The 57671-nt window shown below is 44.1% G+C and carries 42 protein-coding genes (2 of these 42 running past the window's edge); 30 read left to right on the top strand and 12 right to left on the bottom strand.

Features of this window, described 5'->3' with window-relative positions; all coding sequences use genetic code 11:
• The 25 genes from ACVA58_RS14105 to ACVA58_RS14225 form a co-directional block, all read left to right on the top strand.
• Positions 1-1459, top strand: the 3' portion of a protein-coding gene (locus tag ACVA58_RS14105; RefSeq protein ID WP_446511074.1) for a glycyl radical protein. It extends 1055 nt beyond the left edge of the window; only the last 1459 of its 2514 coding nucleotides appear in the window; its start codon lies off the left edge, out of view; its stop codon occupies positions 1457-1459.
• A gap of 88 nt (positions 1460-1547) precedes the next feature.
• Positions 1548-2462: a glycyl-radical enzyme activating protein gene (locus ACVA58_RS14110; RefSeq protein WP_446511075.1), complete on the top strand. Its 915-nt coding sequence runs from the start codon at positions 1548-1550 to the stop codon at positions 2460-2462.
• A gap of 18 nt (positions 2463-2480) precedes the next feature.
• The gene (locus tag ACVA58_RS14115) at positions 2481-3293 is read left to right on the top strand and encodes an MIP/aquaporin family protein (protein WP_446511076.1); all 813 of its coding nucleotides are present in this window, start codon (positions 2481-2483) and stop codon (positions 3291-3293) included.
• Positions 3294-3370: 77 nt separating this feature from the next.
• A complete protein-coding gene (locus ACVA58_RS14120) occupies positions 3371-3901 on the top strand; it encodes a BMC domain-containing protein (protein ID WP_446511077.1) in 531 nt (176 codons plus the stop codon).
• Positions 3898-4536: a phosphate propanoyltransferase gene (pduL, locus tag ACVA58_RS14125; protein ID WP_446511078.1), complete on the top strand. Its 639-nt coding sequence runs from the start codon at positions 3898-3900 to the stop codon at positions 4534-4536. Before ACVA58_RS14120 ends, pduL begins: the two co-directional genes overlap by 4 nt.
• 7 nt (positions 4537-4543) lie before the next feature.
• Positions 4544-5020, top strand: a complete 477-nt coding sequence (gene pduM, locus ACVA58_RS14130; protein ID WP_446511079.1) for a PduM family microcompartment protein — start codon at positions 4544-4546, stop codon at positions 5018-5020.
• The gene (locus tag ACVA58_RS14135; RefSeq protein WP_446511080.1) at positions 5007-5276 is read left to right on the top strand and encodes a EutN/CcmL family microcompartment protein; all 270 of its coding nucleotides are present in this window, start codon (positions 5007-5009) and stop codon (positions 5274-5276) included. The genes pduM and ACVA58_RS14135 overlap by 14 nt, the downstream gene beginning before the upstream one ends.
• Positions 5277-5327: 51 nt before the next feature.
• The gene (locus tag ACVA58_RS14140; protein WP_446511081.1) at positions 5328-6725 is read left to right on the top strand and encodes an aldehyde dehydrogenase family protein; all 1398 of its coding nucleotides are present in this window, start codon (positions 5328-5330) and stop codon (positions 6723-6725) included.
• A 9-nt stretch (positions 6726-6734) separates the two neighbouring features.
• A complete protein-coding gene (locus ACVA58_RS14145; protein WP_446511082.1) occupies positions 6735-7826 on the top strand; it encodes an iron-containing alcohol dehydrogenase in 1092 nt (363 codons plus the stop codon).
• A 2-nt stretch (positions 7827-7828) separates the two neighbouring features.
• Positions 7829-8188: a BMC domain-containing protein gene (locus tag ACVA58_RS14150; RefSeq protein ID WP_039459942.1), complete on the top strand. Its 360-nt coding sequence runs from the start codon at positions 7829-7831 to the stop codon at positions 8186-8188.
• Positions 8189-8257: 69 nt separating this feature from the next.
• Positions 8258-9439: an acetate/propionate family kinase gene (locus ACVA58_RS14155; RefSeq protein ID WP_446511083.1), complete on the top strand. Its 1182-nt coding sequence runs from the start codon at positions 8258-8260 to the stop codon at positions 9437-9439.
• 52 nt (positions 9440-9491) lie between these two features.
• Complete coding sequence (locus ACVA58_RS14160) at positions 9492-10640, top strand: iron-containing alcohol dehydrogenase (RefSeq protein ID WP_446511084.1); 1149 nt, start codon at positions 9492-9494, stop codon at positions 10638-10640.
• 77 nt (positions 10641-10717) lie between these two features.
• Positions 10718-12046, top strand: coding sequence for a 4Fe-4S dicluster domain-containing protein (locus ACVA58_RS14165; protein WP_446511085.1), 1329 nt, complete (start codon positions 10718-10720; stop codon positions 12044-12046).
• Between the two features lie 9 nt (positions 12047-12055).
• Positions 12056-12604: a BMC domain-containing protein gene (locus tag ACVA58_RS14170; RefSeq protein ID WP_039459948.1), complete on the top strand. Its 549-nt coding sequence runs from the start codon at positions 12056-12058 to the stop codon at positions 12602-12604.
• Positions 12605-12748: 144 nt separating this feature from the next.
• Positions 12749-13423 (top strand): hypothetical protein, encoded by a 675-nt coding sequence (locus ACVA58_RS14175; protein WP_446511086.1) that lies wholly within the window; start codon positions 12749-12751, stop codon positions 13421-13423.
• Positions 13396-14661: an L-rhamnose isomerase gene (gene rhaA / locus ACVA58_RS14180; RefSeq protein WP_446511087.1), complete on the top strand. Its 1266-nt coding sequence runs from the start codon at positions 13396-13398 to the stop codon at positions 14659-14661. The genes ACVA58_RS14175 and rhaA overlap by 28 nt, the downstream gene beginning before the upstream one ends.
• A 96-nt stretch (positions 14662-14757) precedes the next feature.
• Entirely contained in the window at positions 14758-15747 is a 990-nt protein-coding gene (gene rhaS, locus ACVA58_RS14185; protein ID WP_446511088.1) for a rhamnose ABC transporter substrate-binding protein, read from the top strand.
• A gap of 71 nt (positions 15748-15818) precedes the next feature.
• Positions 15819-17324, top strand: a complete 1506-nt coding sequence (locus ACVA58_RS14190; protein ID WP_446511089.1) for a sugar ABC transporter ATP-binding protein — start codon at positions 15819-15821, stop codon at positions 17322-17324.
• Positions 17321-18307 carry an ABC transporter permease gene (locus tag ACVA58_RS14195; RefSeq protein WP_446511090.1) on the top strand — a complete coding sequence of 329 codons (987 nt, stop codon included), beginning with the start codon at positions 17321-17323 and terminating at the stop codon, positions 18305-18307. The genes ACVA58_RS14190 and ACVA58_RS14195 overlap by 4 nt, the downstream gene beginning before the upstream one ends.
• 18 nt (positions 18308-18325) lie before the next feature.
• The gene (locus ACVA58_RS14200; RefSeq protein ID WP_446511091.1) at positions 18326-19333 is read left to right on the top strand and encodes an ABC transporter permease; all 1008 of its coding nucleotides are present in this window, start codon (positions 18326-18328) and stop codon (positions 19331-19333) included.
• An 80-nt stretch (positions 19334-19413) separates the two neighbouring features.
• Positions 19414-19560 carry a hypothetical protein gene (locus tag ACVA58_RS14205; protein WP_446511092.1) on the top strand — a complete coding sequence of 49 codons (147 nt, stop codon included), beginning with the start codon at positions 19414-19416 and terminating at the stop codon, positions 19558-19560.
• Positions 19561-19608: 48 nt separating this feature from the next.
• Positions 19609-20439, top strand: a complete 831-nt coding sequence (locus tag ACVA58_RS14210; protein ID WP_446511093.1) for a helix-turn-helix domain-containing protein — start codon at positions 19609-19611, stop codon at positions 20437-20439.
• Between the two features lie 140 nt (positions 20440-20579).
• Positions 20580-21983 (top strand): sulfatase-like hydrolase/transferase, encoded by a 1404-nt coding sequence (locus ACVA58_RS14215; RefSeq protein WP_446511094.1) that lies wholly within the window; start codon positions 20580-20582, stop codon positions 21981-21983.
• Between the two features lie 79 nt (positions 21984-22062).
• On the top strand, positions 22063-23307 hold the full coding sequence (locus tag ACVA58_RS14220; RefSeq protein ID WP_446511095.1) for an anaerobic sulfatase maturase: 1245 nt from the start codon (positions 22063-22065) through the stop codon (positions 23305-23307).
• 74 nt (positions 23308-23381) lie between these two features.
• Positions 23382-24251 (top strand): hypothetical protein, encoded by an 870-nt coding sequence (locus ACVA58_RS14225; protein ID WP_446511096.1) that lies wholly within the window; start codon positions 23382-23384, stop codon positions 24249-24251.
• 57 nt (positions 24252-24308) lie between these two features.
• Here the strand turns inward: ACVA58_RS14225 and ACVA58_RS14230 are convergent, their stop codons facing one another.
• From ACVA58_RS14230 to ACVA58_RS14240, 3 genes are read right to left on the bottom strand one after another with little or no spacing between them, the layout of a single operon-like run.
• The gene (locus tag ACVA58_RS14230) at positions 24309-27320 is read right to left on the bottom strand and encodes a tyrosine-type recombinase/integrase (RefSeq protein WP_446511097.1); all 3012 of its coding nucleotides are present in this window, start codon (positions 27318-27320) and stop codon (positions 24309-24311) included.
• Positions 27314-29551 carry an integrase gene (locus ACVA58_RS14235; RefSeq protein WP_446511098.1) on the bottom strand — a complete coding sequence of 746 codons (2238 nt, stop codon included), beginning with the start codon at positions 29549-29551 and terminating at the stop codon, positions 27314-27316. The genes ACVA58_RS14230 and ACVA58_RS14235 overlap by 7 nt, the downstream gene beginning before the upstream one ends.
• On the bottom strand, positions 29532-30122 hold the full coding sequence (locus ACVA58_RS14240) for a hypothetical protein (protein WP_446511099.1): 591 nt from the start codon (positions 30120-30122) through the stop codon (positions 29532-29534). The genes ACVA58_RS14235 and ACVA58_RS14240 overlap by 20 nt, the downstream gene beginning before the upstream one ends.
• A 471-nt stretch (positions 30123-30593) precedes the next feature.
• On the opposite strand from ACVA58_RS14240, the gene ACVA58_RS14245 reads away from it, so the two are divergent.
• The 3 genes from ACVA58_RS14245 to ACVA58_RS14255 all read left to right on the top strand — a co-directional run bounded on the left by ACVA58_RS14245 (position 30594) and on the right by ACVA58_RS14255 (position 32598).
• Positions 30594-30854 carry an aldehyde dehydrogenase family protein gene (locus ACVA58_RS14245; RefSeq protein WP_446511138.1) on the top strand — a complete coding sequence of 87 codons (261 nt, stop codon included), beginning with the start codon at positions 30594-30596 and terminating at the stop codon, positions 30852-30854.
• 603 nt (positions 30855-31457) lie between these two features.
• Positions 31458-32012, top strand: a complete 555-nt coding sequence (locus ACVA58_RS14250) for an outer membrane beta-barrel protein (protein WP_446511100.1) — start codon at positions 31458-31460, stop codon at positions 32010-32012.
• A gap of 289 nt (positions 32013-32301) precedes the next feature.
• Positions 32302-32598 carry a GNAT family N-acetyltransferase gene (locus tag ACVA58_RS14255; protein WP_446511101.1) on the top strand — a complete coding sequence of 99 codons (297 nt, stop codon included), beginning with the start codon at positions 32302-32304 and terminating at the stop codon, positions 32596-32598.
• A 75-nt stretch (positions 32599-32673) separates the two neighbouring features.
• On the opposite strand, the gene ACVA58_RS14260 is transcribed toward ACVA58_RS14255, so the two are convergent.
• From ACVA58_RS14260 to ACVA58_RS14300, 9 genes are all read right to left on the bottom strand, one after another.
• Complete coding sequence (locus ACVA58_RS14260; RefSeq protein WP_446511102.1) at positions 32674-33774, bottom strand: alkene reductase; 1101 nt, start codon at positions 33772-33774, stop codon at positions 32674-32676.
• Positions 33775-33794: 20 nt separating this feature from the next.
• Positions 33795-34175 carry a lactoylglutathione lyase gene (gene gloA, locus ACVA58_RS14265; RefSeq protein WP_446511103.1) on the bottom strand — a complete coding sequence of 127 codons (381 nt, stop codon included), beginning with the start codon at positions 34173-34175 and terminating at the stop codon, positions 33795-33797.
• Positions 34176-34512: 337 nt separating this feature from the next.
• Positions 34513-35586, bottom strand: coding sequence for a threonine aldolase family protein (locus ACVA58_RS14270; RefSeq protein WP_446511104.1), 1074 nt, complete (start codon positions 35584-35586; stop codon positions 34513-34515).
• A gap of 155 nt (positions 35587-35741) precedes the next feature.
• Entirely contained in the window at positions 35742-37883 is a 2142-nt protein-coding gene (locus ACVA58_RS14275; protein WP_446511105.1) for an ATP-binding cassette domain-containing protein, read from the bottom strand.
• Positions 37880-39487 carry an ATP-binding cassette domain-containing protein gene (locus tag ACVA58_RS14280; protein WP_446511106.1) on the bottom strand — a complete coding sequence of 536 codons (1608 nt, stop codon included), beginning with the start codon at positions 39485-39487 and terminating at the stop codon, positions 37880-37882. Before ACVA58_RS14280 ends, ACVA58_RS14275 begins: the two co-directional genes overlap by 4 nt.
• Positions 39488-39498: 11 nt before the next feature.
• Positions 39499-40956 carry a TolC family protein gene (locus tag ACVA58_RS14285; RefSeq protein ID WP_446511107.1) on the bottom strand — a complete coding sequence of 486 codons (1458 nt, stop codon included), beginning with the start codon at positions 40954-40956 and terminating at the stop codon, positions 39499-39501.
• The gene (locus ACVA58_RS14290; protein WP_446511108.1) at positions 40877-43138 is read right to left on the bottom strand and encodes a response regulator; all 2262 of its coding nucleotides are present in this window, start codon (positions 43136-43138) and stop codon (positions 40877-40879) included. The genes ACVA58_RS14285 and ACVA58_RS14290 overlap by 80 nt, the downstream gene beginning before the upstream one ends.
• 6 nt (positions 43139-43144) lie before the next feature.
• Complete coding sequence (locus ACVA58_RS14295) at positions 43145-44482, bottom strand: HlyD family type I secretion periplasmic adaptor subunit (protein ID WP_446511109.1); 1338 nt, start codon at positions 44480-44482, stop codon at positions 43145-43147.
• Between the two features lie 41 nt (positions 44483-44523).
• The gene (locus tag ACVA58_RS14300; protein ID WP_446511110.1) at positions 44524-44856 is read right to left on the bottom strand and encodes an Hpt domain-containing protein; all 333 of its coding nucleotides are present in this window, start codon (positions 44854-44856) and stop codon (positions 44524-44526) included.
• A 305-nt stretch (positions 44857-45161) separates the two neighbouring features.
• Here ACVA58_RS14300 and ACVA58_RS14305 point away from each other — a divergent pair, with 305 nt between their 5' ends.
• Together ACVA58_RS14305 and iadA are read left to right on the top strand one after the other, a co-directional pair.
• Positions 45162-56273 carry a tandem-95 repeat protein gene (locus tag ACVA58_RS14305; RefSeq protein WP_446511111.1) on the top strand — a complete coding sequence of 3704 codons (11112 nt, stop codon included), beginning with the start codon at positions 45162-45164 and terminating at the stop codon, positions 56271-56273.
• A 252-nt stretch (positions 56274-56525) separates the two neighbouring features.
• Positions 56526-57671: the 5' portion of a beta-aspartyl-peptidase gene (iadA, locus tag ACVA58_RS14310; protein WP_446511112.1), read on the top strand. Its footprint extends 21 nt past the window's final position; only the first 1146 of its 1167 coding nucleotides appear in the window; the start codon lies at positions 56526-56528; its stop codon lies beyond the right edge, outside the window.

Raw genomic sequence — 57671 nt, forward strand, 5'->3', positions numbered from 1 at the left:
TGAAGATGCAACGAACACTTTGTCTTATATGTGTATGGAAGCGACTGCACATGTTCGCCTGCCGCAGCCATCGTTCTCGGTTCGTGTATGGTCAAAAACGCCTGATGAGTTTTTGCTCAAGGCTTGTGAGCTAAGCCGTTTAGGCTTGGGTGTGCCGGCTTTCTATAACGATGAGGTGATTGTCACCGCTTTGGTCAACCGGGGCTTGAACCTTCAGGATGCACGTGATTACGGCATTATCGGATGCGTTGAGCCGCAGTGTCCAGGCAAGACTGAGGGGTGGCACGATTCTGCATTTTTCAATCTTGGAAAATTGCTAGAAATCACCTTGAATGGTGGTAAGGTCGATGGGAAGCAACTAGGGCCAGTGACACCATCCTTAAGTGAGTTCCACTCATTTGAAGCGCTCATGACTGCCTATCAAAAACAAGCAGAGTATTTTGTTTTCCACTTGATTACTGCTGATAACTGCGTTGATATTTCGCATGCTGAACGTGCACCTTTGCCATTCTTATCTTGTATGGTTGACGATTGTATCGGCGATGGCAAGTCACTGCAGGAAGGGGGAGCCGTATATAATTTCAGTGGTCCACAAGGGGTGGGCGCTGCAAACGTAGGTGACTCTTTTGCCGCGATTAAAAAGCTTGTTTTCGACGAAGCCAAGTTGACGCTGCAGCAAGTCAAAGAAGCACTCGATAACAACTTTGCGGGAGACAATGAATCTGCGGCTCACTCAGCGAATGATCCGGCTTATGATATGGTGATGGATGCTGTTAAGAAGGTTTTAGCTGAAACCGGTTCTGCGGCACTACTTGACTCACAGGTGCTCAAGAATAATGTGAATGTCCTTACTTCAAAGACCGGTTCTGTTCGACAGATGCTACTTGATGCACCTAAGTTCGGTAACGACATTGATGAAGTTGATTTGTTGACAAGAGAAGGTGCAGCCATTTACTGCCGTGAGGTTGAGAAGTACAAAAATCCACGTGGCGGTTCATTCCAGGCTGGCTTGTATCCTGCCTCTATTAATGTGCTCATGGGAACGGTTGTAGGTGCAACTCCAGATGGCCGTATGGCTGGTGAGCCATTAGCGGATGGCGTATCACCTAGTCGTGGTATGGATCGCAGTGGCCCGACAGCGGCGACCAACTCTGTTGCCAAGCTTGATCACTTTCTTGCGTCGAATGGTACCCTGTATAATCAAAAATTCCATCCTACGGCACTACAGGGTGAGAATGGGCTTAGTAATATGGGCGCCTTGATCCGGAGTTATTTTGATCATAAGGGAATGCATGTTCAGTTTAATGTTGTTAACCGTGACACCTTGTTAGCAGCACAAAATGATCCTGAAAAGTATCGTGATTTAGTCATTCGAATTGCGGGTTATAGTGCTCAGTTTATCTCATTGGATAAGAGTATCCAGGACGATATTATTGAGCGTACTGAACATATGTTCTAAGCGATTTAGCTCCGTATGTAAGTGGCATTAAATAAATTATTAATATTTATGTACGGAGTTTTTTATTATAAGTGCTAAAGGGACTTATATGTTTGATGAAAATACTCAAGGAACAGTTTTTAATATTCAGAAGTTCTCTCTACATGATGGGCCTGGTATTAGAACGATTGTTTTTTTGAAAGGGTGTTACCTATCTTGTAAATGGTGTAGTAACCCTGAGTCTCAAAAATTCACACCATCAGTGATGTTCGAAAAAAAACAATGTGTCGGTTGTGGTAATTGTGTTAGGTCCTGCCCTCAAGCGGCGATCAGCCTGGAAGGCTCTAATCGCGTTGACCATGATAAATGTGTTGGTTGTGGCACGTGTGCCAGTGTTTGCCCAACAGGTGCTTTGTCCATGACTGGCAAAACAATGACAGTTAAGGAAGTGCTGGATGATGTATGTAAGGATGCCGTGCATTACCGTCGTTCAAGTGGTGGGCTAACGTTGTCCGGTGGCGAACCATTAGCACAACCTGATTTCGTTGAAGCCCTGTTGCGTTCGGCAAAGGCACGTGGCTTGCACACCGCTATGGAAACAACAGGGATCGCCTCCCCGGCAGTGTTGGAGAGGGTTATTCCACTACTGGATGTTGTGTTGCTCGATATCAAAACGTTTTATAGTAAACAACATGAAAAGTATACGGGGCTTGCTAATGATGTTGTGCTTAAGAATGCTTTAACAATATCTAAATTGGCAAAAAATTTATCAATACGGGTACCACTAATTCCTGAGTTTAATGCAGATGAGCAAAGTATTAAAGCAATCGCTACTTTTGCATCATACTTGGATAATGTAACCCGTCTGCATATTCTTCCATATCATAATTTTGGTCAAAGCAAGTATTCATTGCTCGAGCAGGATTATTATTATGAAGGTTTTAAAACACCACCTCAAAACGATATCGAAAAGTTTAAAGGTATTGTTGAGTCATTGGGCATTGAATGTGTAATAGGTGGCTAATTTCATTAAGGAGCAAAGATGAAATATTTAATTAAAAAGGATGTTTTTCATCAATGTGTATCTGAATTCCTCGGTTTAGGCGTTGTTATCTTTTTTGGGGTTAGTTGCCTTTGTGCTTCTGTGTTAGCTGGTGCCAATTTTAGCTTGTGGGAAATCTGCATCGTTTGGGGGGTAGCTTTTGCTCTGGGTATTTATTTAAGTGCTGGTGTATCAGGTGCGCATCTTAACCCTGCTGTAACCATTGCATTGTGGCGCTATGCAAACTTTGACGGCCGTAAAGTTGTACCTTATATCGTGGCCCAAACTGCAGGCGCATTCGCTGGGGCAGGCCTTGCTTATCTGATCTACCATAATCTTTTTGATGCATTTGAGCTGGCAAATAATATCACACGAGGTAGTGCTGATAGCCTGCCGCTTGCAGGGTTGTTCAGTACTTACCCACATTCAGAAATCAGTCTCTTGCAGGCAGGGATAGTGGAATTTGTTATTACCGCAGTGTTGATGTTGCTCATTATGGCTCTGACGGATGATGGGAATGGACTCCCCCGTGGCCCATTGGCTCCTCTGCTTATCGGTTTGCTAGTTGCTGTAATTGGCGCCGCAACAGCACCTTTGACAGGTTTTGCGCTTAATCCAGCCCGTGACTTTGGACCTAAGCTATTCACTGCTATGAGTGGATGGGGAAGCATGGCATTTTCAGGAGGCAGTTCGATTCCATATTTCATTATACCGATTGTTGCTCCTATCCTGGGGGCCTGTGCAGGTGCCAGCCTTTATTCGTATAAGCCTCGAGAAGGTAGCGATGTGACCACTGAAGCCACTGATACCTAATTATCTAATGCGGCAAATAGGCTAAGTGTCGTTCGTATAGGTGTAAATAATCAATTAATAGAAAGTAGGTACATGTGATGAAAACAGCATTTGGAATGGTCGAAGTTACTGGGTTGGCGCTTGCTATTACTGTCGCTGATGTTATGGCAAAGTCTGCCAACATTACCATTGAAGGTTTAGAGCGTGCCAATGGCTTTGGCTGGATTTTGATTAAAGTGACTGGTGATGTGGGCTCTGTTAATGCAGCCATTGATACCGGTGCAGCTTTTGCGAAATCTCAGCAAGGTTTATGTGGCAGTAAAGTCATTGCACGACCTGCAGATGGGCTAGGGCGCTTCGTGGCTACCCCTCCAGTAGAGAAGCCAAAAACAAACCAGCAAGGTGAAGCCTTAGCAAACAAACAGGCAGTAGCCTCTCAACAGCCATCAAATGATAGCCAGCCCAAAAGGGCGAGAAGCACAAAGACCCCTCCAGCAAAGGTCAATAATACTAAACGGGATGCGGCACCTAGTGCCAGTAGGGCTAAATCGGTAGTTAAACCAAAGAGCCATGGTAGTCGAAACACGACTCCTCCCCAGGCGGTTAGCCAGGAGGAAACAGAAGCATGATGGAATGCGATGCTCAAGCTGTTGCCAGCAAGGTTGTCGATGTATTGCGCCATCGAAAGGTTCCTATTGGAATATCTAATCGGCATGTTCACCTTTCTGAACGTGATTTCGAACAGTTGTTTCCAGGGCAATCACTCACTGTTGATAAGCCATTATTGCAACCAGGGCATTTTGCAGCGACTCAGACCGTGACATTAAAAGGTCCGAAAGGGGTGCTGAATAACGTCCGGATTCTTGGCCCGTTGCGTCCAGATACACAAGTTGAGGTGTCTGCCACTCAAGCAAGGGAGTTGGGTATCAAGGCTCCTGTGCGTATGTCTGGTGAATTAGAAGGCTCCCCAGGAATACAAATCATCAGCAATTTTGCCGAAGTCACCCTTGAACAGGGGGTCATTGTTGCTAACAGGCATATACATATGAATTCATTCGACGCTTTGCTTTTTGGTGTTGATGATTGTCAGCGTGTAGATGTTTTGGTTGGAGAGCCACCGCGTACTGTCCTGTTTAAGAATGTTGTCATCCGTGTTGACCCTCAATTGGTATTAGAGATGCATTTAGATACGGATGAGGCAAATGCTGCAGGTTTAACTGGAATGAAGGATACAGGTCAAATCATGCTTGGTAGCAAGGGTTAGGTGCCTTATGACGATTGTAAATAGCTCGCGAGCTATTGCTTTGCATCCGAAGCAGCTGGAATCAGGGTTGGATGCAATAGTAGAGCAATTGCCAAAGGGAGGGCTTGATGAGCTGCATATAGTGCTACCTGATTTACCATTTTTATTGGCATTGTTTGAGCTCAATAGTAGTCACAAAGCGGTTCAAACTGTGATGGAGGCATGGTCAATTGGGCTTCAGACCTTGCTAATTATTCACCGGCAGCTTTTACCAATACTGGCAGTAGAACAGTTAGAAGCACTTCCTGTCACCATTAGGGATCATAAAGGTATTGATGTATTCAGCTGTGATAAACCTTGGATAAATTACAGCGACGTTGCTGTCTATTCGGATTGCTGGCTGTTAACACGAAAGAAAGTGCAGTTTACAGATTTGGCTCGTGAACATATGCAAAACAAGCATATTCAAACACCAAATAAAAGGAGTGCCCATGTATCTCGCTAAGGTTATCGGCTCCACCGTTGTTCCTCAGAAAATACCATCATTGACGGGTAAGAAATTAATGTTGGTTGAACCTATAACAGCAAAACAAGTAATAGCAGAGGGTGCCCAAAGAGTTGCAGTTGATGCCGTTGGTGCTGGCGTTGGGGAGGTTGTCATTGTAGCGCAAGGAACGCCAGCAAGTAACTATTTTCATGAACCAAATCAGGGGATTGATGAAGTCATTGTTGGGATTGTGGACAGTTTGAACTGTGGCTGAGGCCTAAACATCATTTTTCATGCATCTATTCGCGAAGGGATTGTAAGTGTTATGAGTCAATTGAATATCGAAACATTGGTCAGTGACATACTGGCACAGAGTGTGTTTAGTCCAAATGGAAAAGTTTCATCGCATGTTGGAGGAGCCGGGTTTGAAACCGTCAATTCAGCAATCAATGCTGCTAAATTAGCGTTTGAAGAGCTCAATAGCAGCCCCATTTCGGTAAGAAGTGTAATTATAGAAGGTTTGCGTAATGAATTAGTTGCCGATATTCCAGACATGGCTGAGCGAGCCTGGCAAGAGACTGGGATGGGTAATGTTTCTGATAAGGTGTTAAAAAATAAAGCTGCTCTCGAAAATACACCTGGAACAGAGGATCTTGCAACTCAAGCATTGACCGGCGATGGTGGTTTAACTCTGTTTGAATATTCACCTTATGGGGTTGTGGGAGCGGTAGCGCCTAGCACTAACCCGACAGAAACCATTATTAATAATGTTATCGGGATGATAGCAGCAGGCAATAGTGTGATTTTTAGCCCACACCCTGGTGCGAAAGAGGTTTCAATTTGGTTAATTAATAAAGTTGAGCAGATTATTTTTGACCAATGTGGGATCCGTAACTTAGTTGTTTGTGTAAGCAATCCAAGTTTTGAAGCAACTAGACAGATGATGGAGCACCCTGATGTGCCACTGCTGGTGGTAACGGGCGGACCTGGCATTGTGTCTATGGCAATGAAAACAGGTAAGAAAGTGATTGGTGCTGGTGCTGGCAATCCACCGGTCATTGTTGATGATAGCGCTGATATAAAAAAGGCTGCAGTAGATATTATCAGCGGAGCGTCTTTTGACTTTAATTTGCCTTGTATCGCTGAGAAAGCCGTTGTTGTGGTCGACTCTGTCGCCCAAGAACTGCTGCAAGCAATGGAAGAATTTGGTGCTCATTGGGTCAAAGACCCAGTAGATGTTGAGCGTTTGCGGCAAGTAGTAATAAATGAAGCCGGTGATGCGAACAAAGCGTTGGTAGGACAAAGCCCGGCAAAAATACTGGATGCAGCAAATATCGGCTACCAAGGTCAGCCAAAGTTAGTGGTTGCTTCAGTAAGCGCTGATGACCCATTGATGATTGTTGAGCAATTAATGCCTATGTTACCTGTCGCTACCGCTTTTAATTTTGAGCAAGCACTGTCAATTGCTCGTGATGTTGAAGGTGGAAATTTACATACTGCCATTATGCATTCGAAAAATATTGATCACCTTAATCGCGCAGCAAGAGTCATGAGAACCAGTATTTTTGTGAAAAATGCCCCTTCTTATGCTGGGATTGGTGTTGGCGCAGAGGGTTTCACTACTTTCACTATTGCAACGCCAACAGGTGAAGGAACGACTTCTGCACGCTCATTTGCACGTTTGCGCCGCTGCGTATTGAGTGAAGCTTTTAATATTCGTTAAGAGGCCGGTATGAAAGCTTTTTCTATACCAACGCAGCTGTTTAGTGGCATATCTAGTTTAGATGTATTGCAGCAGTACCACCGACAACGGATATGGATAGTTTGCGATCAGTTTTTAGCCGATAGTCATGCACTGAAATCTATCTTAGAAACCTTGCGGGTGAGAAATGAAGTCGCTTTGTATACAGATGTTACCCCCGATCCAACAACTGTAGATGTTGCGATGGGTATTGATAAGATGGCGAACTTTTCGCCTGATACAGTTATTGCTTATGGAGGTGGCTCAGCTATTGACCTTACCAAAGCGATTTTATACTTGAGCCCCAAAGATAAAGAGCGTCGGACATTTATTGCGATACCCACCACAAGTGGTACGGGATCAGAGGTGACTCAGTTTAGTGTTGTGACTGTTGCTGATAAGCAGATTAAAGTTCCGTTGTATGATGAAGAGCTGCTTCCTGATATAGCTATTCTAAATGCGTTCCAGACACTTACTGTACCCCCTGAAGTGACAGCGAATACTGGTATTGATGTTCTAACCCACGCCATAGAAGCTATGGTGTCTATTAACCATGATGATTTCAGTAATGCCCTGGCTGAGAAAGCGATTACTTTAGTTTTTAAGTACTTGAAGCCAGCCTATGACGATGGCAACAATCTAGAAGCACGGCAAAAACTGCTTAATGCTTCGAGCCTAGCTGGGTTGGCTTTTAATCATGCGGGTTTAGGGTTAACCCATGCGATTGCTCATCAGCTTGGGGCGTCATTACACATACCTCATGGGTTGGCAAATGCGCTTTTGTTGACAAAGGTAATGGAATTTAATTGCCAGTCAACGCGAAGTTTGGAGACGTATGCAACCTTGGCCCGTTGCCTAGGTTTTGTACCTCGCCATACTGATGCAAAAACAGGTGCACACGCAATGATAAAAGCGACTGGTGTATTAATTGCGTCGTTGGGGATAGATACAGGTGAAAAATTAAAATGTGATGCTGGCCTTATCCATACAATGGCAACAAGAGCGCTCGAAGACCCAACATTAAAAACCAACCCCATACAACCAGATTATAAAGCGATAAAACAAATCATTGAGGTGATTTAGGTATGGAAGGCGCAACGATGTTCAACCAACCAGACCGTGTTGTTCAAGAATATGTTCCAGGCAAAGAGGTCACATTGATTCATTTAATTGCTAACCCTGCGATTGATGTGATTAAAGCCCTTGAGTATAACTCTGAAGGCAATGCAATAGGTTTAATTACTATTTCACCGGGTGAAGCTGCAATTATTGCAGCAGATCTCGCAACAAAATCTGGTGCCGTGAAGGTTGAGAAATTAGATATTGGAAATGGTTCTGTTGTATTGAAGGGAGATGTTTCGTCAGTTGAATATGCGCTTCAGCAGGTAAGGGAGACCTTAGCCTTAGTTATGAAGTTTGCAGTATGCCCGATAACTTGCACCTAGTAGTGAATTATATAAAGTTCAGTTTTTAAAAATCTAACAGGTATACGATGTTAGTTACAAGGAATGTCAATGAGTGATTTTATTTTATCTATAAATGCTGGCAGTTCATCATTAAAATTTCAGTTAATAAAAATGCCAGATGAAGATTGTATTTTATCTGGACAGTTCGATGGAAAGCGAACCGCATTAACACGGTTTAGTGCAAAGAAAATTAATGATGTTAAAAAAGAGGAAGATGGGGCTTGGGATTTTACTTCAGCAGTAAAGTATCTTATTAGTTTTTTATTAGAAGAAAAGCTAATTGGTAATGCTGATGAAATTTATTGCGTTGGCCATCGTGTTGCTCATGGAGGAGAAGACTATTCACAGCCGGTTCTGATTAATGAAGACGTTAAAACAGCAATTTTGAAACTTTCAAAGTTAGCTCCCATTCATAACCCGATTAATTTGCTATGTATTGAAGCATTTGAAGAGGTGTTGCCTAAAGCCAAAAAAGTTGCTGTATTTGATACTGCATTCCACCAAACATTGCCTGAAGAGCAGTTTTTATATCCATTGCCGTATACACTTTATGAAGATAATGGAATAAGAAAGTTTGGATTTCATGGAATTAGTCATCAATATATTAGTATCACAGCAGAAGATAACTTTAAAAATGAGTATTACAACAAGGTTATTTCATGCCACTTGGGTAGCGGTTCGAGTATTTGTGCGATTGAAAATGGACGCTCTGTTGCGACAACAATGGGTTTTACTCCGTTATCTGGCTTGATGATGGGAACCCGCTGTGGTGATATTGATCCATCATTACCAATATATTTGTCGCAGAATACACAAATGAGTCCAAACGATGTTAATACAATGATGAATAATGCATCAGGGTTATTGGGTGTATCTGAATTATCAGATGACTGTCGAGTTCTCGAGCAAGCAAGAAAACAAGGTGACCACAAAGCAGCCCTTGCATTGCAGATGTATTCAAATCGAGTGAAAGAAACTATTGGCCGTTATGCTTCAATTCTTGGTGGTGTTGACCTCTTAGTCTTTACAGGTGGGATTGGTGAAAACTCAGCGTTAATTAGGCATCTAGTTACTGACTCTCTGGGGTATTTAGGGTTATATCTCTGTGAAGAAAGTAACATGAAAAATGAATCAATTATTAGTAGGCCTAATTCAAAAGTTGATGTGATGGTAATAAATACTAATGAGCAATTAATGATAGCAAGAGAAGCCAGCAGAGTCGTTGGCTAAATATTTAACTTGCTAGAGTTTGTAATTTATATCGATTAATTTGGAGATAACTATGGCTTTTACACTTGCTTTCCCAAAAATTAATATTTCAGGAGAAAATGCAATCACAGAATTAGCAGCATTGATTGCTGCTAAAGACCCTGGGCATGGTTTAATTATTGCCGATGCAGCACTTGATAAGCTGGGCTTGCTGACGCCACTTTGCGAAGCGCTAGATCGCTGCGGTCTAACTTATTCATGTTTCACCGATACCATTCCTAATCCAACCGTTTCGGTTGTCAACAGTGCCTACGATTGCTTGGTAGAGGCAGGGGCGGATTATATCATTGGCTTTGGGGGAGGTAGTGCTATTGATACTGCTAAAGCAGTAAAAATCTTGTCTGGAAATCCTAAGCCAATTACTAACTACACAGGAGTAGGTCAGGTCAAACATGTCGGCGTCCCCTTATATGCGATTAATACAACGGCAGGTACTGCGGCTGAAGTGACAAGTAACGCAGTAATAACTGACGAAATTAACAAAGTTAAATGCGTAATCATAGACAGTAATATTATTCCTGATGTGTCAGTGAATGATCCAAGTATCATGCTAGGCCTTCCTTCTGATGTGACTGCGGCTACTGGTATGGATGCGTTAACTCATGCGGTTGAAGCTTTCGTGTCGGTAGGAGCACATGTATTGACCAATCACTCTGCATTGGAGTCTGTAAGGCTAATTGCCGAATACTTACCTCAGGCTGTCGATGATGGTAACAATTTTGAAGCGCGTGAAATGATGGCATTGGGGCAGTTTCTTGCGGGTATGGCATTTAACAGCGCTGGGCTGGGTATGGTTCACGCTATGGCGCATCCAGCTGGAGCGCATAAAAACCTACCGCACGGGGTGTGCAATGCCATTTTGCTACCTATTGTTTGTGAGTTTAACCGTCCACATCGGGTTGAAGAGTTTGCCAAACTGGCAGTTGCCTTAGGCTGTGATGTTAGTGCGATGACACAAGAAGAAGCTAGTGTCGAAGCGGTGCAAGCGATTCGCAATCTCAGTAAACGAGTAGGGATCCCTCGTGGATTTAGTCAGCTCGGAGTGACAGAGCAAGATGTTGCCGAATGGGTTGATAGTGCTATGGCAGATCCATGTGCAGGTGGTAACCCCGTTACGATGAGCCCTGAAGATGTTTTAGCGTTATACAAGAAGTCACTGTAATTGGATATGTCTCGAGTGATGTATCGTCAGGTTTATGACTCGAGACAGCCATCTTAGATTTTTAGCAGGAGGTCAGGATGAATTCTTTTTTACAGCAACTACAAAATGCGGGTGTAGTTGGTGCCGGGGGAGCAGGTTTTCCAATTTATATGAAGCTCGATTGCCAAGTCGATATATTGATCGCGAATGGTGCAGAGTGTGAGCCACTATTGAATAAAGACCAGTTGCTAATGCAACAAGATCGTCATGCCCTGATTCAGGGGATGGCGATGGTCATGGAACAGATAGGTGCAAAACGTGGCATTATCGGAGTCAAAAAGAAGAATAGCCAAACTATATGCGCGTTGAAAGAAGGGTTGCCAACCAATATTACGATTTTAGAGTTGGAAGATACTTACCCGGCAGGAGACGAAGTTGAATTAGTCTACCGCGCAACAGGGGAAAGGATACCGGCTGGTGGCTTGCCAAAAGATATTGGGATAGTTGTAAATAATGTTGAATCTTTGATCAATGCGTATTGGGCTAAACAAAATCAGCCAGTTACTGAAACCATGGTAACGGTTCATGGTGAAGTAGAACACCCATTTACTGCTCGCCTTCCTGTTGGTATGAGTTACGCGGATGCGATTGCTTTGGCGGGTAGGATCACCTGTGATGATTACGTGATCATTGAAGGTGGGCCTATGATGGGGAGCTTGACTTGCGATATTAATAAACCGCTAACAAAAACTTCCAGCGGACTTTTAGTGCTAAAAGCCGATAGTCGCGTGGCGAAGATTAAACAGCGTAGTGATCAGCAAGTGATTAAGATTGCCAGATCGGCTTGTGATCAGTGTGGTCACTGTACAGCATTATGCCCCCGTTCATTGTTGGGATACCCCATTGATCCACGGAAAGCGATGCGAGTTGCTCTTGTGGCTAATGATCAACATGCTCTTGCAGCTCAACCATGTTGTGGTTGTAACTTATGTACTATGTGGTCTTGCCCAGAAGGTGCTGATCCGCAGAGAGTTTGTAGCCTTGCCAAAAAAGGGCTTGGTCAGCAAAACTTAATGAGAACACCTGAGCAATTACAGTCTCTTACCCAAGATGTTCATCCATTAAAAGCATTTCGTAGCGTTGCTACATCCCGTTTGATGCGTCGTTTAGAGGTATTGGACTATTATCAGCATCCAGCTGGATATTTGTCGGATATACCAACAGTCAAGCGTGTTGTTATCCCCATGTCTCAGCACATAGGTCGCCCAGCGGAGCCAATTGTTCAGGTTGGGCAGATGATAGAAAAAGGGGAGATGATTGCTAAGCCTGCAGCGGATAGTTTGAGTGTTGCGATGCATGCCAGTATTAGCGGACGGGTGGTTAGCGTTGCTGAGAATATTACGATTGAGAGTGTAAACAATCATTAGGGAAGTGACATGAATAATGCGATAGGTTGTATTGAGCTGAACTCAATTGCTAGAGGGTATCAGGTAGCTGATGCAATGGTAAAAGCAGCTAATGTAAGGATTGTTTTTCACCGAACGACATGTCCAGGCAAGTTTATTGTGTTGGTAAACGGTGATATTGGAGCGGTCAAGGCTGCAGTAGACCATGGCTTATCCGCTGGTGGTGGAGAGGTCGTTGATAATGTCGTCATATCTAATATTCATTCTGATGTATTTATGGCCATTTCTGGTACAAGTGAGATTGCTCGAGGTGGAGCATTAGGTGTTATTGAAACGTTTTCTGTCGCAGCAGTTATTGAAGCTGCAGACGCGGCGGTTAAAGCGAGTGATATCCAATTAATGGATATCCAATTAGCAATGGCTATTGGTGGCAAAGGAGTGGTGACATTATGTGGTGATGTATCTGCTGTGCAATCAGCAGTTGAAATCGCCTGTGACAGAATTAAGGATAAAGGCGTGTTAGTTAATCAATGTGTTATCCCGAATCCAAGCCGAGAGATTCTCGAAACGTCGTTATAACCTCATCGGTTTTTAATCCAATATTGTGACCTGGAAGCGAGACTTCTTTAATAATTTGCAGCTTTGTTCCCTTGGGAGGTAAAGGCTTCAAAGGTTATCAATCATGCAATTGTTTATCTTCAATATATAGTTTGAGGTGGACACATGAAAAACCTGATTGCAATTGATTTGGGCGCGGGAAATGGACGGGTAACTCTCGGTTGTTTTGATGACAAAAAACTGTTGCTGAATGAATGTCATTGGTTTGAAAATAATATCCCAAAACGTGACGGCTATATTTGTTGGGGCATTGAAAACATCCTGACAGAAATAAAGCAAAGTATAGAGAGTAAACGACAAACCGGTATTTCACTTGATTGTTTTACGATTGATAGTCGTGGGGGGGATTTTGTCCCCTGCGACAAATACGGTGAGATCCTGAGCTTGCCTGTTACCTACCGTGACGCTCGCACCAAGGGCGTGATGAAGGATGTAATCGACCTATTTGGTGCCACCAACCTCTATAAGCAGACTGTATTCAGCTTATTCCTGATTACCTCGGCTATCGCCTTAACGGTGAAAAGAACTGCGAATATACCATCGCCACGACCTCATAAATACTCGACTGCCTTGGCAAGGGCTAGGTTAACTCACTGTTGGATAGGCTGGGTATTCCCAACCGCTTGGTTAGCCATTACCACAGCCCAAGTTTTAACCGGTCAATCTCTTTGCTTTGGTCGCGGTTTGTTTCCCTGTGCGGGCAAGATATGGCAATTGAAAGCAACGCTAAGAGATAACCCTGAGAGAAAATTATGGACGAGCGAGAAAATAATATATTAAGTGCATATCAGCTGGCCAAACAGCGGTTCGAGCAATTGGACATTGATGTCGAAGCGGCTCTGAAAACCGTGGACGGTATTGCTATCTCGATGCACTGTTGGCAGGGGGACGATGTTGCCGGGTTTGAGAACCCACAGGGGGGACTGACAGGCGGTATCCAGGCAACTGGTAGTTATCCGGGGAAAGCAACCACAGCTGAACAATTGCGACGGGATCTCTTTGAGGCCATGACCATGATTCCTGGTTCATTACGCCTGAACCTGCATGCGATCTACCTTGAAGCAGACCAACCGGTCGAGCGTAATGAAATTGAGCCCAAGCATTTTTCAAATTGGGTTGAATGGGCCAAACGCAATGAAATCGGCTTGGATTTCAACCCCACTTGCTTCTCGCATCCGCAGAGCAGTGATGGTTTTACCTTGACCCACCCGAATGATGAGATTCGCCAGTATTGGATCGATCATTGCAAGGCAAGCCGCCGGATATCGGCTTACTTTGGTGAGCAACTTGGTACTCCCTCGATCATGAATATCTGGATTCCTGATGGCTATAAGGATCTGCCGGCAGATCGCTTAGCACCTCGTCAGCGTTTGCTGGCATCTCTGGATGAAATCATTGCTGAAGATCTTCCTGTTGAATACCACATTGATGCGGTCGAATCGAAGCTGTTTGGTATCGGCGCCGAAGCCTATACCGCCGGGTCGAATGAGTTTTATCTTGGTTACGCCGCATCTCGTGATGTGGCTCTGTGTCTGGATGCCGGCCATTTCCATCCCACCGAAGTGATTTCCGATAAGATATCGGCAGCCTCCCTGTATGTGGAAAAAATGTTGCTTCATGTTAGTCGACCGGTGCATTGGGACAGTGACCATGTCGTACTACTCGATGATGAAACCCAAGCGATCGCCAATGAAATTGTCCGCAACAACTTGTTAGAACGGGTCACCATTGGCTTGGATTTCTTTGATGCCTCGATCAACCGTATTGCTGCATGGGTAATCGGTACCCGCAATATGCGAAAGGCATTGCTTAAAGCCTTGTTAGAGCCAACAGCACAATTAAAACGTGCCGAATCGAATGGTGATTACACTACGCGTTTGGCTTTGATGGAAGAGAACAAATCGCTGCCCTGGACAGCTGTATGGGATTATTACTGCCTGGAGCAGGGAGTACCGGTTGGAAATGACTGGTTGGAGCAAGTGAAACAATATGAGACCGAAGTAACAATGAAACGATAAACGTATTGGTTGGCTGCAAGTGAATGCGCCGGCTATACCGGTCAGGAGCCAGTCAATATCAATCATTAATACCAATCAGATACGGAGAATATCTGCATGAAAAACGTTATGAAAAGTACCCTAATAATAATGGCTGTTCTAGCCACTGGCATAGCTCAGGCCGCCGAAATACGAGTTGGCCTGGTGGTGAAATCTCTTGGGAACGGTTTCTTTGAGGCTGCACATGAAGGAGCTAAGGAAGCTGCGGCCGAGCTGGGGGATGTTAGCATCATCTATACAGGCCCGGTTACCCCAACCGCAGAAGGCCAGATAGAGATAATTAACTCACTCATCGCCCAGCGCGTCGATGCGATTGCTATTTCTGCCAATGATACCGATGCTCTGGTACCGGTGCTGAGAAGAGCGCAGCAACGCGGAATTAAAGTCGTATCTTTTGACTCCGGTGTTGCACCGGCAGGACGTGCAGTACATCTAAATCCTTCAAGCAACGAGCTGATCGGACAGATGAATGTTGAACTTGCTGAAGTGGCGTTGCAGGTAACGGGTAGCAAAAAGGGTGATATTGCGGTGCTAAGTGCCACCCCAACAGCCACCAACCAAAATATTTGGATTGAAGAGATGCAGAAGGTATTGCCGCAATATCCTGATCTCAATTTGGTTTCCATTGTCTACGGCGATGATCTAGCGGACAAGAGCTACCGTGAAACCCAGGGGCTGATCAACTCCTATCCTGACCTGAAAGTCATTGTTGCTCCGACTTCTGTGGGCATTGTAGCAGCGGCGCAGGCGGTAAAAGATATGAATAAAACAGGCGATGTCTATGTCACGGGCCTTGGGCTGCCTTCCGAATTGGCAGGCCATGTTGATTCTGGTGTCGTGAATAGTTTCGCTATCTGGAATCCCATCGATCTTGGCTATGCTGCGACCATGATTAGCTATGACTTGGTGAAGGGCACAGCAACGGAAACCGAAGTCGATATGGGGCGATTAGGCCGAGCCACCCTAGATGCTGAGGGCAATGCCGCAATGGCCGCGCCGTTTGTGTACGACAGCTCAAACGTCAAGAAATTTGCCAGTATTTTCTGATTGTTGGGAGAGCAAAGGAGCGGACGTATAGTCCGTTCCTGCATCGATTGCGCTTAAGGAGGAGACAAACTATGGATGCAAATCAGTCGGTATTTTCTTTGCGTCAGATAAGTAAGCACTTTCCGGGTGTCAAGGCTTTGGATAATGTGGAACTGGATTTATACGCCGGCAAGGTGACGGCGCTTGTTGGTGAAAATGGTGCGGGAAAATCGACCCTGGTCAAAGTGATGACTGGGATCTATACGCCGACCAAAGGCCAGCTATTTCTCGACGGTGAACCTATTGTACTCGATACTCCTGACGATGCACGTAAGTTGGGGATCACCGCTATCCATCAAGAAACGGTGCTGTTTGATGAACTGAGTGTGGCAGAAAATATCTTTATTGGTCATCATCTGATGCATCCATCAAAAAGGCTTAACTGGCGTGAGATGGAGCGGCGCAGTGTCGAAATTTTACAGGAGATCGATGCGCCGCTTAACCCGCGTGCCCTATTGAAAGAACTGAGTATTGGCCAGCGCCATATGGTGGCGATTGCCAGAGCTCTGTCTTTTGATGCGCGGGTGGTGGTGTTGGATGAACCGACTGCAGCGTTATCCCACCGTGAGATTGAAGACTTTTATGAGATTGTCGAGCGCTTAAAACAAAAAGGATGCGCGATATTATTTATTAGCCATAAATTCGACGAGATCTTCCGGATTGCTGATAACTATTGCGTCTTTCGTGATGGCTGCTACGTCGGTGCAGGTCAGATTAGCGACATAGAAGAATCTGATTTGGTGACCATGATGGTTGGGCGGTCGATTGATAACGCCTATCCGAAAGTTGATGTTGATATTGGCGATATTGTTTTGTCGGTCAGTCATTACTCCCACCCAACCGAATTTGATGATATTAATTTTGACTTACACGAGGGGGAGATCCTCGGTTTTTATGGTCTGGTCGGTGCAGGACGTACCGAACTTATGCAGTCTTTATTTGGTGTGACTAACCGCGCCCGTGGCGAGGTGAAACTGGTTAGTCAGCCGGTCAAAATAAGCTCACCAAATGACGCCATTAAGGCGGGCATTGTTTATGTGCCGGAGGAGCGCCAGGCGCAGGGGACGGTGCTTGAGTTTCCTATCTTCCAAAATATTGGCTTGCCTCAGCTAAACAAGATCAACCCGAACGGGATACTGGATGCCAAACGTGAGTACGCATTGGCAGAGACCTATGCAAACCGCTTACGAGTAAAAGCGCCTAACTGGTATGAAAAGGTGGAAAACTTATCCGGAGGCAATCAGCAAAAGGTAGTCATTGGTAAGTGGCTGGCAACCCGGCCGCAGGTGATCATCTTGGATGAGCCCACGAAGGGGATTGATATTGGCTCTAAAGCGGCTGTCCATGAATTCATGTCGGAGCTAACCGCAGAAGGATTGGCTGTGATCATGGTGTCTTCCGAGTTGCCGGAAGTGATGGGCATGGCCGATCGTATCATAGTGATGCGAGAAGGCTTGATGGTTGAAGAATTTTCACGTGATCAATTTAGTGCAGAGAAAATTGTCAGCGCCGCTACGGGCTTAACGGGAGTCGCATGATGAAAGAGTTAATGAAAAATCGAGAGGCACTGCTTGCTATTGTTATTTTGGTGATGATAGCGGCTATTGGACTAATTGTGCCGGATTTTGTGCAGGTCGGAAATTTGGTCGGCGTATATAACGATACCTCCATTTTGATCATCCTCGCTCTTGGGCAGATGTTTGTCATTATCACCCGCTGTATCGACTTGTCTATTGCTGCCAATGTGGCTTTAACCGGTATGGTCGGAGCGATGATCAATGCAGCTTATCCGCAAGTTCCTGTAGTGTTAATCATTGTTATCTGTGCCGGGTTAGGCACCTTGTTGGGAATGCTAAATGGTTTTCTGGTATGGAAGGCGAAGATCCCAGCGATTGTTGTGTCATTGGGCACCATGAGTATCTACCGCGGCTGTGTATTTTTGCTGAGTGACGGGCAATGGATTAACGCCCACCAAATGAGTGAGTCTTATATCGCTATTCCTCGCACTGAAATATTGGGGTTACCTGTGCTGGGTTGGTGCTCGGTGGTGGCGATAGCGGGTTGTTACTATTTTGCACGTCACCGCCGGATGGGACGTAATATCTATGCCGCCGGAAATAGTCCCACGGCAGCCCATTATGTCGGCATTAATGTCGGTAAGAAACAATTCGTCAGTTTTTCTATCGCCGGATTTATGGCGGGGATTGCCAGTTATTTGTGGATTTCACGTTACGCCGTGGCCTATGTCGATATTGCCAATGGGTTCGAGCTACAGGTTGTTGCTGCCTGTGTTATTGGCGGGGTCAGTATTGCAGGAGGTACCGGTACTGTGCTCGGCTGCGTGCTGGGGGCTGTGTTCCTTGGTGTGATCAATAACGCTTTGCCAGTTATTGGGGTATCACCATTCTGGCAGATGGCCATTTCCGGTGCGGTTATCATCATCGCAGTGGTTGCTAACTCTCGTTCAGAACGGAAGTTGGGGCGGATTATCCTCAAAAAAGCGGTACAGAATGCATCTTAATGCTGGTGGAGAATATTAATGGAAAGCGTAAATAAAGCAGTGATGGAACCAAGTGCTAAACAGACACGAAGGTACCTGCCGAATTGGGCGAAAAGTTGGGAAGCTCTGTTATTTCTGACAGCAGTGATCGTTTTTTTGTTGAATTGTATAGCTTCGCCGTATTTTCTTGACCCGTGGACCCTGTCGGACGCGACGTTTAACTTTACCGAGAAAGCAATTATCGCTCTGCCGTTGGCATTGGTTATTATTGTGCGCGAGATAGACATCTCGGTCGCTTCAATAATTGCTTTATGCTCTGTCGCTATGGGCTATACCGCTCAGGCTGGCGCTGGTGTTGCAATTATTTGTGTTGTTGGTTTGGCCGTTGGAGTGGGGTGTGGATTATTCAATGGCCTTTTGGTCACGCGGCTCAATATCCCTTCTATTGTAGTGACTATAGGTACCATGAGTCTGTTTCGTGGTATCGCCTATATATTGTTGGGCGATCAGGCCATTCGAGATTATCCGCAGGCATTTGAATACTTCGGTCAGGGCTATGTGTTTTATGTGTTTAGTTTTGAGTTTGTGGTGTTCACTCTATTGGCGGTGGTGTTCTATTTCTTGCTACAGAAAACCAATTTTGGCCGCCGCACCTATGCGATTGGCAATAATCCTACTGCGGCTTATTACTCTGGGATCAATGTTGCTAACCATAAACTGATATTGTTCACCTTGGTTGGCTTTTTCAGTGCAGTCGCTTCGATCATGCTGACGTCCCGCCTGGGCAGTACCCGGCCGACCATTGCGTTGGGCTGGGAACTGAATATCGTTACCATGGTGGTGCTTGGTGGCGTTAGCATCCTTGGTGGTTCGGGAACCATAATTGGCGTGGTGATCTCTGTCTTTTTAATGGGGTTGGTCACTGTCGGTCTCGGTTTGTTGAATATTCCGGGCATTATCATGTCGATTATTATCGGTGCAATGCTAATCGGGGTTATTGCTCTGCCAACTTTGATTAAGTTTATCGTCGCACAACGCCGTGCTTGACACTGCTTATTTCAGCCTTTCCCTATTGTCGCTGACAGTCGGTAGGGAAGTTTCGCTTCCCTTCAGAAAGTGTCGGGCATATGTTTTTTGTCAAAGGTACGGGGGAGCGTATTGGTGAACTGAGTGAGTCTGACAAGGCGGGCTGTATTTTACGAATTGACGATGAGGCGCAGGGATATCGTATCTGGTGGGGTATGTCTGAAGGTGTCAGTAACGGGGATATGTAGGCACTGACAGAGACCTTAAATGGGTAAAGATTCTATATGGGAAGGCCTATGATACATTTAGAAGCTAAGGATTTTTTTCTCGATTCAAGCTGTGCAATTACAACTGAGTTACGTAATCCTCAGGAGCCATTTCCAGAGCACTCACACTCGTTTAGTGAGATAATTGTGGTATCGGGTGGTCATGGTTGCCATGTGTTGAATGATGTACCTATGAATTTGAGTAAAAATTATGTGTGCTTTGTCAATCGTGATGATCGTCACTTATTTGAAAATGTCAAAGGCCTTTACTTAACGAATATTTTATATGATAAAGATAAACTAGATCTTGGTTCAGATTTTAAACGCTTTGTTCCCAATGGTGATGACAATGGATGGTTTATTGATAATGTTACTTTGCAAAGAGTTCAAGAAATTATAAATAATTTAGATAAAGAATCTCACGATAACTCTGTTGAATCAAAAATAATGACGAAAATATTATTTCAGCAATTAATCGTGGAGTTATCAAGAGGGCGTATACGTGATTGTTGCTCTTTATCCAAAGATGACCGCGTATTACTGGCATTGAATATTATTCGTAGTAACCATGATAAACATTGGGATATTGAAGCAATATCACATCAAGTTGAATTAAATCCGCGATACTTATCAAAAATGATCAGGCGTATGACTGGTATGAGCTATAGCGTTTACTTTCATTATGCAAGAACATGTAAAGCTCTTTCATTATTGCAGAATACCGATAAGACAATAACAGAAGTTGCATTTGACGTCGGTTATCAAGATAGTAATTACTTTTCGACAAAATTCAAACAAATGATTGGTTTTTCACCTCGACAAGTAAGGGGAGGCAACAAGTTACTATATGGTAATATCTAATTTGTGACATGTAACGTTTTACCTTTAAAATTAAGCAAGAACCAAAATATAAAATGCGATAATACAAAGGTTCTTTTAATAAATAGATTATATTGTTTTCATGAAGGATATGTTTAACTCACAATGTGGAACATTAAAATATGAAATCAATAATTAAAACAGCAGTAAAACTTGCCCTAGTTAGTTCGATTACAACATCTGCATTCGCTGCAAGCGAGTCTCCAAATATTGTTTTTATACTTACTGATGATTTAGGATTTAATCAAATTGGCGCTTATGGTGATACGCCAATTAAAACCCCGAATCTAGATAAGCTTGCAAATGAAGGGATTAGGTTTACACAAGCTTATGCCGGTAATACTGTCAGCTCTCCATCTCGGGTTTCATTATTTACGGGTAGAGATAGTCAGTTAATGACAAACAACTCAAATACTGTCCAGCTGGGTGAATTAGATGTCACCATGGCTCATATTCTCAAATATGCAAACTATGATACGGCATTGTTTGGTAAATATTCGATTGGGTCGAAAATGGGTGTGACAGATCCTTTAGCTATGGGTTTTGATACTTGGTTTGGTTTGTATTCGATTACTGAAGGTCACCGTCAATATCCTCAAATTGTTTGGCGAGATGGTGTAAAAATTAGGGTTGAGGAAAATGAAGCTAACCAAAAGGGTGCATATGCACAGGAAATGTTTACAGATGAGGCGATTAACTACATAAATGAAGATAGGGATAATCCATTTTTTGTAATGCTGAATTACTCATCCCCTCATGCTGAGTTAGCCGCCCCGGATAAATATGTTAAGCAATATGATGGTGTCTTTGAGGAAGAGCCATATTTAGGTATGTCGACTGGTTCACCGAGTGATAAATATGCTTCATATTATCCAGAAAAAGTAGATAACCCAAAGGCAACGCTCGCTGGTATGGTGACGGCCCTTGATGATTATGTAGGGATGATCGTTGAAACGTTGAAAGAAAAGGGAATTGAAGACAATACTGTGATTTTCTTTACTTCTGATAATGGGCCACATGATGAAGGTGGCGCAGATCCAGAGTACTTTAAGGCATCTGCACCATACAAAGGGATTAAACGTGATCTCTATGATGGTGGAATACATGTACCCATGATTGTATCTTGGCCTGAAATGATAACAAAAGGCCGTGTGGATGAAACGCCATGGCATTTTGCTGATGTATTGCCGACTTTTGCGGATTTGTCTGGCGTATCGCCTAATCAAGTTCCTAGATACAACTCAAATGGTGTATCTATTAAAGGCTTGTTGAATGATAGTCCGATTGAGCTTGATGAGCGCACTTTATATTGGGAGTTTGGAAAACAATTAGGAGATCCAAATTCAGGAGTTGTGGGTGAAGTTTTCCAAGCTGCAAGGAGAGGTGATTGGAAAGCGGTGCGCTACGGCGTGGATGGTCCTATTGAACTCTATAACATTATGAGTGATCCTGGTGAAACAAAAAATGTTGCAGACCAAAATAAAGATCTTATGTCTCACTTTGATCCATTGTTTAATAAAAAATAATTAACAGCTCGGTTAGATATCCATAACTTATGGGTATCTAACCATATTCATACATATGCTATTTATGTTTGGAGACGAAATGAATAAACAGCCAGTAAACAAAATAAATAAAGTTGAGCAATTTAGTGCTGTATCTAAACCTACTGGCAGTAAGTGCAACATGAACTGTCACTATTGCTTTTACCTTCATAAAAGTGAATTACTTAACCATGATAAAAAACTTATTATGAGTGACTATATACTTGATTTATATATCAAGCAATATATAGAATCCCAGAGTGGGAGTTATGTTGAATTTATATGGCAGGGAGGGGAGCCAACCCTTTTAGGTCTAAGTTACTTTGAGAAAGTAGTTAAGATTCAGAAGAAATATAAAAAGAAAGGGCAAGCTATATATAACTCTTTTCAGACAAATGGAATTTTAATAAATGATTCCTGGTGTAAATTTTTTAAAAAGAATGAATTTTTAATTGGTATATCTATCGATGGACCAAAAGAGTTTTATGATAGATATAGACTTAGTAAGAGCGGCAAATCTGTTTTTAATAAAGTAATGAATGCCATAGAATTATTGAAAAAGTATGATGTGGAGTTTAATGCTTTATGTGCGGTTAATGATTACAACTCAGAGCAACCTTTAGTTGTATATCATTTTATAAAAAATGTTGTCAGACCGAAACTAATTCAGTTTATTCCAGTTGTACAAAAAAATGATTTTCAATATAGGTCTGTTCCTATTAATGTTAAGTTCGATGATTTGATTATTCAGCAATCAAGTTTTATTTTTAATGATGTTACCGATTGGTCTGTAAAACCCGATATTTGGGGTGCGTTTCTCAAAACAATTTGGAATGAATGGCTTGCTAATGATTTTGGTAATGTGTTTATTGATAATTTTGAGGATGTCATTGCTAATACTTTTGGCCATGGTCCGCAGAAGTGTACTAGTGGTGTAACCTGTGGCAAAGGTTTAGCTGTTGAACACAATGGCGATATTTATTCGTGTGATCATTTTGTATATCCTGAATATTATTTAGGGAATATAAAAAAAGTCCACCTGGTAGATGTTATTAATTCTAAGCAGCAAAAAAAATTTTCTTCAATTAAATTTGATAATCTGACAAGCTACTGTAAAAAATGTGATTATCTAAAGTTATGTGGTGGTGATTGCCCAAGAAATCGTTTTGACGAGAGTTATGATAATGAATATGGCTTAAGTTACCTTTGTTCAGGGAACAAGATCTTTTATAAATCAGTGCTTGATGATTATTACATGATAATTAATAAATTTAATGAGATTAACATGAGAAAAGTTTCAATGTGAAAATAGTAATTTACTTATAAGAGGTTTATTTGTTCGCTACATAAACTATCTTAAAATTAATTTAAGGAAGAATAATGAAGAAGCTAATTACTGCAGCACTATTTTGTATAGCACCTATGTGTTTTGCTGAACACTCCAACTCGTCGGATGTGATGAGTTTAGTTAATCCACCAGATGGTAGACTTGCATATGTCAGTGATGGTAACTCACCTGATCCTGATGATATCGCTGCAAATGGTGTTGTTTTTGCACTGCTTCAAGGATCGGGGTTATCAGATAGGCTGGTACACTTTTCTCACTCATGTGATCTTGACCCATTTAAAAATCCGGGTATTCAAAAGATTGATGAAATTAATGAGCTAAGGCGCCAAAAAATACTTCAGTTTGTCGCAGATGAGTCAATTGAATTTTTTGGTCCATTTGATAATCTTCGCCAAGATTATAATTGTCGTGAAGATCAAGTTGGTGCGACAAATGATCTTGTAGATGCAATTAATGCATCGACAGAAAATGATCCTTTATGGATTATTGAAGCGGGAGAGCCTGATTTGATTGGTTATGCGCTTGAATCTGCAGAGCCTGAAAAGCGGCAGTTTGTTTACGTTGTTACTCATCATCCGTTTAATGACAACAGTGGGGACTACTTCACTTGGCAACAAATTTTGGATTTTGGGATTGTTGAAAAACGCATAAGTGACCAAAATGTGAATCTACAAACACCAATGGATGACTGGGATTGGGCCAAAAATCATGATAATAAAGGGATTGCGTTCCTTTGGAATATGTTCGCATATGTCGAGCACGATAGTGTAGTCGATTTCCAAACCAATAAATTTGATTGTTCTGATGCTGGTATGGCTTATTGGTGGATTACTGGTGCAGATAATGGTGGTAATCAATTAGCGACACCAGAAGATCTTAAAGCAATGCTATTGCCTGAATAAATGCTATATATTTTTCAAAATAGCCAACAAATCGAGGTCATTACGGCCTCGATTTGTTTAAAAAATGCGCTTTGGGTTTTTAATTATCATTATCCCCATCATATGAATCAGGTAAATCAACAGATGAGAGGAGTATTTGCTATGGCCAGTCTTCTCTATGATTCTTTCTTCATCAGGACTAATTAACTCAAGGCGAACGGCTCCTTTACAGGGCTTATTGTTTGGCGATGACTTTTTCCCTCGCCGCTGTTTGATCCCTTGAAGAGCCTTTCTCCATTCCTCTCGCTTTATACTATTGCCGTGATACAGGGTGATGCCTCGCCAAGACGACTTGGGAATCATGAAGTGAAAGGTTTTAATGAATTGGCTCAAGGTATCTGGGCTATTGAAATATATACCTGATTTACTTTCACTGGTGTGGTTTAAGGCATAGAGTAACATCTCTGTGATTTCTGCCCTTTGGTTTCGATAGTTATGTCGAAGCTTTGCAATGGCTTTGTTGACGAGTTTGTTTTCAGCTGTTGATTTTAATTTACCTGGTAATAACCGGTACTCACGGGCTGCTGAAAAGTGACGGGAGCGTTGTTTAGTTGTATTCGTTTTCAGCGATTTGATGTATTGGGCGTTTGCTAACCACTTATCGATAGTCTCTGGCTCAATACGGTATTTATAGGCTATTTCTTGGAGACTTATCCCGTTTTCATAATGTTCCAGTACCTGATAACAGACGGGAATGCTGATTATTTTTGTGTCTGCTCCACTGTCGACTTGAGTGGGTGTTATGCCATCTTTCACCATTGACTGGACAGGTGAAACCTTCAATTTCTTGGTGAGATAGGGGAGTAAGTCATTAGGTCGGGCATTACCGTTTTGGTGTTGATGATATCGTCTCGATGACAACCCTAGTTGAACGGCTTGTTTTTGACTAAGATGGTATGTTGCTTTGTTGATCTTGGTGGCGGTTATCCAGTCGGAAAAATGCAAATAGTGGGAAAAAGTCATTTCTGGAGTTTCATGGCCGGCAAAAGCGGCGAGGGCGTAATAGCTATTTTGTAGTGACTTACCCGTGATGGTATGGCGGATTTTCTGGCGCTGTTGCTTGTTGTAAGGGACGATATTGGGAATGCAATCAAACTCATCATCTAGTTCCAGCAGCAGGTGTAACCGGCTGAAGCAGCTATGCCTTAAGTGGTGAAAGACCAGATAAGAAAGCCCGGAGAGAGCTTTGAGTGTTTCACTGACAAAGTTCGGTACCAGGAAGGTGTCAAAAGGCTGATTGATACTCTGGCCAAAAGTAAAGACCAGGTTCCCCATAGATCTGCATGTTACCATTTTTGATTGTAAGTGTTTACTGACTATCTGCCTTTCGTGTTCAAGTAACAACGGGAAAAGCGGCACCTTTCTTAGGCTGCTGGCCGTTTTGTTATCACCGAACCGGTTTTCCCTAACAGCTATCCAACCGGTCGGGGAGGTCTCGATATGCTTAAGCTGCAGCTTTTTCAGTTCATTCAGCCTGAGGCCACATCGATAGGAAAGGATACAAAGAGACTGTAGGCATATTTTCTCAGCATTATTTAAATCAACCAATTGCTGGATGTTGCTAAGTAATGCAGAGAACAGCCCCTCATCGACAAAACCTGATCGGGTGTGCTGTTGCCCGGCATCGACATGAAAATAACTGCTGGTGAGTACAGGAAAGCTGTAGTTCTGGACAGCAAAACCATGTAAGTCCTTTAGCCGCATGGCAAAGTACTTCTGGGATTTTGCTGATTTATGACTAAAGACTAGGTTCTTGTAAAGTTGCTCGATATCTTCTGATGATAAGCTTGAAAGTTCGTATTCCTGGCCAAGATAGAGCCATTTTCTGGTGAGGTTAGCATTGTATTGTCTGAGTGTTGATGTAGTACATGACCAAGTTTTATAGATAAACCAATGGATGAGTACTGATTCTGGTTCTGATAGCTCTATGCTTGCAGCTAATTGTTCAAGGTTATTTCGTAAGTGATTAGGGGAGAGCTTTTCATTTGGGTTATTATCTGCAAGACATTGTTTTATCAGTGCAGGCATACCGTTGGTACGTCCTTTAGGCGAATTTATCTGATCCTTGCGCGCTACTGTGATGTCTTTATTAAACTGATAGAAGTGATGGTTGAAAACTTGATTTACCTTTGGCTCAATAATACGGGGGATATTGCCCGGTGGTAATGCATAGGACTTTGTTCGCCCAATTCGGTATTCTACAAGAGCTTCACTGAGTTCGACACCGTCAATGGTTTCACAGGTGTATATTGCGGCCTTGCAGAAGTCTGCTAGTGATTTAGGCAAGTGTGCTGGTGGTGTGATGTCGGCACATAGTGTTTTAAATAGCTCTTTTGAATTTTTCGGTGGAATCCAGCCTGTTTTATTTGTGGCTAGCCATAGCCTGAGTAGCCCTAGGGTGATCGGATGAAAGTAACAATGGTATAGGGTCTTTGCTTCGTCATTTACATAACAATTGGTGTTGAGTTTGCAGTCTTCCAATGTGAGCGTGGCAAAAATATGTTTTTGCCAATGCTGAAGTTTAAGATGACCGCATCTTAGCTCATGACAAAATGCAGTGATGACATTTGCCGAGCACTGGCCGCTATGAAAAACCAAGGACAGTATCAGTGATTGATAGATATCTGCAGTATCACGCTGCTTTTTGCAAAGTAGGACGATATTGAACCACTCCTCATAGAAGCTATGAACCGCCCAGGCTGCCTTGAGCCACGGCAAAGTTCTTAACTGAGTCGGCTCTTTGTGTGTGACCAGAAAGGATGGAGGAGAAACCTTCCAGCAGTATTGTTCCCGGTAACGCTGAACCCTTCTTATTGCGGTATTAAAGGCCAGACGATAGTCGCGCTGGGTACCAAATGTTTTTTCTAACTCTCCGATAAATTTAAGCCATTTGTCTTCGAAGAGTTCGGGACTAGGCCGATTACTGGGATTTGGGAAGTGCTTGTCCAGCAGCAGCTGAGTATATCGTTTGACACTTTCGATATTTTTTAGTCGATTGGATTCTCGTGCCTCACTACCGATGCTTACCATATGCTTTCCTCAAGACCGATTTCAATCAGGTGGTGATTTATCACTTGGCTAATTGTTCTCATTTGCTTTCTATTGAGATGGCTGAATTGGTTGAAGGCATGCTTTCCTGTGTCCTGATGCCCCATCCAGGCAGAGATCAATTCTGTCGGGACATTGTTTTTGAGTAGCAATGAGCGGATATGATGCCGAGGCCAGTTAGGCTGAAGTGGGAAAATGGGGTCAACCAATGCGATAAAGATTGAGGGAATGGTTTCCTGGATTAAGTCTTTTTCCCGGAAAAAGAAAAGGTGCTCCTGGCTATTGAGAACTGAATGGTATCGAAAGCTAATAGTTTTGTTTGCATTGCCATAATGTATGGCGGCTTGTTCAACGTATGTCAGGTACTGCTCTAATATTCTCAAGGCAGTTTTGGGGAGTACTATGACTCGGCTGCAATCGCCAGTACTTTTCTCTTTGTCTGAAATCCAACATTCGCCCGTATCTAGATGAAAGTGCTCTAACTTACCAAACCAGCCTGTAACTGGACGGTAGCCACAGGCAAGCCCCATTATTAATTGGGTGAATAGGGTCACCTGGTTGTGGCATTCTTCTGAGAACTTCAACGATGGACGCTGCAATGACTGTTTAATCTGCTTATCAAGTTGACAGAACAGTGACTTGAGGATCTTGGCTCGGATGTGTAGTGGTGAGCCGATAAGCATATTATCCTGGACGGTTACATCGTTCAAAATTTCCAATTCCGGCTTTTGGCTCGCAGAGGCAATGAACTTGATATAGCGTAGATAGGCATTAAGGATGCTTGAATAAGATAGTTGTGTATAGAACAAGGCAGGAATAGCCCTGATATCTGTCCCACAGATGATTTCAATGATCACCGGATCAATTTCTTCCTGTGATAGCTTTTGCCTGAGATATCCGCTGATTTTGGTGAGTGTGATGTGGGTATGGTGTTTTCGGTTGATGTCATGCAGGTAGGCTTTTATTTCTTTTTCCCCAACATCCGTAAATCGGAAGCTGTTTACCCCTTGTGTAAGTAGTTTGGGAAGGGGGAAAGGCAGATTTTCTGAAACTCTTTCAAGGATGGGGGCTAATTCTGCTCTGAGTTTGTGGGTGGGCAGATTGTGTTTCCGGATAAACCCACAGACTGACTTGTGAGCAGAGCGCTGAACCTTTGTTTTTCTTACCTGCTCAATGATGTTACCCATTAAAAGCATCAGCATGAGTAGCTTTGCTATACAGTTTTCATTGGTATTACCAACTTCAATGGTTTTGAGGCATGCCTGAACCAGACATGCAACTTCAAAGTTGGTGAACGCGTAAATATCGCAGGGAAGGTGCATATTTTTCTTTCTGATACGCGCCTGAATGGCGCGGGCTTTCATCACTTCCAGACTGTAATCTTTGTTGACGCTGGATGGGCTGGTAACGATAGTAAGACTACGGTTGTCGTTTCCTAAACCGTCTTCATCTTGCCACGGTTCATTGTTCCTGGAGCCGAAATGGAGTTGATTAATCTCGATGAGAGAATCTCCCTCATCATTCAAGTATTGTCTCGGACTAACAGTTAATGTGCCTGCTTGTCGAAATTGCTTTGTGGTAACGGACCTCGTATACCCTTCGGATGATTGAAGGCTGGCTTGGTATGGCCGATGATAATGCTCAAGTTGATTGATGATACGAGCTGATTTAATGATGGACTTTTCTTTATCTGTTAGCAGGGTAAATTGTTTAACAAGCTCAGGGAAAGCGTACTGATTAATGTCCGGAAGGTAACCTGCCATTGTTTCTCTTTGACCATTGGCAAAAAGCCGCACTTCATCGCAGATTGTTTTAATTTTAGCGTCATGTTTACCCATGAAGCTTAGCCTGGTAATGCTGATTAATGTTAGGGCTTTATACTGGTCGAATTTCGCTCTGTTATATGAAGTACGAAGCAAGGTTGACGCAACAAAAGCAGGGATATAGTGAACCCCGAGTTGACGATTATCAGTTATTTTTTTACTAACGTCATCGGGGGTAATTGATGCTAACTGTTTTCTTTTGAATGCTTCCTCTAGTAGAAGAGGTAGCTCATCAAAATGGTCACTATGCTGTGATGCTAATAGGTTACATAGGCGAATGACTTCCTCCGCTATAGCTGCATTTTCACAAGCAGAGAATGGGAAAAGTTTTTTAAAGAAAGCATAAATATTTCTTGCTTTGAATCGCTCTTCAATTTCTTTCCGACGCATCAGTACTCTCCCTGAGCAGCCTCTCAAAAATGGATGGTTGAGATTGTGGTTCACAATTATTTGATTCTGATCCTCGACTTTTTTGCCGGGCTAATCCACTGCGTGATAGTGATGTCCACTTGGCTAATTGAGGCTGACTAATTTTATTTCTGTCGCTTAAAATCTGAACAAGATCATTTGGCGCGGTTTGGTTAAAGCTTCTTCTAAAGGATTCGATTTGTTGAGGTTGTAATGATGATAGGAGAGTACGTGTAACGTTAACCCATGCGTGTAATTGAATATCGTCATCCGTTAAATCTCGGTGAGCAATAATTGTACTTTTGTTGGTGTCTATATTTGATAAGTCAAAACCGAAATATTCGAATCCTGAAAACAGCAGCACTTTCCCTCTTTCCAGCTCTACCGCATGGAGGGTTGAGTATTGGTTCAGAGTGCGTAATACGCCGATAGTGAACAGTGTTTTATCGAAGAGGAATGCCTGGTTATTAAAGAAATCAAACGCTGCTTTTGCCGCCGGATGAACGCTGATTGATAACTTTTCCTTGTCCCGGTCAGGTATGATTTTGGCCATAATCGCACAATCCTTAGCACAAAATATGTACATTAAGTATACAAAACTAGGTGACCATTTTTGTGACAAGCCCGTAATAAATGGTAAATTATGGGTTTTGATGTATGTATCTATTTGATGAGTAACTTACTGAAAAATATAAAATTGACAGTTAGTATCGATTTTAAATCACGGGTGGGTATAATCCTTCCAAGCTGATGATGCGGGTTCGATTCCCGCTGCCCGATCCAGTTTTTGTTCTTCCGTAATGAAATCTCAATTTACTTAAAGTTGAACGCTTTGTTGCGTTTTTTGCCGTATCTAACTTTTGGGCCTAAGAGAAGCCTTTAGAAGAGCTGAAGAGACTGTCGCCAAAGTTATCAAGCAAAGTACGAGGCAATATGCCATAGCTGATGAGCGCTCATTGGGAACGGCAGCAGTTTCAGATAATGATTACTTACATTGTGCGGTCTCTCGGGCTGATTTGATCAGATCTCGGAAGCCTACCAACGCGCAAACAATGTCCCTTTTTTATTTCAAGCAGCGGTATATACCAAGAACTTGGACGTTGCCCTTCAGGCACAGCATCAACTCGAAGCATCTGCTGTGATGGTAAATGATCATTCGGCATTTAGGGTTGATTGGATGCCTTTTGCTGGGCGGAAAGAGTCAGGATATGGTATTGGTGGTATCCCATACACTATGCGTGACTTCACCGAAGAAAAAATGGTCTTCATTAAATTACTAACATGAGATGCGGGATTCTAGCTTCTTATTTTAGTCAGTAATAATAGCGATAAGTGTGACGAACTGAATGGGCAATGTAGTCAGTGAGTAGTCCAGCGATGATATCTGCCAACAGCAATTTAATCGCTATCCATCGTCTCAATGATCCGAATACCAGATTAGATGAGTAGTAGAGAGAGGTAGCTAAATATTAAAGAGTATCTGGCGAACAGTTCAACCATTCCTATAGGTGCATCTAATGTTTTAAACCGTGTTTGCAACGTTAAGTATGGTATAGGAATATGTATAGCTTTAGTGTACTTGCTTCTTTATTGTGTTTTATAAAATATCAATATTTGTTTTCAATTGTATTACTGTTTCTCACTTTCTTGAAAATGAGAACGATATCTATAAAATACTCGTCTACATTTTTGGAATCACTGCCTAAAATAGAATGCATTCATGAATACTACATACAGTCATAAATATTAGGTTTCGTAATTTTTCGAAAGTAGAACGTTTATATTTTTTTGTTGGACTTATATACTCCCTTACATTCTTAAATTGTGCGTGATAAGAAGTTATATCAAATAATTCATGTTATATTCGGCTAGGTTACGGTGGTAATTAATGTCTAGTTTTGAACGTATAAAATTGAGCAATCCTGATACGAGCAATATCAAGGATTATGGTATTACATTGATGACTCTTTCCTTGCTGCTGTGCTCATCATTGACCTATGCGAAAACAGATTACTTCGTAGGTGCAGGTGTTGGGTATCAAGATGACAACCTTGGTGGGGCCAACTCTGTGAACGGTGAGGACGCAACGGTTCAACTGAACGCTGGATTAACCATTAACTCTGAACACAGAGTAACAGCAACATACAGTTATAAGGATAAGTTCTCCCAGAGCCTATTTTTTGCTTCATACGATTACTTATATGATATCAATAATAATATGTCATTGAATGGAGGGTTTTTGTTAGGTGTTGGGTATAATGATATTTCTGATGAGACCTCCATGGATTTTATTAGGGGCTTGCAAGTTGGAACTTCATATCATATTAATAAGGAGTGGAGTACGGACCTAACCTACCGTTATATACATCAGGATTATGACGAAGAGGATATTGATATAGATGATACTCAGCAAGTTGTTATTATGGCGAACTACCATTTTTAATCCTCTCGCTATATATAATTTCATATAAAGGCGTTATTACATTATCGGTAATGACGCCTTTTTAAATTAGCATAAGCTTTTGCTTTTATGTTTAGAGGTGATGATGAGTGTAGGATGCTGAAAAGGGGCAAAATAGACGGGAATGGGGCATTGAATCTTCCGCCTTTGGGAGCTCCAATGTTGGTTATGTTACGGCTTTGGTTACAGAGTGGGGCGTTTATATGCCGCTTTGATTCAGGTATATTAAAAGCTTGATTTCGAGTAAGTAGGTAAAATTAAGGAGAAGGATATGTCTAATCATTACAAGGTCGACCACGACAAAGAAAGTAAAACCTATTTTGTGAAGCTTGTCGATGGCTACCAAGCAAAAGTAAGTTACCAGATATCCGGAAATGTTCTTACTCTCGATCACTCATCGGTACCTGATGCATTGCGGGGCCAGGGGTATGCCAGCGTGATGATGGAAGCCGTTTTGAAAACGATTGAACAAGATGGCTATACCGTGATCCCTCAATGTAGCTATGTTGTCCATTATATGAATAAATACAACGAAAAGTGGCAGCATTTGCTTGCAAGTGCCATATAGGTATCTTATTGCATTCTCAATATGAAAAGCCCTGCTTAGTAAGCAGGGCTTTTTCATACAAGCGACCATTGGAGATTAGTTTACTTGATACTCAGGGTAATCAAGTAGACCTTTTTCTGTGCCACCGAATAGGGTATCAGGATCGTGAGCGGCTAGTGGGTAGTCGTTCATGATGCGGTTTGGTAAATCTGGGTTGGCAATAAATGGACGACCAAAGCCTACCATATCAGCCAAACCTTCACTGATTGCTTGTGCGGCTTTATCAGTGTTGTAGCGGCCCGCGTAAATAATTGTGCCATTGTATGCATCACGCACAGCGTGCTTGAATGCTTGCGGTGTGTCTGGTGCATCGTCCCAATCAACTTCAGCAATGTGAACGTAAACCACATTTAACTTGTTTAACATTGCTGCTGCTGCGGTATATGTTTCAACCGGCGTCTTATCAACCGTGCCGTTAAGTGAAGTAAATGGAGCAAGGCGTACACCGACACGATCGGCACCGATAGCATGACTCATCGCTTCAACGACTTCACCCAAGAAGCGCAGGCGGTTATCGATAGATCCGCCGTACTCATCTGTACGGTTGTTGGCTTCTGAGTCTATAAACTGGTTTACAAGGTAGCCATTTGCGGCATGCAGTTCGATACCGTCAAAGCCTGCTTCAATGGCATTGATTGCAGCTTGGCGGTACTCACCAATCACATGCTGGATATCATCTTTGGTCATCTCGCGTGGTTCAACGACATCGACAAAACCTGGTGCGTTGTTACCGTCATCAATGAAGACTTTAACGTTCTCAGCTTTCAGGGCCGAAGATGAAATAGGTTGCTGGCCACCAATGTTGGCAGGGTGGGTCACGCGACCTACATGCCAAAGCTGCGCATAAATCACACCGCCTTTTGCGTGAACGGCATTTGTGACTTTTTTCCAGCCAGCAATTTGCTCTTTAGTATAAATCCCCGGTGTCCAAGCATAGCCTTGGCCCATTTCGGAAATCTGAGTACCTTCAGCAACAATTAGGCCAGCATCGGCACGCTGAGCATAGTACTGAGCCATAATATCATTAGCGACATTACCCGGCTGAGTCGCACGCGAGCGAGTCATCGGTGGCATAACAATACGGTTTTTAAGTGTTGCATTGCCAAGGCGCATTGGCTGAAATAATGTATCTTTCATCTCTAGTACTCCAACCGGTATTATTTGCTTGTCTGAATTAGTTCGATAGCGTAGCCATCTGGATCTTTCACGAAAGCAATGTGCGTTGTACCGCCAAGCATCGGGCCTGGCTCACGACTTACATTACCGCCTTGGGCTTTTATCTTGTCACAGGCGGTGTAAATATCGTCAACACCTAAGGCTAGGTGGCCGAATGCATTACCCTGCTCGTATGCGTCGGTATCCCAGTTATAGGTCAGCTCAATCGTGGCGCCGTTTTCTTCGTAGCCAACGAAAACCAGTGAGTAGCGATATTCTGTGTTTTCAAAGCGATTCAACACTTTCATGCCCAATATCTTGGTATAGAACTCGATAGATTTATCAAGGTCGGTAACGCGGATCATGGTGTGGAGAAATTTCATATCGCACCCTTATGTAATGACGCTGAGCAAAGTGGCATGTGTTGTTTGGTCTAAACAACCATTTTTGATAGGACTACTATAGCGAGGGTGAGTTAAGATAAAAAATTATCATTATTTATTGAATTGATAATTTAATGTTATTAGTGATTGGCGCGGGTTAGACATCGTCATCATTGTGCTGAGAAATGACAAAGTAACTTAAAGCGATAATGACAAATAAGAGAAGCAACAAGTTGATGACAAGTACCATAGACACACTCAAAGCAAACAGAGTCTTCTATTGAATATAGTTGAACAGGATGTATTTTATCATCAACGGTTAGTTTGTTATCAGCTTCTATATATGATCAACAATGTACTGAAAAATGTCTCTAAGTTGTTCGTTAGGTAAGGCGAGTAAGTTATCACCGATGTACCATTCAATTACTGATTGGGCTGGGTGCTGAGCAACTTGGGGATTGCCGAGCCAGATCCCTTTTTGTTCAGCTAATTCTTCACATAATGTCACTGTATTCTCGTAGCTTAGCGGAATAATTAAGTGCAGCATATTGCATTGCGGCTGAGTCGGGTTAACAGTGAGTTGCGGGAACTCAGATAGTAGCAAGTAGATTTCCTTGGCTCTCTCGAACAAGGTGGGCATCAACGCAATGCGCTCATCAAACTGCATCGCCGCAGAGACAACATAGGGAGTACGGTGATATACATTACCGCCTTGTCTTTTCATCCACAGGCTTGCTAACTCAATAAATGCCTTATCACCTAATAACATGGAACCACCAAGTCCGTTTACACCTTTATACAAAGAGACATAGGCGCTGTTAAAGCCGTGGGCGATTTCTTGATAAGACTTTTGGTAATACGCTGCAGTCTCCCAAAGGCGGGCACCATCCATGTGTAAATGGATATTCTGAAGTTGGCAGTGTTGTTTGATTTCTTTCAAATCATTCCATGATGGAAGCTGACCTCCGAGCTCCCGCATCGGTAATTCATAAAGTGCGGCAGATATTTCATCTGGCCAAGCCTGCAGATCTGTTAGTGTCCAGGGCTTGAACGCATTACCGACAGGCAAGATGTTAAAGCGGTTTTGTAGTTGGTACCCCTGCCTTTCAAATCGGGTGATATGACTTGATTCATGCATAGCAACAATGGAATTGCGCTTTTGGCGACATACTAATTCAAGTGCGGTGACCTGAGCCATTGTACCGCTGATAACAAAGAGACCCGCTTCAAATCCTAAGAGATCTGCGACTTTCTGTTCGAAGGATTGTATTAACTCTCCTTCACCATACACATCATGCTTGATGCCATGTTGTTCGCACCATTGTGCCATTTTCATAAAGTGTTGTGCCGGCGACTCGTCCTGATTGCCAGGTAATATAGTATGGCACTGGCTACGTAATTCCTTGTTCATTCAATCTTCCTTAGTGGTGCGTTATGCCTACAAGCTATATAGCTGGGAGTGAGAAGTAAAGGAGGATAATGCTGTTACCTGGGAAAAGATATTATTGAAGTGATTATGATAATCTGAAATGGAAATTGGGCGACAGACGCCGCCCAACATTTGAGTTACCCCTTCATAGTTTGAATGACCTTGTCAGGGAAGCCGAAATACTTTTGTGCTCCATCATTGTCGAGCAATAGGCAGCTGGTGGACGCTGCAATATAGGCTTTGTCATTAGTGGTATAGATGACCGTGGCATTGGCGAGCTTTTCGGTGAATAGCTTATTGATATACTTAGTGTATTCTTTCTCTCCGCCCACAAACGGTTCGTCGATAATAATGATCCCTTGGTCACAGCTGCCAAGTCCCAGAGCCATTCTGAGTGATTGCTGAATACCGTTAGGCAGTTGGTTGACAAACTCTGATGACATCTGGGTTTGTAGCCCCTCGGGCAACCATGGGTGCAAATTGAAGAAATCGATGGTTTCCTCCATTTGCTCAGTGGATATTACGCCATCATGGATGATGAAGTTTGATTCCAACGTTCCATCGAAGATATGTAGATCGAATGGAATGTAATTAATAGCTTTTCTATAGCGGAAATTATTGAATTGCTTAATGTTGTAACCATCCAATAGAACATTACCCTGATAACGGTCTTCTAGACCCGCAAGAATACTCAGTAGGGTTGTTTTACCCGACCCAGACCCGCCGGATATGGAAATTTTGTCACCGGGTTGTGCTGTGAACGCCAAATTGGTTAGCCCTGTCGCAGCACCTTGGTAACGGTGGGTAAGGCCAGATATGGTGATATTGCCTTTAAACTGGCGGATGGGTGGGCTACTTTCCAATGAATGGCGATCATCGTTGAGTGACATCAACGCATTGATTTGCGTGCTGGCAGATTTGATGGTTTTGAATTTGGTGATTGAATTGTAGATCCCCATTATTGGCCCCAGCGCCTTCCAGACCAAGATGATAATTGCTAGCATAGCGCCGGCATCGGTCTCTCCAGCCATAACGCCAATAACCGCAGTAACAATACTGGCTGTACCAATAGCCTGTATCAACCCTTGGCCCATTGCTTGGATTTTACCGTTGGTTACTGATACGCCTTTTGCATCCTCCAAACTTTGCTCATGGGCGGCTTGAAAGCGCGAACGGATCACCCTAATTAGTGGAAGCCCCTGAATACTGCTTATACTTCTTAGCAATTCATTCCACTGGTAAGACACCATGGCGTTGGCTCGGGAGCTTCTTGAGGTGGCTTGGTTGTAGATATAGCGAGCGTAGACACAGAAAAACAGCATCAATGCAATCCCTGCTAGCACGGTGAGCGCGGCTGTGCCAGAGATAATAGTGATAGCCATAATAAAGATAATCACAAATGGCATATCGAAATAACTAAGCGAAGACTCTGCCGTGACCAGCTTTCTGAATTGGTCGATGTCTTTCAACCTCGCCAGCTGAGAAGAAACACCAGCGGATGACGTCATAGAGTAGGGAAGCCATAACAACTTACTGATGACATTTCGCGATATATGGGTGGCGAGATCTTTTCCTGATGTTGCCAAAATATTCATTCGCATTCGTTTGAAGGCGTATTCAGACAGTGCAAGAAAGACAGCAAATCCAGTTAGCCAGAATAGTGTCGATTCAGAGCCCGAGCTTAACGCAAAACTGTAAACCCCCATGATGAAGAACGGCTGCATTGCACCTAACACGTTAATGATTAAGCTGAGTAATAGAAGGCTTTTGATTTCATTGTTGTAGCGATAGAACGCGTATTTTATCCAGTTGGATTTGTCTTGAGATTCCGGAGGCGGTTCTCGAAATATTTTCGAGTAGTTTGAAATTTCACACACCGTGCAGCTGTCGCTTGTCAGCGGGTGCTCAATGACGACATTGTTGCGGTAATCAAACAGTTTGGCTAGACCGTTATCAATGCCGAGGAAAATGGTGCAGACGTTATCGAACTGGACAAAAGCAGGTGTTGAGACACTTTCTAGTTGATGCATGGTTGTTAGTTGTCTGACATGGCATTCGTAATCAAGCCGTGACAGTGTAGTTGAAAAACTGTCGACATCTTGGCTTTTGGGAACAAAGGCATCACTGAGGATCTCTGGGGTACCTTCCCACTGTAGAGTCACAAGGGTATAGGCCAAACCAAGTAAAGTGGGTGATCCTTTATAGCGTTCCTTGAACTTGGCTGAGCCGAAGTCGCCCAGCCGCTCATCGATATTGCTGAAGTCAATTAATACACTCATGCGGCAACCCTAGAAACAAGTTTGTGGCGAACCAAGCGGGGATCGAGCTGTCCCAATTTGTTACTGACGATTATGCAGATGAAGTTGTTGGCTTTCGGAGTAATACAGGCTAGTAACAAGCGGGCAAACTGCTCGTCATACACCATATCAATATCATCGATTAACAATACGGGCTTGTTACTCAACAACGCCCTAACTATGAGCAGAGCAAACCGGACTTGGCGTGAGAACGGCAGCTGGTGATGGCTAGAAATCTTGGTATAGAAACCGTTTTTAAGGCCATCAATCTTATGTTTTATTGCGAGGTTTTCACAGAGTGAAAAGGCCGCGCTATTAAGGTGAGGTTTGAAGCAAGTGAGATTGTCAATAATTGTCCCTTCGACTAACGCGGAGTTTTTATCGACCTTGATAACGTTGTTACGCCACTCCCCGTAGTCAATGTCGTCGGCTAGCTTGTCGTTGATGACAAAAGACAAGTTATCATCGTGGCTATCACGGGTAAGGCATCGCAATAGGTGGCTTTTGCCACTGCCGCTAGAGCCGGTAAGTAGATTGATCTCGCCGGTTGTCAGAGACATGGCCGGGATGCTCACCGTTACATCGTTGCCTGTTGGCGCGATAGATATAGTGCGTACAACGTCTTCGTTGTTCGAGGCATGATTGAATGATTCGAGTTCGAGCACTTCAGCGATGCGTTTAACATTTAGTTGATTGGTTCTCCAGCGGCTAAGTGTGCGCATCACTTGTTGGTAGGGAGCGAAGTAGCGGTTGGTAAGTAGAATGACGGCGGCCATTACCCCTTGGCTAATTTCCATGTTGATAACAGCTAATGCACAAAGAACGACGACAATGGCGACCGAAAGTTGCTGGATCACGTTGAGGGTTAGATTGAACGATGACTCCAAGCGTTCATAGGTAATACTTTGGTTTTCCCGCTCACCAATCATTTCGACCATCACGCTTTCAATGCGGTATTCCATAGTGCGGCTTTTGATATCCAATGGGTTTGACACTATCTCGATGATTTTGGAATTTGTCAGTCCCTCGATATCTGAACGTTGGGAAAGCACGTCGACGCGACGTTGTGACAAATGACGGGCAGCAAAAAACAGCACGGTTGATGCAGCAATGAGCGCTAATCCTGCCCAGAAATTGATCAGAAGAATAATTAATACCGTGATGGCACTGGTGCCAGCGTTAATCATGGCCTTTATGGTTTCACCACCGAAAAACTGCTTAATATCGGAAATGGTGGCGATCCGCTCTAAATACTCCCCCATTTCCAATCGGCTGAAGCGCTCAATATTGGCAGCACAAATGGCTAAGAAAACCCGATTGGTTAACTGTCCTTCAAAGCGTTTCATGATCACCGAAACTAAATGCTCTTCTTGCCGCTTGAGTTGGTAGTCGAGATAAATGGCGAACAAAATGATGGCAAACAGCAGCATCAGTGAATTGGTTGACTGATTTGGCAAGATACGATCAAAAATAATCAGGATCGAAAAAGGCAGCACCAGGCCCAATAGGGTGGTCATCAAGGTTGAGAACAACAAATACAATTTGTCCAATGGACTGATTTTACGAGTAAATGGTTGGCTTTTCATTACTTACTCCGTCACTGGACCATCAGGTGAAGTGGGATTGGCGATTGGGAGCTGTCATCATTCATTGGTGACATCTGCTCGGCGATCTTGCCGATCGTGGCCATATTGAGGTTACCGATCCGCTCGTTGAGTTGAATGAGATTGATGACATAGTCATACCGGGCACTTTCATAATCTCGTATGCTGCTATACAACTTGCTCTCAGCCGAAAGCAGGTCAGTAATGGTGCGGGTACCTAACTTGTGAGCTTTTTGGATACCAATATACGAGGCGTAGTTGGCTTGAATTATCGCGGTCAGGCTAGTGAGCGATGCCGAAAAGTCATTGATATTGTATATAAACTCTTCAAACTGCTGCTGGCTAACGTTTTTGCTATCTTGTAGATCGATTTCCGTCCGGTCTATATCAACTTTATTTTGTTGGTAACGGTAGTAATCACGGCCACCATTTAAAATCGGTACATCTAAAGTGAGGGTATATACCGTCTCTTCTGTTACGCCTTTGTCAGGATATAGCTTGGCTGATGCATTGTTGGTATCGTCATAGGTATAGCCAATGCTGCCTTTAACGGAAGGGACGAAAGTTGCGCCGGTTTCTTTTAATACCTGACGGCTTTTGTTGACCGCTTGTTTGGCAATTAACAAGCTGAGATCAGACGAGTACATAATGTTATTGAGCTCAGTTTGGCGACCCGGAGGAATGGCTTCAAATTGTATGCTTGATTGAAGATCGTAATCCGGTTTGAGTGGCTGCTGAACAATATTGGCAAGATCATTGAGTATGATGCGCTGATCTTTCCTTAGAGTACGTAAACTGTCAGCTGTTCTTTCTTTTTGGGCTAACACTTCATAACGTTCGGTGCCTGCTACATTCCCTAATTCAATATTACGGCTGATAAGCGTCAGCCGGGATTCTGACGATTCCAGTTCAGCTTGAGTTGCGCGGATCTGAGCTCGGTTTTTTAAATAGTCGAAATAGGTGGTAGCAGCTTCGCGGATAACTTGCTGCCGCGTCTGTTCTGTCCTGAGCGATTCGATATCAATATCGGTCTGGGTACTTCCATATGAGTAGATATCCCCGAGATCAAACAGGCTTTGGGTTAATGTGACGTTCACGCCGTGATTGTTGTAGCTATTGTTGGTATTCGCACCATCGTATTGATGGGTCGTACCATCATTCCAGTTGGTATTGGCTGACACATTAAGTGAAGGCAAGAAGTTCCCTCGGTTAATATCCAGCTCATATTCAGTCGCAGCCAAATTTGTTTGGGCGCTACTTAATGACAGATTGCGCTGCAATGCTACATCGACCACATTGAGTAGATCGGCGGCGTGTGCCGTGACTCCCAGCGACGCACATACCGAGGCTGCTAACAATGTGCTTGCAGGGTTAGCAGATCTTCTTAATAGCCATGTATTTTTTAATAACTTTGATAATTTCATCACTTTTATACGGCTTACTGATGACATAGTCCATTCCTGCTTCAATACATGACTTGTGTTCGCTGGCGCTGGTCAGTGCTGTGGCGCCAATAATCGTGGTGGGGTGGAAGACTTCCAAGTCTTGCTCCCGTTGGCGGATGAGTTTAGTGGCTTCAATACCGCCCATGCCGGGCATAATACAATCCATAAAGACGATATCTGCACCGTGTTCTTTCATGTACTCTACGGCTTGTGCACCATCACTCACGGTATGAGCTTCATAGCCTTGCTTGCTAAGTAGCTTTTTCAGTAAAAACTGCTGAACTTTGTCATCTTCAACGATAAGGAAGGCATTTTGTGTTTGCTCATTGGCTTCCTCAGTCGCTTGCATGGCCTCTGTGAGATTAGGAACAAGTTCGTGAGCAACGAAAGGCGTAAAAAATACTCGGTCAACGTACTCATGGGTGTCCTGAACGGTGCTTGATTCAGAAGCGGCTAAAAAGAGTTTGGTATTGGTGCTCTTCTTAAGCCTAGAGTGCAAGGTTTTACAGAATGACTTAAGTTGAATACCCTTTATGGTGTCGGTAATGATGATCCCATCGAAATCATTTATACGTGATAGCGATTTAAAAATATCGTTCGCTGAACGGATAACCTCAATCGTTGCACCATATTGCGATAGCATCTTGGACATTATGTCAATTTGAAGCTGGGAATCGGTACAGATCATTAAGTGTTTGTTTTCAAGTGAGCGCTCAATCTGGTGGAAGCTCTTGGGAGTAATATCAATGCCAATACGGAGCTTCTGCATGCTGGTTTGTTGCTGAGCTTGGTTATTATCCTTCAGTGGAAGGAGCAAATTGGATGTCAGCCAAGTAGATTCAAAACGGGTCACCTTGGTGAGGATCGCTTTTGACCACTCATCATTAATACCGCTTTTCTCGTCGACGAGTTGCCAATTGGCGCTTTTTATATCGTGGAGGTTTAACGCGTTCGTGGGCAGGAAAACGATTTCAAAAACCAGTCTGGATTGCTCTACCTCATTGGCCGCTTCGGTATGAATGTGGAATAAAATATGTGGTTCATTCTGGGCTGAGATGGCATTGGAAAGCTGTAAAAAAAGTACCCAGAATAAACTCGTTGGGTTGCCTTCAATGTCACCGGGTAAGTGGCTGCCTAAATGGCATTCCAGATAGCGTTGTGAGTGCTGGGTTTTAGCACTGAGGTGGACCAGTAATTCCGACATCAAAGGAAGGAAAGTAACATTACCTGAAGCCGCACTGTTACCTCCGGATATCAGCCGGTTATAGTTATCCGCTAGTTCAGATAAGGTATTGGTCGCTAAGGTGATATCTCGTGCTAAAACGGCACCGTTTTCACCTGCTTCTTGGGCGATGAGCCTAACCCCACCTTGGATTGTGTTAGTCATGCCGCGGATTTCGTAACCAATCAAAGCGTACAGTTGACGGTATAAGTCGGCATTGCGTTTTTGCTGTTCAACATCCTGGTACATGGTCGAGAGGTTGGCAAAAATTCGTCTCTGTTCTGGTGGGGTATTGATGTCGTTGAGCATTTGAGTGATCTCATTGACTGAGATGTGCTCAAGTTGGCTGGCCAGTTCACTGACATCAGATTGCGCCTGTTTAGATTGGGAGCCCTTTCGTTTTGTCGCTGTTGCAACGAGTAATAAGAGAGCACAGAGAACGAGGCTGAACACCAGGAAAACAATCATTGAACGGAAGAAAAGGGTTTGCTGAGCTTGCTGGACGTCATGATTGATAGCCACTATCAAGTTTTGCTGTGATGTTTGTAGAGCAGGCTGCAGCTGAAGCAGTGTATTTTGCAATTGCTGGTAGTCGTTATTGGCGTTGAACTTGGCAATAGCAAGCTCAAGCTGAGGGTAGAGCACATTGCCGACCAAGCTGACTTTAATTTTCTCCGTTGATGCTACCCGTTTAAAGTGCGATATATTCTTTTGTAACGTATCAACTTGCAAACCAATCGCTGTATTTTCGGCACAATATACAGATTGGCAGCCACTAATTGTTGTCAGTAAGGTTTGAGTTGCTTGGATTAGTTGGTGGTTGCTGCTAACCAGTTCTGAATTTAACATGCTGTTATATTCGGAGGTTTGGTTATGCCATTGTAGGCCAATGATCATTTGGCTAATAACACCGATTGCCATGAATGCGGCGATAAATCGAATCGTAGCCTTCCTCGATAATTTCACTGCTGCTTACCTCTCGTCAAATGCATCTTCCATGGCGCTGACCACTGGCTTTAAGGCGTAATCAATCGCGTAGCGTGAACCTGTTTTAATGTCGGCTGTAAATTCCATATAAGGTGATAAGGTGTATGTTGCCCCACCGTTTTCCAAAAAGTCTTTTTCAATGGCTATTTTGGCAATATAAAACTCGTTTTCTTCTTCTTTGTAAGAAGAGCGACTGATGGAGTTGATCGTACCGCTGATAAAGCCGTATTTTGCAAAGTTGTAGGTATCAAATTTAAGTTTGACTTCCTGACCGACTTCGACGAATCCCAAATCTTTTTTGGCGATTTTTGCCTCGGCGTGCAAGGTATTATGGATTGGCGAAATATCGGCGATGCTCTCGTTTGCGGGGATCACAGCAGATTTAAAATTAAAATGAATCTTATCGACAATGCCATCGATAGGGGAGTAGACCGTCAGACGCTCAACTTTATCGGTGTGCTGAGGTAGCTGGGCTTTTTTGAGGGAAAGATCTTTTTCCAGTTGGTTAACCTGGGCTTGATAACCGGCATTTCGACTCGCGATGGTGTCTTTCAATTGCTTTTCTAACCGAGCAAACTGAAATTTCTCGTTCATGACTGCTTCAGATAAGTTTTCTATCTCTCTTACCATATTGGCCTCTTGTACTTGCATGTTAAGCACATCGACATAAGAAGCCATTTCCTCCTTGTAGAGGGTTTCTTTGATATTCAACTGTTTTTCAATCAGGCCAAGTTGCTTACGCGAACTGGCTATACGTTTTTTCATTGAATTGATCAGCTTTTGCTTATGTTCAATATCTAGGGCGATAAGCGCTTGGTTCGAATTGTTTTTCTGAAATTCTTTTTGCCAAGATTCGTTGTATTGAGTAATCAGCAGCGGGAAAGCAGAGTAAGCAGAGTAGTCCGGTTCGGCATGGTGAATAAGCGACACGTAGCGGATGATATCCATTTCAAGACTAGCGATATCGAGAGTGGCGGATTCAAGTTGGGTGTTTCTATCGACCGAACGTAATTGGGCAATAGGTTGTCCTGCAAAGACATAATCACCTGCTTTGACCAGCATCTTATCAAGGATCCCTCCTTCAAGATGTTGGACCCGCTCAATATCAGAATCAAGCAGCACTTCCCCTCGAGAAGAAACAACGATATCTATCTTTGCTTGGGCGGCCAATATAATCAGCAACAGCACAACAATAAACAGTAGCAGCAGCGACTTGTGCACCGTTGTCATTGCACTTTGAATATATAAGCCATCGTCGTTGTCATCATCTTGGCTGAATTTTGCCTCAACGAGTGCGTGCTTGATATGTTTCTCTATTCCCATGGCATCGACTCCTTGAAGCATGGCTGTATTTTATAGCGGTGTTAATTAGCCAGTGATAATGACTCGACTTGAGAATTTACGTTGGCAACTTCAGCCAACACATTGTCTATAAGATCTCTGCCCGGCAGTTGTCCTTGCTTACAAAGCTGCTCAATGGTTTCTAGTTGTTGTGAAGCATTGTCTTCACACAAGGTCAGCAAGACGCCTTTTAAAGAGTGAACAGCTTGATATAAACCTTCAACATTGTTGCTAGCATATAGTCCTGTGATGAGCTCAATATCCTCACCATGTTCTGCACCGTAGAGGTCTATGATCATAGACATCATCTCTTCGTCACCATCCATTGCTTCGGTAAATGCGTTGTAATCTATCATTTCTCTTGCCTTAAGCTGTTGTTACACCCAAGTAACTGAAAAAACAAAGTTTGCTAGTAATAATATATGGTCTAGCTTGAGCTGGAATACAAGGTGATTTTGTTATTGAATGTTTGTTTTATTGATCAATATCGCATCATTAAAAATTGATGAAATTCACTTCAAGTGTGCGTTACATCTATGTTTTTCTAATTTTTTGAAAAAATAACGTTAATCATTTGCTGTTTTCAGCGAATTGAATGTATCCATAGAGTTAGGAAATTCTTTTTTGTACAGAATAACTGACATGGGGATGGAGGCTAATCATGACTCAGGACAATCAACAACAGGATAAAAACAACCCTCTAAATGATGCGGTAGAGCATAATGCTACTCCTGATGGTAATACTGATGAGCATCGTGCCCAAGACAGGCAAAATCAGCAAAATACCATGGCGGCAACAACGGCTACCGGCGCTGATGCCGCTGAGCAAAATGATCAAGCTAACAATAATTCGCCTGAATCAAATTCAGAAAGCAATGAAGAGACTGGCGGGCAGCCAAGCGTAGAAGCCCCCGATACTGGGGGGAACAGTGGTAGTCAAAGGCAATCTGGCAATTCAGACTCAAATGTTCTGGGTGGCGAAGCGCAGCAAGATGACGGTAATGTCGAGGGCGGTGGTGCTCCTCAGTCGGTAGGAGGGGGGGCTCAACAAAGGTCGCAATCGCAGCCAGATAGTGAGGGGCAAAGCCGAGCCAGCCAACAACCAAACGAACAAAACCCGCAAGCTCAATCGGCTGGGGGAAGTGATGCTGCGGCTTCGGGCCAAAGCACACAATTCGATACTGAAACAACCAGTGAAACCTTTCAGGTTGATGTAGCCGATGCAACCACTAAAGAGCTGGTTGTCGACGGCGATTTTGATACTGAAACTGTCTCTGAGACTTTTGAAATTCAAGTCGACAACGTCAATGATGAAGTGGAGATTGACGAGCAAGCCAAGCCTATTTTCGAGATCAATGAAGATGGCCAGATTGTTATTAGTGAAGCCGATCTACTTGTTAATGCCAGTGATATAGATGGCGATGATCTCAGTGTATTAAACCTCTCTATTGCCAATGCTTCATTTGAGATCCAAATTGATCCGGATACCGGTGAAAGATCGTTCGTTGTTACTCCGGATGAAAACGTAAATGGAGAGCTGGCGATATCCTTCGATGTGACAGATGGTCAAGGGAGTGAAGTTGCTTCATCAGCCATGTTGAATGTGACAGCGGTCAACGATGACGTTGAGATTGATACTACGGCTCCGTTGCAGTTTGATACCCAAGAAGATACCGATATTGTCATTACTGAAGCGGAGTTGTTGGCAAACGCCAGCGATGTTGATGGTGATGAGCTATCAGTTATTAATCTGAATATTGCCGATGCAAGCTATATCACACAAGTCGATCCGGAGACTGGGGAAAGGTCATTCGTTATCACGCCGGATCAGGATGTAAATGGCGACTTATCAGTAACATTTGATGTGACGGATGGACAAGGGAGTGAAGTTCCTTCATCTGCCGTGTTGAATGTAACCGCGGTAAATGATGCTGTTGTTGCCACCGACGACGGTGTTGATAATGACCCTGTAATTGCAACTTTTGGCCCATTATCTGAGGGGGCAGGAAATTCACCGGACTCTTCCGTTATAGAAGTAAAAGAAGATGGGCAGTTGGTGCTGAGCCCGGATGATTTACTAGCAAATGATATTGATGCTGATGGAGATAAGTTATCTATTAGTGCGGTTGAGGCTACCGAAAATACTCATGGTACGGTTGAGTTGGATGAGAACGGCAACGTAGTGTTTACACCGGATGCTGATTACAACGGGCCTGCTTCGTTTACCTATACCGTCACGGATGGTAATGATTCTTTTGATACTGCAACGGTTTCTGTTGACGTCACGCCACAGAATGATGCCGCAGTGGTTGGCGAAACCAATATCGATGGCACTGAAGATACTGCCATTACTTTCACCCAGACGATGCTGATGCAACATGCTAGCGATGTGGATAGCAGTGAACTGACCGCCGTTAATCTACAAATTGACCCACAGTACGGCACCCTAGAAGATAACCAAGATGGAACCTTCACCTTTACGCCAAAAGCCGATTTGAACGGTGATGTGCCGTTCACTTTCGATGTAGATGATAACGATGGGGCGATTACTCCTGCATCTGGAACGCTAGATATTGAAGCTGTCAACGATGTTCCAGTGTTTGCCGAGACGTCCTACACCATTGCTGAAGATGGCTCGATTACGCTTTCTGAAGCCTCATTACTCGCCAATGTTACCGATGTCGATAACGATGTGCTGAGCATTAGCGATATCAGCGTTGAGGGTAACGGCACGGTGAGCCGTGATGACGAAACCGGTGACTGGACCTATACCCCAGATGCTGACTACAGTGGTGATGCTGCGCTGAAAATCACTGTCAACGATACCAAGGTCGATGCTGTCTTTACAGCGCCGGTGACCATTACGCCGGAAGCCGATGAGCCTTCGTTAACTGTCTCGCTCTCTGACATGAGCTTGATTGATTACGGTGTTGGGCAAGATACCGCCTTGACCGGTTGGTTTACTGATAACGCCAACAATCACATTGAGATTCACCAAGACACTGTCTATGGCGTCGGTGACAACCGTGGCGGGGTGATTGAGCTTGAAGCTAATCGTGGTGATGAGTCCAACCTCTACACGAATCTGGATGTCAAAGCCGGTGACGTCGTTACCCTTGAATTTGATATGTCAGCACGTAAAAACTTCGAGGGTGAAGACTCGCAAGTCGATATCTACTTCGAAGGTCAGCTAATAGATTCTTTGGCACCTGAGGATATTGGCTGGAATCACCATAGCTACCAATTCACGGCGACCACTGATAACCCCAAGTTGGAATTTGACTCACCGGATGACAACAGCCTGGGTGGGCTGCTTGATGCCATTACCGTGGTCAAAGAGGTTGCTGAAGACCAACCCACTCCGCTCAATATCGAAGCGGCACTCAGTGATACTGACGGTTCTGAATCATTGGCTTCGCTGGTCGTCGATGGCCTACCAGATGGTGCAATATTAACGGACGGTGAAAACACCTTTATTGCTGAAGGTGTCAATAATGACGTTGATATTAACGGCTGGGACTTGAGCCTGTTGACCTTTCAAGGCGGTGAAAATTTCCATGGGCCTGTGACACTGAATGTAACGGCAACATCGCTTGAGGACAGTACGGCGGGTAATGACACGCCTGAAACGGCCTCGACCGCGGCGACGATCGACTTTACTGTGGTACCGGTTAATGATCCGGTTGTTATTGATGAAACGAGTCCGCTGCAATTCAATACCGACGAAGATACCCAGATAGTGATCACCGAAGCAGCGTTGTTGGCTAATGCCAGCGATGTTGATGGCGATGATTTATCGGTGGTGAGCCTTAATATTACCAATGCTACTTTCACTACCGTGGTGGATCCTGAAACTGGCGAGAAGTCCTATATAGTGACGCCAGACCAAGATGTCAATGGTGACTTGGCGATGAGTTTCAATGTGACCGACGGGGAAGGTAGTCAGGTCGCTTCAGGGGCAATCCTGCAAGTTGCAGCCGTTAATGATGCAGTGGTCGCGGAAGATGACAGCAGCTTACCTAGCGGCGATGCGCCAAGCATTGCTACTTTAAGTGCTGTCGAGCCTAGTGCGATTGAGGTTGAAGAAGATGGTCAGTTGATCATTAGCCCGTCCGATTTACTGGCCAATGATACCGATGTTGATGGCGATGAGCTGACCATTACTGCCGTAGAAGCTACCGATGATACTCATGGTACTGTCGAGCTGGATGAGAACGGCAATGTGGTCTTTACACCGGATGCCGATTATAACGGCCCAGCGTCCTTTACTTATACCGTAACGGATGGTCACGATACCTTTGATACGGCCACTGTGACGGTGGATGTGCTTGCGGTCAATGATGCTGCCGTTGTTGGAGAAACCAATATCGATGGCACTGAAGATACTGCTATAACCTTTACACAGGCGATGTTGCTGCAAAACTCCACCGATGTGGACAGCAGTGAGCTGACTGCGGTTAACCTGCAAATTGATCCACAGTACGGCAGTTTGAAAGACAATGAAGACGGTACCTTCACATTTACACCGAAAGACGATTTTAGCGGCGATGTGCCGTTCACCTTCGATGTCGATGACAACGATGGGGCGGTAACACCTGCCTCGGGGTCCATCGCTGTTGATGCGGTTGCCGATGCGCCTGAACTGTCAGTGACAGATGGAGATAACAATGCAATACCTGGCAATGTTGTAGACACTGACCCTGATGACGTCATTGAGCTGAATATCGCTGCCAACTTAACCGATCAGGATTTGTCCGAAACGCTTAGTGTGACTATTGATGGCGTCCCTGAAGGAGGTGTGCTGAGGTATGACGGTCAAGCCGTTTTAGATTCGCAAGACAATGGATTGACCAGTTATGTCGATACCGAAGTGACTGTAACCTTTGCTGGAGAGGGCGCAGGATTTAAGAATTCGGTCGGTTATTATCGTATTGATGAAGATGGGAATATCTCTGATGTTGAATTGGTTTATGAAAATGCCTCGCAGGTAAGAGGAGGTGGTGATCTGCTTCCCGGTGAATCATCATTTAGCTTCGATCTCGATCAAGGTGAGAGCTTTAACATTTTTGTTATCCCTAACGGCTTCAACAGAAATAATTTCGACAACCTTGGCGAAGGGCATTTTGAGTTCCGTGACCAAGATGGTGACCCGGCCACTATGTCATCAGCTGATCCGCAGTTGGTTTTTGCTGGAGATGACGGTTCTGAAACGGTTATTCGTAGCCAATTTGGCGATGCTATTTTCCATGGAGGAAGCAGTGAAAACCTCAATCAGGATAATTTCCAACATACGCATACCACTTTGAATGATGATGGAGATATCGTCTACGGTATTGAAGACTGGTTAGGTGGCGGTGATCGTGATTACGATGACTTCATGTTCAGCATTGATATGGGGGAAGAAAACAGCACTATTTTCCGTGGTGAAATACTCTCCGATGGTGAAACCCCGATAGTGTTGCCAACTGTTGCTCTGGAAGAGACTATCCAGCTTCAGCTGCCAGAAGACTTCAATGATGAATTTGATCTTGTTGTTGAAGCGACAGCAACAGAATTGTCCAATGATGATGAGGCGACGACCTCACAAACTATTCATGTGGATGCGAGGGAGTTTGCTCCTGAGGTTACAGGGCCGGCGAGTGCTTCGACGAATGAAGATACCACCATCACCATTACTCAAGATGCATTGCTTGCCAATGCATCGGATGCTGATGGTGATGCAATGGTTGCCCAGAACGTAACAACCACCCACCCAGATGTAGAAATTGTCGATAATGGCAATGGCACCTTTGATATCACCCCGCCACAGGACTTTCATGGTGATATCTTACTTTCTTTTGATATCACCGACGGTGAATTTACCACACCGAGCCAAATGGAATTAACGGTTGACCCTGTTAATGATGCGGTGATAGCTGAAGATGACAGCAGCCTGCCTGATGGGGATGCGTCAAGCATTGCTACTTTAAGTGCTGTCGAGCCTAGTGCGATTGAGGTTGAAGAAGATGGTCAGTTGATCATCAGCCCGTCCGATTTACTGGCCAATGATACCGATGTTGATGGCGATGAGCTGAGCATAACTTCTGTAGAAGCTACCGATGATACTCACGGCACTGTTGAGCTGGATGAGAACGGCAATGTGGTCTTTACACCGGATGCCGATTATAACGGCCCAGCGTCCTTTATTTATACCGTAACGGATGGTCACGATACCTTTGATACGGCCACTGTGATGGTGGATGTGCTTGCGGTCAATGATGCTGCCGTTGTTGGCGAAACCAATATCGACGGTACTGAAGATACTGCCATTACCATTACCCAGGCGATGCTGCTGCAAAATGTATCCGATGTCGATAGCACTGATTTCTTGGCGATAAACCTTCAAATCGAGCCTGAGTATGGGAGCCTTATAGACAATAAAGACGGTACATATACTTTCACACCAACAGATAATTTTAATGGTGATGTTCCCTTTAGTTTTGAAGTCGATGATTGTGATGGGGCTATTACTCCTGCATCTGGAACGCTAGATATTGAAGCTGTCAACGATGTGCCAGTGTTTGCCGAGACGTCCTACACCATTGCTGAAGATGGCTCGATTACGCTTTCTGAAGCCTCATTACTCGCCAATGTTAGCGATGTCGATAACGATGTGCTGAGCATTAGCGATATCAGCGTTGAGGGTAACGGCACGGTGAGCCGTGATGACGAAACCGGTGACTGGACCTATACCCCAGATGCTGACTACAGTGGTGATGCTGCGCTGAAAATCACTGTCAACGATACCAAGGTCGATGCTGTCTTTACAGCGCCGGTGACCATTACGCCGGAAGCCGATGAGCCTTCGTTAACTGTCTCGCTCTCTGACATGAGCTTGATTGATTACGGTGTTGGGCAAGATACTGCCTTGACCGGTTGGTTTACTGATAACGCCAATAACCATATCGAAATTCACCAAGACACTGTCTATGGCGTCGGTGATAACCGTGGTGGGGTGATTGAGCTTGAAGCTAATCGTGGTGATGAGTCCAACCTCTACACGAATCTGGATGTCAAAGCCGGTGACGTCGTTACCCTTGAATTTGATATGTCAGCTCGTAAAAACTTCGAGGGTGAAGACTCGCAAGTTGATATCTACTTCGAAGGTCAGCTAATAGATTCTTTGGCACCTGAGGATATTGGCTGGAATCACCATAGCTACCAATTCACGGCGACCACTGATAACCCCAAGTTGGAATTTGACTCACCGGATGACAACAGCCTGGGTGGGCTGCTTGATGCCATTACCGTGGTCAAAGAGGTTGCTGAAGACCAACCCACTCCGCTCAATATCGAAGCGGCACTCAGTGATACTGACGGATCTGAATCATTGGCTTCGCTGGTCGTCGATGGCTTGCCTGACGGTGCGATATTAACGGATGGCGAGAAGATATTTATTGCCGATGAAGATAGTAACAGCGTGGATATCAATGGTTGGGATGTCGGCCAGTTATCTTTCCAAGGCGGTGAAAATTTCCATGGGCCTGTGACACTGAATGTAACGGCAACATCGCTTGAGGACAGTACGGCGGGTAATGACACGCCTGAAACGGCCTCGACCACGGCGACGCTCGACTTTACTGTGGTACCGGTTAATGATCCGGTTGTTATTGATGAAACGAGTCCGCTGCAATTTAATACCGACGAAGATACCCAGATAGTGATCACCGAAGCAGCGTTGCTGGCTAATGCCAGCGATGTTGATGGCGATGATTTATCGGTGGTGAGCCTTAATATTACCAATGCTACTTTCACTACCGTGGTGGATCCTGAAACTGGCGAGAAGTCCTATCTAGTGACGCCAGACCAAGACGTCAACGGTGACTTGGCGATAAGTTTTAATGTGACCGACGGGGAAGGCAGTCAGGTCGTTTCAGGGGCAACACTACAAGTTGAAGCCGTGAACGATGGGCCGGTGGTGAGCGAAAACCTCACTTATACCATTGATGAAGATGGCACTATCACATTGAGCCAAGATCAGTTATTGGCCAATGCCACTGATATTGACGGCGACAAACTGTCTGCGGATAACCTTCAGCTTGAAGGGGCGGGGGATGTTGAAAGAAACGACGATGGCTCTTACACCATCACTCCTGATGAGAACTTCAATGGTGAGCTTAATTTGACCTTTGATGTTACTGATGGCCTAGAGACAGTTTCGACAGGGTTGGATTTAACAATCAATGCGGTCAATGACGAAGTTATTGCCGCAGATGATAGCAGTATGTCTGCACAAGAACCGCAGATACGCCTTGATGCTGCACCTGAGCATGGCTTTGTTCAGTGCATGAATGCAGAGGGTGAGTGGGAAGATATGGTCATTGGCCAAGAATACCCTGCTGATGCCCAAGTGCAGTTCGTACCTGATACCGAAGAGGTGCAATCCGGAACCCGAGATATTCGTGTCGGAAGCTTCGATAGCGATACCTCAACCACGGTATTTGATGGTAATGCTAGCGTTGAGGATTGGGGGACGGTAGACGGCAATACTGCTGTCTATCAAGAGGATGGTGTAACTATTACCACAGAGGTCAGCAGTGGTGAACTCAGTGCTTGGAATGGTGCGGGGAGTGCTAAAGGGGCTGGAATTGGTAATGAAACCCGCAATGGATTGAGTGAGGATGAATACCTGACTGTAACTGTAGAAGGGGAGGATGTTAATCAAATTACCTTCCAATTAGACGGTCTCGGTGGCTATTTCGACGAAAGCAGCAGTAAAGCGACAGAGGTGATAATTCAGGCTTATGACGCTGAGGGTAACTTGATTGACTCTCAAGGTGGCTTCCGAGAGTCAGGCGAGTTACAGGATACGTACGCCTTCACAACGGATGTACCAGTGCATCACTTCACCTTAGGTACTGAAGGCGGAAAGGGGACTTACGTTGTCCAGAATATGACTGTGTCCCGCACCATGTCTGAAGACATTCAGATGACAACCATACAGGGCGACGGTAGTGAGGTTGTTAATACATTATCTCTGGACTTAAATCACAGTACTGCCGATCAGGCTATAGATGTCACCGAGCAGTTGGTAGAGGTACAAGAGGGTATTACTAGTCGTGCGATCGAGGTTGATGAAGATGGCCAGTTAGTTATCAACCCAACAGATTTACTCGCTAATGATACAGATGCTGACGGCGATATATTATCTATTACCGCCGTTGAGGCAACGGAGGATACACACGGTACCGTCGAATTGGATGAAGACGGCAACGTCGTTTTCACCCCTGATGTTGACTACAACGGGCCTGCGTCATTTACCTACACAGTAACCGATGGTAACGGTTCATTTGATACGGCGACGGTTGCCGTCGATGTTAAGCCAGTCGAAGATTTGCCAGTTGCACCGACGCTGAAATTGGATGTCGATGAAGATCAGGTGCTGGAAATTGACCCTGCGTTCATTTTAAGCCAAGCGACTGATGCCGATGGTGATGACCTTACACTCGAAAGTTTGTCGTTGAAGCAGCCACCAAATGGCAATTTGCAACTGCAACAAGATGGGATGTACCACCTGATCACACCGTCTGATTTTAATGGCCTGATAGAGTTGGATTACTCAATCTCAGATGGTGAAAACATTGTTGATGGTGCCCTCAAGGTTGATGTTATGCCGGTCAACGATGCACCGTTCAATGGAGGTAATGCTCACCTAACCACATACGAAGACGGTGGTTTCACTTTCAGAGCAGAAGATATGCTTGACTTGTTCGGCGATGTTGATGGTGATGAGCTGGTTGTTTCTCGCGTCATTACCGTTGACGGTGAAGATGCCGGCGAAGTCGAGCAAAATGAGGACGGCAGCTGGACCTATACGCCATCTAACGATTACTCCGGTACCACTGAGCTGCAGGTCGAAGTGAGCGATCCTAGTGGTGCGACAACCGTGTTGGATATGCCTGTTTATATCCGTCCGGTCGCTGATGGGGCAGTGATCACCACAGATCATGAAGGACCACTAGTCTTCGATGAAGATACTACCGGTTTGCTGGGGTTGAATGTTGATATGCTCGATGCTTCCGAGCAATTGAGTCACCTAGTGATTACCGGTTTCCCTGTCGGTTTTGTCGTTACTGATGGGGAGAACACCATTACAATCACCGAGCCCGGTCAGGTCGTTGATGTGACGACTTGGAGTTTCGATGACTTGTCACTCACACCACCAGCTGACTTTTCCGGCAGTTTCTTCATTACCGTTTCTGCGACTACTGCAGACTACGGTGATGAGTCGTCCAATACGTTGCCAGAATCAACAGAAGCCTATGCTGACTTTGATGCTACTCAGGGTGAAACCCTCGAGCTGACAATGGAAGACTTGTTAGGCATGGCTGAGGGGTTAGAGGCTGCTGATGGTGATGAAGTTCAAGGCGTCCACCTCATTGACCGCTCTCAAGGTGAGCTGGTTGATAATGGCGATGGAACATGGTCATTTACCCCAGCAGAGAGCTTTGAAGGGCAGGTTGATTTTGCTTATCAGGTGGAACACAACGGCAGTTTGGTCGATGTTCAAAGTAGTATTGCTGTTGTTGCTGCAGAAACGGGTGCAAATGCGGATAACTCCTCCGCACCAACGGTTGATGCCATTGTTACCACCGAGCTTGGTGCTGGTAATGATTTGGCTTTCTCCGATGCCGATATGCTTGCTCAGCTAACTGATGCCGATAATGACGAGTTAACCATTGAATCAGTCCAATTGGTTGGTGGACAAGGCGTGTTGGAAACAAATAGCGAGGGGCAGTACACCTTCTCGCCAGCAGAAGGATTTGCTGGACAGGCTCAAATTGCGTTTGTTGCTACAGATGGTGAAAGCAGTATTCAAACTCATTTCAATGTTGATGTTGCCGAACCGGAAGCCTCAGATTTCACGCTTAATGAAATGGGATCATTGGAACTGACTCAAGATGATTTATTGGCAGCGTTAAACTTAGGGGATGAATCGACAATTACTGCTGTTGATTACTATGGTGAACAAGGCACGGTAATTGAAGATGGTGATGGTTGGTGGGTGTTCTGGAGTGATGATGACTTTACCGGTCAATTGCCACTCGAAGTCACATCAATTGACGGAGATGCAACTTCCGTTCATCAGATCACTCTTGATGTTGATGAGTATCAAGACCCAGCAGCTAGATCAGAATCGGTGCAATCCGATGATAGCAGCCAGCAAGATGTCGATACTCAAACGGTCGTGACTGATGATGCCTCATCAGATTATGGTGAAGAGGGCAACGATACCGAGAGCGATCTTACAGCAGCTCCGGGCAACAATGTTCATTTCGAGATCCCTGATGATGTGGCAGAAAACCCTGATGTGACCCAGGTCGAAATCAGTGAACTTCCTGACGGGGCAACTATTGCCAATGCATTACTGAACAGTGATGGCTCCTACACGGTTAGTGGCAACCTATCCAAGCCGCTTCTTATGAAGTTATCAGATGAGTTTGAAGGTGAGGCGACTGTTCAGTTTGAAGGGCAAACCGATCTCGGTACGGCTGTTGAAGGGGCATCGGCAACATTGACGATTGATGTTGATGACGAGTATGCGATGCAAGCCGGTCAGGGCAAAAATGCCAACCAACCAGCGATGCAAGATGAGAATGGACAAAATGACGATTGGACCCAAGGGGATAATAGTAATCAAGGAGTTGATGTGATGGATGACAGTTCATCATATGACAGCGATTCGTCTGGCTTGCAGCAGGATGATTCACCTGTGATGGATGAAAACATGTAATCGGTACATTTTATAATGAACTCAATGTGAGAATATCAAGCCAGCAAAATTGCTGGCTTTTTTTTATTATTTTATTAGTACACTCTGAAATATTTTTAGAGTTGAAGAATATTGTTAGTGACACTTATTAGCTGCGCTATGCATTTCTTGCATGATTAAGCCAAATTCGGCATTTCACAATAGCTTAGCTAAATATGATATGAATAAGGAATGATGCATCACACATAGAGTGATGCATTTAAAAATTACAATATGGGAAACAAAAGAATGACACACCTTACTCTGATCAAAAGTGCCAATGTTTATGCTCCTTCCTCTTTAGGTGTTAAAGATGTATTAGTTGCTGGTAATAAAATCATCGCTATTGAAGATAAAATGAATGTGAGCGGTCTCGGTACTCCAGTCAAGACTGTTGACGCAACTGGAAAATTGATGGTCCCGGGTATTATCGACCAGCATGTGCATTTAACCGGTGGTGGTGGTGAAGGTGGTTTTAGTAGTCGCACACCTTCAATAACATTTTCTAAATTGATCAAAGCAGGGATCACATCTGTAGTCGGTGTGATGGGTACTGATGGCTCAACACGTTCACCACAAGATCTTTTTGCCAAGGTTATGGGGTTACGTGCTGAAGGTCTATCAGCATGGATGCATACTGGCTCTTATCAAGTGCCTACAGTGACTCTAACGGATAATATACGAGATGATCTTGTTTTTTTAGAGCCAGTACTGGGCGTTAAAATTGCTATCGCTGACCACCGCGGCTCATTCCCTACTACTGAAGAATTATTGCGAATTGCATCGGATGTACGAATGGGGGCGATGCTTGCTGGAAAGAAAGGGGTACTGCATATGCATATGGGCGGTTTGCCAGACCCTTTTAAACAAATAAACGAGTTAATTGAGCGAGGTATTCCTCATAGTAATTTTTCTCCTACCCATGTTGCAAGAACGATCCCTTTATTTGAAGAGGCGGCGAAGTTTGCAATAGCTGGTGGCGTAATGGATATTACCTCTGGTGGTAGCTGTGCTTTCACCGACCCCGGTGAAGCAGTCTTTGCTGCTTTGGAGTCTGGGGTAGCATCAGAGCGTATCACTGTTAGCTCTGATGGTAATGGTAGCCTGCCACAATTTAATGATGCAGGTGAAATGATAACGATATCAGCCGCTGCTGTTGATTCGAATATCCAGTTACTTCGTACGCTAATAGACCGTGGTTTAGACGTTGGTCAGGCAAGTGCGATGATGTCACAAAATGTCGCTAAATCATTGGGTATTAATAAGGGCGAAATAACGCTTAATGCAGATGCAGACTTTTTGCTTCTTGATGATAATCTTGTTGTGGATTCTGCATTTTCGATGGGTAAAGCGATTATTCTTGGTCGAGAACAGCTTGTT

Source organism: Photobacterium sp. DNB22_13_2 (assembly GCF_052873915.1).

Bases quoted from the DNA above. Each gene is read 5' to 3' on its own strand.
- ACVA58_RS14110 (WP_446511075.1), top strand. From the start codon at position 1,548: ATGTTTGATGAAAATACTCAAGGAACAGTTTTTAATATTCAGAAGTTC.
- ACVA58_RS14115 (WP_446511076.1), top strand. From the start codon at position 2,481: ATGAAATATTTAATTAAAAAGGATGTTTTTCATCAATGTGTATCTGAA.
- ACVA58_RS14120 (WP_446511077.1), top strand. From the start codon at position 3,371: ATGAAAACAGCATTTGGAATGGTCGAAGTTACTGGGTTGGCGCTTGCT.
- pduL (WP_446511078.1), top strand. From the start codon at position 3,898: ATGATGGAATGCGATGCTCAAGCTGTTGCCAGCAAGGTTGTCGATGTA.
- pduM (WP_446511079.1), top strand. From the start codon at position 4,544: ATGACGATTGTAAATAGCTCGCGAGCTATTGCTTTGCATCCGAAGCAG.
- ACVA58_RS14135 (WP_446511080.1), top strand. From the start codon at position 5,007: ATGTATCTCGCTAAGGTTATCGGCTCCACCGTTGTTCCTCAGAAAATA.
- ACVA58_RS14140 (WP_446511081.1), top strand. From the start codon at position 5,328: ATGAGTCAATTGAATATCGAAACATTGGTCAGTGACATACTGGCACAG.
- ACVA58_RS14145 (WP_446511082.1), top strand. From the start codon at position 6,735: ATGAAAGCTTTTTCTATACCAACGCAGCTGTTTAGTGGCATATCTAGT.
- ACVA58_RS14150 (WP_039459942.1), top strand. From the start codon at position 7,829: ATGGAAGGCGCAACGATGTTCAACCAACCAGACCGTGTTGTTCAAGAA.
- ACVA58_RS14155 (WP_446511083.1), top strand. From the start codon at position 8,258: ATGAGTGATTTTATTTTATCTATAAATGCTGGCAGTTCATCATTAAAA.
- ACVA58_RS14160 (WP_446511084.1), top strand. From the start codon at position 9,492: ATGGCTTTTACACTTGCTTTCCCAAAAATTAATATTTCAGGAGAAAAT.
- ACVA58_RS14165 (WP_446511085.1), top strand. From the start codon at position 10,718: ATGAATTCTTTTTTACAGCAACTACAAAATGCGGGTGTAGTTGGTGCC.
- ACVA58_RS14170 (WP_039459948.1), top strand. From the start codon at position 12,056: ATGAATAATGCGATAGGTTGTATTGAGCTGAACTCAATTGCTAGAGGG.
- ACVA58_RS14175 (WP_446511086.1), top strand. From the start codon at position 12,749: ATGAAAAACCTGATTGCAATTGATTTGGGCGCGGGAAATGGACGGGTA.
- rhaA (WP_446511087.1), top strand. From the start codon at position 13,396: ATGGACGAGCGAGAAAATAATATATTAAGTGCATATCAGCTGGCCAAA.
- rhaS (WP_446511088.1), top strand. From the start codon at position 14,758: ATGAAAAACGTTATGAAAAGTACCCTAATAATAATGGCTGTTCTAGCC.
- ACVA58_RS14190 (WP_446511089.1), top strand. From the start codon at position 15,819: ATGGATGCAAATCAGTCGGTATTTTCTTTGCGTCAGATAAGTAAGCAC.
- ACVA58_RS14195 (WP_446511090.1), top strand. From the start codon at position 17,321: ATGATGAAAGAGTTAATGAAAAATCGAGAGGCACTGCTTGCTATTGTT.
- ACVA58_RS14200 (WP_446511091.1), top strand. From the start codon at position 18,326: ATGGAAAGCGTAAATAAAGCAGTGATGGAACCAAGTGCTAAACAGACA.
- ACVA58_RS14205 (WP_446511092.1), top strand. From the start codon at position 19,414: ATGTTTTTTGTCAAAGGTACGGGGGAGCGTATTGGTGAACTGAGTGAG.
- ACVA58_RS14210 (WP_446511093.1), top strand. From the start codon at position 19,609: ATGATACATTTAGAAGCTAAGGATTTTTTTCTCGATTCAAGCTGTGCA.
- ACVA58_RS14215 (WP_446511094.1), top strand. From the start codon at position 20,580: ATGAAATCAATAATTAAAACAGCAGTAAAACTTGCCCTAGTTAGTTCG.
- ACVA58_RS14220 (WP_446511095.1), top strand. From the start codon at position 22,063: ATGAATAAACAGCCAGTAAACAAAATAAATAAAGTTGAGCAATTTAGT.
- ACVA58_RS14225 (WP_446511096.1), top strand. From the start codon at position 23,382: ATGAAGAAGCTAATTACTGCAGCACTATTTTGTATAGCACCTATGTGT.
- ACVA58_RS14230 (WP_446511097.1), bottom strand. From the start codon at position 27,320: ATGGTAAGCATCGGTAGTGAGGCACGAGAATCCAATCGACTAAAAAAT.
- ACVA58_RS14235 (WP_446511098.1), bottom strand. From the start codon at position 29,551: ATGCGTCGGAAAGAAATTGAAGAGCGATTCAAAGCAAGAAATATTTAT.
- ACVA58_RS14240 (WP_446511099.1), bottom strand. From the start codon at position 30,122: ATGGCCAAAATCATACCTGACCGGGACAAGGAAAAGTTATCAATCAGC.
- ACVA58_RS14250 (WP_446511100.1), top strand. From the start codon at position 31,458: ATGTCTAGTTTTGAACGTATAAAATTGAGCAATCCTGATACGAGCAAT.
- ACVA58_RS14255 (WP_446511101.1), top strand. From the start codon at position 32,302: ATGTCTAATCATTACAAGGTCGACCACGACAAAGAAAGTAAAACCTAT.
- ACVA58_RS14260 (WP_446511102.1), bottom strand. From the start codon at position 33,774: ATGAAAGATACATTATTTCAGCCAATGCGCCTTGGCAATGCAACACTT.
- gloA (WP_446511103.1), bottom strand. From the start codon at position 34,175: ATGAAATTTCTCCACACCATGATCCGCGTTACCGACCTTGATAAATCT.
- ACVA58_RS14270 (WP_446511104.1), bottom strand. From the start codon at position 35,586: ATGAACAAGGAATTACGTAGCCAGTGCCATACTATATTACCTGGCAAT.
- ACVA58_RS14275 (WP_446511105.1), bottom strand. From the start codon at position 37,883: ATGAGTGTATTAATTGACTTCAGCAATATCGATGAGCGGCTGGGCGAC.
- ACVA58_RS14280 (WP_446511106.1), bottom strand. From the start codon at position 39,487: ATGAAAAGCCAACCATTTACTCGTAAAATCAGTCCATTGGACAAATTG.
- ACVA58_RS14285 (WP_446511107.1), bottom strand. From the start codon at position 40,956: ATGTCATCAGTAAGCCGTATAAAAGTGATGAAATTATCAAAGTTATTA.
- ACVA58_RS14295 (WP_446511109.1), bottom strand. From the start codon at position 44,482: ATGGGAATAGAGAAACATATCAAGCACGCACTCGTTGAGGCAAAATTC.
- ACVA58_RS14300 (WP_446511110.1), bottom strand. From the start codon at position 44,856: ATGATAGATTACAACGCATTTACCGAAGCAATGGATGGTGACGAAGAG.
- ACVA58_RS14305 (WP_446511111.1), top strand. From the start codon at position 45,162: ATGACTCAGGACAATCAACAACAGGATAAAAACAACCCTCTAAATGAT.